The sequence below is a fragment of the Alkalicoccobacillus porphyridii genome, assembly GCF_007293315.1.
GTDB classification, from domain to species: domain Bacteria; phylum Bacillota; class Bacilli; order Bacillales; family Bacillaceae_D; genus Alkalicoccobacillus; species Alkalicoccobacillus porphyridii.
Map to the genome: position 1 here is coordinate 1 of NZ_VLXZ01000014.1, position 57671 is coordinate 57671.

Consider the following 57671-nt stretch of genomic DNA (forward strand, 5'->3'; position numbering starts at 1 on the left):
GTCTTCTTGGTATGCGGAGCTTCTTTCTTGCTATCGCCCTCCGGCTCTTGGTAAGGCGCTCGAGCTTCTTGGTATGCGGAGCTTCTTTCTTGGTATCGCCCTCAAGCTCTTGGTAAGGCGATCGGGCTTCTCTGTATCCCAATTAGATATTTTTTCATTCGCCAAAGCTCTTGATTTCCAACTTACTTCCTTCTATAATAGTAAACTTGTGAGTATTGATGTAAGGGGGGATTTGGTGCCAGTACTGGAACACCTGAAGAAAGAGGCAGAATATGAGTGGCCGCAGGAATCAATTAGCGATAGTGAGTACGAATTGATTCGAATGCAGCAGAATATGAAGGAAATTGCCAAAGATCATAAGGTGCTCGGAATTGAGCAAACAAAAGAAGAAAAATGGGTGATTGTGTCCCAAATAGATGATGGCCATACCTGTCAAATCATGATTCATACCTGCTCTACTGCCTATGATGGGCATTGGGACTTTGCGATTCAGGCCGAATATTATAATTCTTATTCTCTTCATATTGATGACATCAAAGGAGAAGAAAATCGCGGATTTGGTTCAATCTGTATGCAATATCTTAAAGAACACGCTGGCAGGCAGAATATTCAACAGATAACAGGCGATGTAGCTAAACGAGATTGGTCACATCTTGACAGACTCATTTATTTTTATCAGAAACATCATTTCAAAGTTGATATTGACTACACTAACCAAAGCGGTTCAATCTATTCTGAGGTAAAAAATTAATTATCGTATACTTTTTCACACAAAATACGAGCCATGACACTTGAGTAGTCACAGCTCGTATTTTTCTATAGAAGACCTTTGTACATTTCCTTCATTAAACTGGTAAAGCGATGCATGATATAAACATGGCTGTTAATACAATTAGACCTGACGTAATAAGCCATTTCTCTTCCGTCGTTCGCTTTACTTTTTCCATTAGCTGCCCGCCCCTTGTCCCTGCTTTTTTTACAGCATATGTAGCCCTCTCTTAAATCAGAACACGTAATAGGAGGAATATTGGAGCTATAAATTGGGCATGATATCATTCATCATCCGGGGAAGAGGCGATAATTTATATGGATTGGTTTAGAATGTTGCAGCATGCTTGCTCCATATTGGCTTTTGTTTGTTTATTGCTTATCTATATTAAAATGGCTCGAGAATCCAAACGAAAAACCAATACAAAAAAGGCAGCGGACAAATAAATTGTCTGCTGCCTTTTCTTTAAGCTTCTAATGCTTTTTCAATATTTTCTTGTGTAATATTCCAATGTGACTCCGTCCACTGTACCTGTCCATCTTTTAGAAGAAAGGCTTGAGGGGATTTATGGACCACTCCAAGATCCTCGGCAATCTGGTTCGAGATTGGACGTGATTCTATTACTTTTACAAAAGCCGTCGTTATTTGCTGTCCCTGCTCAGTCTCTAAAAAGGCTTGGTATTGTTTGTAAGCATCCGCACTGATTGGGCATTGCGTACTGTGTTTAAAAAGCAGAACGGGTTCACTTGTTGCTTTTTGCTGTAGTTCTTTCCAATCTTGTTCTGTCACGAGTTCATTTGTTGTTGGCATTGGACTTCATCCTCCTTTTGTGTACTCCAAACTATACTCATCTCTTTCTTGAGTTTCAAATAAATTGACTTCGCTACTCAATATGATACATTAATGCGATGGCACCGGGACCTGTATGGGTACTTATAATTGGAGACGTAACATTAATCACACATGGGAAATCTCCCACTGCTTTTTTTAAAGACTCAAACAAACGTGTTGCTAATCCTTCAGCTTCGATATGACTAATACTTACCTTTTTTATGGTTTTGCCTTGAGCCGCCTTTGTAAATCCATCCACTAAATATTCAATAACCTGTTTATGCGTGCGCATATTTTTAATTGGAGACAGCTGCCCTTCCTCTAAAAAAGCAAGAGGCTTCACTTTTAATAATGAACCAATTAATGCTTTCCCCTTACCTATTCTACCGCCTTTAGCTAAGTACTCCAAAGTGTCTAGCATAATATAAAGGTGAGACTGATCACGTATCTCTTGAAGACGCGTAATAATTGCCCCCATCGGCTTGCCAGCTTTAGCCATATTCGCTGCTTCTTCAACCTGGAAAGCTAGTGCTCCTGATATATATTCAGAGTCAACCACCATAACATCTGCTTGGGAATTCGAAGCAGCCAGCTCAGCAGATTGGAAGGTTCCACTCATCTTTGATGTCATATGTATAGATAGAATTTGCACCCCTGGATGTTGAGCTTCTAACTGCTCATACACCTGCTGGAATGAACCAACGGACGGTTGCGAGCTTCTCGGAAGTTCAGAAGAAATGGCTAATAAATCTACAAATTCCTCAGGACTTAGATCAACACCATCTAAATAGGTTTCTCCATTAGCCTGAATGGATAACGGTACCACTTGTATATCAAGCTCTTTTACTCTTTCTCTCGTTAGGTCACACGTTGAATCGGTTACAATTTTAATCATAAATTTTCTCCTTGGGCCAGAAAGACGTTAAAAAAAGCCTAAATATCAGGCAGTAACCCTGCTCATCTGACACTCAAGCTTTTTTTATTATACCATTGCTGTGTTTATTGACAAGATAAAAGCGTTGACAAATTGATGAATATATCAACTCAATACTTTTATAAGCTTTTTTACCCTTTTACTCCTGTTAATTTAATTCCTTCAATGAAGTATTTTTGGAAGACAAAGAAAATAATTAATACAGGTAATAAAGCAACAATCGAGGCGGCCATTAATAAAGACCACTCTGTTTGAAACATTCCTTGGAACATAGCAAGACCTAATTGAACCGTATAGTTTTCCATCGAATTAAGATAAATAAGCGGTCCAAGAAAATCATTCCATTTACCGTGAAACGAGAAAATAGCTACAACGGCAAGCGCTGGTTTTGATAACGGTAAAACAATGCGATAAAAAATCTGGAACGTATTACACCCATCCATTCTTGCTGCTTCTTCAAGTTCATTTGGAATCCCAAGAAAGAACTGACGTAACATAAATATAAAGAAAGCACCACCACCAAAATATGATGGAACAATGAGTGGTAGAAATGTGTCAACCCAACCTATCGAACTAAACATAATAAAAACTGGAATCATTGTTACTTCTCCAGGAAGCATCATGGTTGCTAATACAACAATAAAAAGCACATTTCTCCCTTTAAATTCTAGCTTGGCAAAACCATAAGCTACTAATGCGCCTGTGAACACTTCACCGATCATCGATAGCGTAGCAATGATAAAGGAATTAGCAAAAAAGCGGTGAAAAGGAGCAAACGTCATGGCTTCAATATAGTTACTCCACACGACGGGATTTGGAATCCATTGCGGTGGGAATTGAAAGATCTCACTTGAATCCTTTAAGGACGTTGACACCATCCACATAAACGGAACTAGAAATATAAAGCTCATTGCGAGTAACGATAAATAGATACCCGTTTTTTTGGTTATCTTACTTAGTTTCTTTTGATTTGTTTCAGATCGAGTATTTATATGCTTCATTATTTCTTCTTCCCTTCGTAATACACCCAAAGAGGTGAAGACTTAATAACTAGCAATGTAATAAGAAGAATAATGACAAAGAACACCCAGGCCATCGCTGATGCATAACCCATTCGCATAAATTGAAATGCATTTTGCCATAAATAAAGCATATAGAATAAACCTGCGTCATTCGCCCCACCAATAATATAAGCCTCTGTAAATATTTTCATTGCCGCAATAATTCCCATGATTAAGTTAAATAAGACAATCGGTGATAATTGTGGCAGTGTAATATGCCAGAACTTACGTAATATACTCGCCCCATCTAAATCAGCAGCCTCATAAAGATGTTTCGGTAAGTCTTGTAATGCCGCCAAGAAAATAAGCATGGCATTTCCAAATCCCCATAAACTCATAATTATATATGAAGGCAAAACAAAGTTCGGATCTCCAAGCCAGTTCGGCCCCTCAATTCCTATTTTCAATAATATTGTATTAATTAGGCCAACATCTGAGTTGAAAATCCATCTCCATAGCAAGGCTGTTGCAACACCAGATACAACAGCTGGCAGATAAAAGATCGTACGGAATAGCTTCACACCTTGTACTTTTTGGTTTAGTAACATTGCCGTTAACAGCCCTCCAGCTAAGTTAAGCGGAACACTAAACGCAGCAAAGGTAAACGTAACCTTTAAGGATTGCCAAAACTTTTCATCTTGGCTTAACTCAACATAGTTACTAACCCCAACAAAACTCGGGCTTTGAAAGGTATTCCAATCTGTAAAGCTTATATAAAAAGAAGCAATGACCGGACCCACAGTAAATAACAGCATGCCAAGTAGCCATGGTGAAATAAATAAGTAGCCTTCGAGATTTTTCTTAATCTGGCGTTTCTTTTGATGATTCATTTTGTTTTACCCCTTTCTCCACACGCTACATAAAAGGATCAAAGAGATACCTTTGATCCTTATGACAAGCTGCGATTAATCCTCTAAAAGCTTACGCAATTCTTCAGCCGTTTTAGTAGCCAGTTCTTCAGGGGTCCCATTTCCTTCAATCAATTGACTTGTAAGGTGATCATAAACAATTGTATCAATTTGCTGTTGCTTAGGATGCGGTGTGAATCCGCGCGCAAACTCCATAGACGCTGTCATGGCCTCAATCGCTGAATCTTTTTTACGTGGTTCAATATCTTTTATAGAATCGGCTAATTCACTATTTGGCGGGACAATTTTCCATTCCTGAATACGCTGTGTCATATCACGAAGAGCCTCGTAAGCTACATCAGGATCCTCTGTTTGTGCACTCGCTACAATGGAAGCTAGCCAGTTAAATGTGGCACGCTGCTCACCTTGTGGAACCACGGTAGCTTCTACATTTAAGCCCTCGACACGATCAAGATCATCAGCCGCTCCTCCCATAAACATAGCCACGCGACCCGCTTTAAACATTTCCGCTAATCCTTGCTGCTCGACCGTGCTTGCTGCCGGAATACTTCCATCTTCATTTAAGATGCTGTGTAATACTTCAATTCCAGCAATCGACTCTGGAGAATCAATAACAACTTCGCCATCTTCTGTTATTACATCTCCACCCATTGCCCAGATCCATTGGTGTGTTGGAGGCCAGCCATGTGTAGTAAAGCCCCATTGATCTAACCTGCCATCGCCATTAATATCCTGTGTTAGTTCAATTGCCGCCTGACGAAAAGTATCTAGGTCCCAGCTCTCATCGGGATAATCCATACCTGCTTCATCAAAGATATCCGTGTTGTAATATAAGATGACAGGATTTGAAATCCACGGTAAGCCATATAAACTTCCTTCATACGTGGATGGAGTTAACGTATCTTCATAATAAGTATCAAGATTTATTTTTTCATCAGCTTCTACATATTCTGTTAAATCAACTAGTACTTCTGATTCTGCATAAGTAGAAATCCACTCTTGAGATAGATAAAAAATATCTGGAGCATTATTACCTGCAATTCTTGTTTGAATCGCCGTTGGATAATCATCAGCGATGGTAATTAATTTTATTTCGTAGTTTTCAGCTGCATCATTCACCTCATCTACAAGCCCTTGGAGCTCCTTAATTTCTTCTGGTCCACCCCAGGCTGCAAAATCAATGGTTGCTTTGCTACCTTCTCCACTACTCGAGTCACCACCACAACCTGTCAAAATAAGTGCCAACGTTGCTCCAGCAACTGGACCTAGCCATCTCTTTTTCATCTAACTTCCCCCTCTTGAAGTTCTATACAAATTTGTTCGGTGAGCAAGCGTTTTCATTACAGATTATAATTCTCACCTGTTTTCAAAAAGCGCAGTGATAAAATCACTCAATGTAACGTTACTTAAAGTCTATATAAAGCATTACAAATAGTCAATAATTATTTTTATAACCTGTCATTATGTAACGTTACTATATTATTTCTCATTACTAAATGCTATACTGATAATGATTGAAAGGAGCTTCGAGCTATGAATATTTTTTCTAAAACGTTTAAAGATTATTTTTTCTACTTATTTAAAATTCTCGTTGTAGGTGTTCTTTGGCTTTTTTGTTCCCTACCCCTTATTACAGTTGGACCTGCTACAGCTGGTTATGCTTATTACATGAAACAATTAACAACAAGTCATGATCATCGTCTTATTGGTTATTTCAAAGGGGTTAGACTATTTTTTTGGAAAGCCTTTGTCCTGCAATGGCTTCTCTTGATCCCGACACTCGTACTTCTAGGTAATTTCTTTTATTTTTTCCAGATGGATCATTTCTTATTAAAGGCTTATGCCATTCTTTGTTTTTATACGTTTTTAGGCTGGATTCTTTTCTCCCAATCAGTGTTTGCCACCCTTACGTATACAGCTAGTTTAAAAGGTACCTTCTTCAAGCGAGTGCAGCAGATTCGTCAAGATTTTTGGCGAGAATTGCTTATCATATGGCCCCTAACTCTTGTACTACTCATTAGCCTACCAACTGTTATCGCTTTTATATTTTTTACTCTACCGATTCACATGCTACTTATGCAGCATCGCTTACATGATTAGAACTCTATCTTTCTGATAAAAAGACGACCGATGTAACTGCTGTAGAGTGGACCGTCATGTGCTGTACTTTAGAAGTTGAACTATTTCCCTCTCACTTGCTACATTCAAATTAAAACCATTTTCTTATGTAAGAAAGTTACTTAGATCCTGCATGTGTAATATCTTATACCCTAGATACATGCGGACGAACAGGAGGCTACTGAAAAAGTCATCTAGAAATGAGCTTATGCACCGCTACAGGAGAAAACTTCGCTTTCCACGGGAACGGCCTCAGCCCTTGAAGTGGAAGAGCGCCACTTCAAGGGCTTCAGACGCGTTCTGTTCCGTAGGAGTCTACGTTTTCTCCTTCCGCTCCTGTTCCCGATCAGACAAATGACCAACATTCCTGTATAAAGAAATGAGGGTTGTTTTTTTGTTTAATCAGGTACTCCCGCGGTAAGCATTTTCCCATTTTCGGGAGCGGAAGCGATACACCTACACTCAGATACCCTCCAATTCCCCCTTATTTTACAAGCAGAGTAAATTTACGGAGCGATATCTATCCTTGTTTGTACAATAAAAAAAGCCGAACAATGAATGGAGAGACTCCAACATTCTTCAGCTTTTAGATTAGTTATATTTTTTTGTCCCAGCCTCTTGGATTAACGTCTTATTTAGACATTACCATTTCTTTATCATATTCAAGTGAGTGTAAGATTTCATTTAATGAAAGCTCCGCGCATGCCATTGATGTATCAGCAACCCCATAGTACATTCGCACAACATCACCTTTTACAATGACGCCACATGAAAAGACAACATCTCCAAAAAATCCTTCAACTTCATAATCTTCTTCAGGCTCCAGAATAGGCACTGTTGACCTGGCGATGACTTTAGACGGATCATATAAATCAAGTAATAAGGCACCCATGCAATAACGATTATCTGTCGAAGCCCCGTGATAGAGCTCTAACCAACCCTTATCTGTTTTAAATGGTACAGCGCCCCCACCAATTCTTCCGCTATCCCACATCCCAGGGCGTAACCCAATAAGATGCCTATGATTTCCCCAATATAGCAAATTATCCGACTCAGCGATCCACATCTCAGGCTTCCCAGTACTTTTAGGCACAGGTCGATGCAAGGCATAATATTTCCCGTTTATCTTCTCGGGGAATAGCAGCACATCTTTGTTCTCTGGAGCGAAAATCATACCATGATGAGTAATCTGTTTAAAATCTGTTGTTGAAACTAAAGATTCGCCCACTCCTACTGGAGAAATCGCACTAAAATAAATGTAATATGTACCTTCAATTAGTGTGACTCGTGGGTCTTCAATTCCAAACGTCTCTAGTTTGTCTGTTGGATAAATAAATGGCTCTGGATCAACTGAAAAATGCTTACCGTCTGAACTTCTGGCAATACGAATATATGATAAAGACGTCAAATAACAAAAGCTCGACTTATCTTCTCCAGCATGACGAATGGTTCGTGGGTCAGTGAAATCATATCTCGTATCATCTAAAGAAAGCTCTATGATTTCAAGCTCTTTTGTTTGCTCATTTAATATAGGCGCTTTAATTGTGGTGTCATCATGATTAATCGGACGCTCCGCCACACGTAATAGCAGTAGCGTTTCTCCCTCATATTCAATAACACCTGCATTAAAAGCACCAATTACTTCAAAATCTTCCCGGTGAGGAGTGACATCCATTGGCGTGATAATTGGATTATTTTCATATCGAACGATCTTCATCGAGGGTCTCCTCCCTCGTATTCAAGAAATGGATCTTCAAGTTCAATCCGTTGAGCCTCCGCATCACTGATACCTGCATAAAGTACCGCTCTCCCAGAACCTTTACGAATCAGACCACCACTAAATACAACGTCCTCTAAGTCCAATCGCTTCGCTTCACCAGGAAGAAAATCAGCTCTTTGAGCAATAATTTTCATATCAGTAAATGTGTTTGTAGCAGGGTCGAATGCAAATGCCATCGGATAATAATGACGGTTATCATACTTGTCAAAACAAGCAATATGACCAAGTATACCTACATATCCATTTTCAAGCAGATGTAACTCATTACAACCACCCCACTCGTCCTCGGTAAACTGCCCATCTAAAAGTGGAGCTTGTTCTACCTTGTTTATTGTTAATTCCTCTAACGAACGAACAGACATATAACCAATTTTCCCTCTACCGCCTTTTTCGCCTTGCGGTCTCGTAAAAACACCGATGCTGCCATCTGCTAATTCAATTAGTCGCAAATCCTTCATTCCATCTGGTCCTTTGAAGACAAGCTCAAGATTATTAATATCCTGCCCCTTATAAAAAATCGTTCTCCAGGCAAGGGCATCTTTAATTTCGGGGTGAGGGAATACTTCTACCCCACCAATTACAAGCTCTCCGCTTATTTTTGTGAAAAAAGGATCCTGTAATGAATAAACAGGAGCGTCCTCAACGGGAGTCCATGCATCCCCTTTTCTTTCAAAGAAATACACTTCAGACCATTCACTATCACGGCTTTCTACTCTCCCCGCTATCATTTCCTTCCCCTGCTCTAAAAACGGTGCGGAAATATTGTACACGTCTCGATTCCCTACCCCTTGAAAGATTATTTTCTCAGAACCGCCTGCTTTTCGCTTACTTTCATACTCTTGTAGCAATATGGAACACGTTTTTAGTCCTGTATTTGATAACATATTCATGACACCCCTTGAATTTCATTATTATTTCATGACAAAACATTACAAAATAAGTTATAATAACATTATTAATTATGTTACAGTCATCTTTATCAAGCGTCAACTCTTTTATTTTTGTTTATTTCTTGATGACAAAATGATTTTGTTTTACTTTCTGGTAACAATATACTATATTGAAAAAGTCAAGTGACAGAGTTTCCTACAATTTGGACTTAATTGTTAATTTATAGATCTTTATTATTAAACTTAGATGAAAGAGTTGATTGTATGGCACGTAAAATAACAATGCAGGATATTGCTAATGAGCTAAATATTTCCAAGAATTCTGTCTCTCAAGCATTATCTGGTAAGCCTGGAGTAAGCGAGATAACCAGAGATAAAATTCAACAAAAAGCGAATGAACTTGGTTATTACTATTCCAAAGGAAAGCCATCTACCTCTCCTATTCACACTTCCGGAAATATAGCGCTTATCGCTTCTGATTTTGTTTTTTCACTTAGTTTTTTTGGAGAAATCTATCTAACTATTGAACAAGAATTAAACAAACGGGGTATGAACCTACTTATTCAATCCATTAATGAACAACAAAAAAATAATTTCTATACGGCGCCGTTTATCGAACAAGGTGATGTAGACGGGTTATTAATTTTGTCTCATATTAGTACTGATTATATTAACCACTTATTAACATTTAATCTCCCAACTGTTTTGATTGATCACCATGATCCTTTTAACATGACAGATTCGGTTCTTATAAATAATCGGTTTGCTGCTCATAATGCGGTGCATCATTTGATTGAGCTTGGTCACAAACGGATTGGTTTTCTAGGGGATGTTGATCGCTCTCCAAGTTACCAGGAGCGGTTTGAAGGGTATTTGCTTGCCTTAAAGCATGGTCACATTTCTCCAACAACTGATTGGCTTTTAACGAATGTGGACGAGGCAAGTGAAGCGATTAGCAAATCTGTTGATACACTGAATGAGCAGCCAACCGCGTGGTTTTGTATCAATGACGGCTTTGGCTTTTTACTTTTGACTCATCTACAAACAAAACAAAAACGTATCCCAGAGGATGTTTCTATTTGTAGCTTCGACAATGGCCAGCTTTCACGTATGGCTAATCCAAAAATGACCACCATGGATATCAATCTTAAGAATTATGCCAAAAAAGCAGTCGACCAGCTTTTCTGGCGAATCGCACACCCTGACGAGCCTTTCCAGGAAGTCCTTCTCCATTCAGAGCTTCTAGTAAGAGCATCAACCGGAAAGGCCTCACAATAGTTTATAAATAGTAAGAGCAGGGGCATAGAAGTATAATAAATAATAGAAAAGCTGAAGAATGCTGGATTTCCTCCATCAGTCTTCAGCTTTTTGATTGTATAAAAATGATAGAGGGCTGATGTTGCTTTGACAATACACAATGGATTCAATGGCAGGTTGTTCTTATAGTACAGATCACTTGCATAAATACGTGGAGAAATTGGAGGGTATCTGAATATCAGTCCTTCGTTAGCCCCCCGATAACGGGGGCGCGCTTACCGCGGGAAGACACCATCGCTAACGGGCTATGCCCTTATATCTCAACGAACCTTTCCATCGAGGCCACTGAAAAAGAAGCTTTATCGATAATGAATCTTCTTTTAAACAAAAAACAGCCCTCATTTCCTTAGATAGGAATGTTGGCCATTTGTCTGATTGGAAATATGAGCGGAAGGAGAAACCGTAGACTCCAACAGAACAGAACGAGCAAGACCGACATTGAAGTGGCGCAATTCCACTTCAAGGGCTGAGGCCGTTCCCGTGGAAAGCGTAGGTTTCTCCTGTAGCGGTGCACATGGGCTCATTTCTAATGACTTTTTCAATGATCTCCTCTTCATCTCGCAGGTGTCGTACCTCCATTTTCGTCCGCTTGGGTAGTGGCAGATATCAAGTTTTATACACAAATCTGAGGGATTAATTCTTCAATGCAGTAAAAACCTCTGCTTTATGACCAGTTAGTCTATTTACCAATAACAAATCGAATTTCTTCATACGTTATTTCTTCTGGAAGATGGTCTTTAATTGGTCTGAGAAGGTCAGACCCTACTTGTTCTGCTGTTTGCAAAATCAGTTCTCTTTTTTTGGGGTCTACTAGCTCTGCCAATTTTAATTCTTCCCCTTCCGATTCAGCACGGATTAAGTGGTTAATAATCGTTCGCTCTGTGAGTTGTCTTGTATCTACTAATTGTTGAATGGTTGCACCTTCACTGAAAAGCTTAGCCGTCTGTAGGTGATTATCCTTTGTGATTGCTTTCGATTTTAAAGGAGTTGGAGCCGAATCGCTTTTAATCTCTACATCAGGCTTTTGATCCTCATAGTTTTGAAGCACCTCTATGAATACCTGGGCATATTTTTTCTTTTTTTGCTCGCCTACTCCACTAATTTGCGCAAACTGGTCTTCTGTTACTGGAATATAGCGACTCATTTCCTTAAGCGTCTTATCTGAGAAGACCAAATATGGAGGGATATCTTCTTGGGCTGCGAGGTCCTTGCGAAGATTTCTTAAATGAGTAAATACTTCATCCTGCTCCTCAGGTCGTTGAACTTCAGGCTCCACTCTCCTCATCACCTTCTGTTGTCCAAGCAGAACATTGACGGCCAATTCATTAAGCTTGATCGTTGGAAATTCAGAATTTGTTCTACCTAAATATTCTTCGGCTACTAAATAATCGATAAAAGCTTGAACGGACTTTAGCGTTTGGTTTTTCATAAGACCGTATGTAGGTAGCTGATCTAAGTTAAATTGTTTTACCTTCTGGTTGGAAGAACCCGTTAACACCTGAGCGATCATTAGCTTACCATAACGTTCACGCATCCGCTTCACACATGAGAAGACCATTTGTGCTTCCTTCGTGCAATCCTGGCTCTCTCCCTCATGAAGGCAGTTACTGCAACGACCACACGGTTGCTCTTCTTCTTCGCCAAAATAATGAAGAATCATTGTCTGTAGGCAACCCTCTGTATGGCAGTAGGAGATCATTTTTTGTAATTTAGAGAACTCATTTTTTTTAAACTGCTCATCTGCTTCTGATTGTTCAATGAAAAATTGCTGCGTTCGGATATCCTGCCCCGAAAACAGTAGGACACATTCACCCTTCTCGCCATCTCTGCCAGCTCGTCCGGCTTCTTGATAATAGGCTTCAAGATTTTTTGGCAGATTATAATGAAGAACATAACGAACATTGGACTTATTTATGCCCATACCAAAAGCATTTGTCGCGATCATCACCTGGACCCGATCGTATAGAAAATCCTCTTGACTCGCCGTTCGCTCCGGTTCAGTCATACCTCCATGATAAACCCCCGTATTCCAGTGCTTTTTATTTAAAAAATCTGCTAGCTGATTGGCTTCTTTACGTGTAGAAACATAAATAATCCCAGGTTCACTTTGATGATGTTCAAGATATTTAGTAATGTACGCGCGCTTGTCCATACCCTTCACGACTTGAAATTGAAGATTAGGTCGCGCAAAACCTGTAACAACTGAATGGGTTGGGAGAATACTCAAATGAAGCTGCAAATCCTCTTGAACCTGCAGAGTTGCTGTCGCGGTCAAAGCCAAAATGACCGGTTTAGAAGGTAGGGAGTCTAGCCATGAAGGGATATTCATATAACTTGGACGGAAGTCATGACCCCATTGAGACATACAATGCGCCTCGTCAATGGCAACCAATGAAACCGTTACAGAAGATAGAATCCGATAAAATGATTGATTCTCCAATCGTTCTGGTGCTACATATATAAGCTTAAACTTTCCTTCTGTTATTCCTTGTAAACGGTGCTGCTCTTCCTGATACGACAGGGAGCTGTTAATGTAGGTAGATTCCACCCCAAGCTGTCCGAGTGCATCCACTTGATCTTTCATCAAGGATATAAGAGGAGAAATAACGATCGTTACCCCTTCAAGCATCATCGCCGGAAGCTGATAACAAATCGATTTCCCCCCTCCTGTCGGCATAATTGCGAGTGTATCATGGCCTGCGAGGACTTGATGAATCACCTTTTGCTGACCAGGTCGAAATTGCTCGTACCCATAGGTTTGTTTAAGCAATTGCACGGCTTGTTCCTGACTATATTGTGTGGCCAAAATAGAAAAGCCCCCTTACACATGTATGATACCTCAATTATAGTCCGTACCTCTCACATGAAACAAGTATCACTATTCAATTTCTACTTCAATTAGCTTATCGTCTGTGTCATCAGGTGTTCCTCGACCATCTGTATTATTTGTGAGAAAGTAGAGGTTATTATCCATTACAAGCACATCTCTGATTCTTCCGTAATCCTCAATATATTCTTCTAAATTCTCTGCTTCTGTATCAAATTGATAAACCGCTTCTCCTCGGAGACCTGCCATAAACAACCAATCATCATGTGCTGCGAGTCCGGAGGGAGCCCAAGTATCATCGCCAGAATGTATAACAGGTGCTACTGTATCATTTGAGGTTTCATCTCCCTCATAATCAGGCCAGCCGTAATTATTTCCTGGCTCAATTAAATTAATTTCATCCAATGCAGTGGCCCCATGCTCAGAGCTATACATCGTACCATTATCTAACCAAGCCAAGCCTTGAGGATTTCTGTGTCCGTACGACCAAATATAAGAGTCTTCAAAAGGCATATCGTCTGGTAGAGTGCCATCAAGATTCATTTTTAATATGTTTCCAGCTAAGTTTTCTGTATCCTGTGACCATTCTGGTTCTTCGGCGTCACCAGTTGTTGCATATAGCTCTCCCTCATGGATAGCGAGACGTCCGCCATTATGGGTTGCGGCTCCGGGTATGCCTTCAATTAACTCCTCTTCTTCGGTCCAGGTATCGTTGTCCCGTGATACTTGAACGACTTTATTTGCTAGTCCATCTGTGGATTCATACGTGTAATACATGTAGGCAATCTGGTTATCCTCAAAGTCCGGATCCAAAACAAACCCGAGCAAACCCGATTCTCCTTGTTGTACAACCTCATCACTAAGCTGTAAATCTTGCTCCGTAACTTCCCCATTTACAATGGATATGAAACCCCCATCTCTTTCTGTTATTAACCATTCATCATTTATTTGCTGCATCGCCCATGGGGAATCAAGTGATTCGGCGATAACAGTCATTCCCTCCTCACCATCTGTCTCATTGTCATCAGTGATGACTCCAGATGCATCACTGTCATCTCCGTTTGTTCCGCCATTTCCATTCTCTGATTCAGTCCCACAAGCTGTTAAAAAACCTGCAGCCATTCCGTATACAATCCATTGCCTCATTAAAGAGCACCTCCTACTCGCCTATTACCTCCCTCGTATTGTTGTAAACTTGAAATACTCAGCTTTATTTTTTCCCAATGGACCAACGATAAATATGCTTAAAACATTTACATCAAGCGTAGAAGGTTGTAAAATGGACAAGATGGGCGTAAATCGTAATTAAAGCGTTATTTCGCTTGTATAGATAGATTGGAGGCTAAAAATATGCTTACTGTTCATAATGTTGGCTTACAATATGGTGATCGTAAATTATTTGATGAAGTGAATATTAAATTTACTCCTGGAAATTGCTACGGCTTAATTGGGGCAAACGGAGCTGGAAAATCAACTTTTTTAAAAATACTTTCAGGTGAAATTGAACCTCAGTCTGGTGATGTAAGCTTAAAACCAGGTCAGCGTCTAGCTGTCCTTAAGCAAAATCATTTTGAGTATGAACAAGAAGAGGTACTAAACACGGTAATGATGGGGCATCCACGTCTTTATCAAGTTATGCAAGAAAAGAATGCTATTTATATGAAGGAAGAATTCTCTGATGAGGATGGCATGAAAGCTGCTGAACTCGAAGGCGAATTTGCTGAACTAAATGGCTGGGAAGCAGAATCAGATGCCGCCGTTCTACTTAAAGGATTAGGTATTGGTGATGATCTACACTATAAAAAACTTGAGGATCTAACTGGTTCTGAACGTGTGAAAGTCCTTTTGGCTCAGGCTTTATTTGGCCAGCCGGATGTTCTTCTTCTTGATGAGCCTACCAACCACTTGGACCTTCAAGCTATTCAATGGTTAGAAGACTTCTTAATTAATTTTGATAACACAGTCGTGGTAGTCTCTCACGATCGTCACTTCTTAAATAATGTGTGTACACACATAGCCGATCTCGATTTTAGCAAAATTCAAATTTATGTCGGTAACTATGATTTCTGGTATGAGTCCAGTCAGCTTGCTTTAAAAATGGCTCAGGATAACAATAAGAAAAAAGAAGAAAAAATTAAAGAGCTACAAGGTTTTATCGCGCGATTTAGCGCTAATGCATCGAAGTCAAAACAAGCCACTTCACGAAAAAAATCGCTTGATAAAATTCAATTAGATGACATTAAACCTTCATCACGCAAATATCCGTATGTTCACTTCACACCAGAACGTGAAATTGGAAATGATTTATTACGTGTTGAAAACCTAAGCAAAACGATTGATGGCGTACAAGTGTTAAATAACATTAGCTTCACGATGAATAAGGATGACAAAATTGCTTTAGTTGGCACTCATGAGACGGCTAAAACAACCTTGTTTAAGATTTTGACTGGAGAGCTTGAACCTGATTCAGGTAGCTTTAAATGGGGGATTACTACATCTCAAGCGTATTTCCCTAAAGATAACTCTAGCTTCTTTGAAGGAAATCAGGATTCAATACTTGATTGGTTAAGACAATATTCTCCAGAGGATGATAGTGATACCTTCTTACGCGGATTCCTTGGTCGTATGCTCTTTTCTGGTGAAGAAGTACACAAAAAAGCAAATGTACTTTCCGGTGGAGAAAAGGTTCGCTGCATGCTTTCTAAGATGATGCTTAGTGGTGCGAATGTTCTCTTACTTGATGAGCCAACGAACCACTTGGATCTAGAATCAATTACAGCGGTTAACAATGGTCTCATTAATTACAAAGGATCTATGATCTTCGCTTCACATGACCAACAATTTATCCGCACCATCGCAAACCGTATCATTGAATTAACGGATGATGGGTTAATTGATAAAGAGCTTTCTTATGAGGAATACCTCGAATATCAAGCAAAAGCAGTGAAATAAAAGATTCAAAGATGTAAAAAAAGCTTGTCGACAGTCTCTTTACGTAGGACTTTCTCGATAAGCTTTTTTCATGAATTGAGAGGTCCAAGGCTTGCACTATTACAGGACTTCTTCGTATCCACTCCTCTTTCCCGATATCCGCTCCTCTTTCCCGATATCCACCCCTCTTTCCCGATATCCACCGCTCTTTCCCGATATCCGCCGTTCTTTCCCGATATCCACCGCTCTTTCCCGATATCCGCCGTTCTTTCCCGATATCTGCCTCTCTTTCCCGATATCTGCTTCTCTTTCCCGATATCCGCTTCTCTTTCCCGATATCCTCTGCTCTTCCCGATATCCGCTTCTCTTTCCCGATATCCACCGCTCTTTCCCGATATCCGCCCCTCTTTCCCGATATCCACCGTTCTTTCCCGATATCCGCTTCTCTTTCCCGATATCCACCGCTCTTTCCCGATATCCGCTTCTCTTTCCCGATATCCACCGCTCTTTCCCGATATCCGCTCCTCTTTCCCGATATCCACCCCTCTTTCCCGATATCCGCCCCTCTTTCCCGATATCCACCCCTCTTTCCCAATATCCGCCGTTCTTTCCCGATATCCGCCGCTCTTTCCCGATATCCACTCCTCTCGGCTCAACTCAACCATTTAAAAATATCATTCCTTCACTGCCCCTTCTGCTACCCCTGCCATGAATTGACGACTAAATATGATAAAGAGGATGATTAAAGGTAGGGTTGCCATCAGCGTTCCTGCCATAATCATAGCGTAATCAGTATCATAGACACCATTTAATTGAGCCAGCATTACCTGTAACGTATACTTCTCTGGACTATTTATCGTGACAAGCGGCCAGAGATAATCATTCCACACATTTATAAACGTAAAGATGCCCAAAAACGTGAGCGCCGGTCTTAACGTAGGGAGGGCAACATTCCAGTACAACCTGAACATGCTACATCCATCTAGCCTACCTGCATCCAACAATTCATCGGGAACAGACTCCTGACAGAATTGCCTGATCCAAAAAATCCCGAAAGCACTTGCTAAGCTAGGAATGATCAGCGCCTTATATGAATCAACCCATCCAAATTGAGCGATGAGTAAAAAAGATGGGACAAAGCTCATCTGTGCTGGGATCATCATCGTTAACAATAAAGCAATAAATAATAAATTTTTTCCCGGAAATTCAAATTTCGCGAATGTAAACCCTGCGAGTGAACAGAAAAACAATACACCAACAGAGGTGACTACTGATACAAACAATGTATTTCCAACAGCTTGAAAGAAATTAATATTGGCTAGCACATTACTTATATTTGTCCAAAGCTCGCCACCAAATGTTAATCGAGGCGGGAAACGTAGGATTTCACTTGTAGTGGTAGTCGCCATAACAATCAGCCAGTAAAAAGGGAAAATAGAGACAGCTACACCTAATAGTAAAACAAAATGAACGATTCCTTTCATATACCATCTATCATTTGACATAGAATCACTCTTCCTCTCCTCTTTACTTATGCACGTTGCACTAATTTCCAATTAATTAATGAAAAGAGTCCAATGATAATGAACATGACCCACGACACAGCTGATGCATAACCAAATTGACTATTTAAAAATCCTTCATTATACATATAAAGGGTCATCGTCATTCCAGCACCACCTACTCCACCACTATTGCCTAATAGGACTTGAGGTTCAGTAAAGATCTGCATAGAGCCAATGGTTGTCATGATGACGGTAAACAAAATAATTGGACGTAAGAGTGGAATTGTAATTCGGAAAAAAATTTGAATCTTATTGGCTCCATCGATAATAGCCGCCTCATACAGGCTTTTTGGAATACTTTGTAACCCAGCCAAATAAATGATGGCATTGTACCCAACGTACCTCCAAACAACCATTGAAGCGATCACCACTTTAATGAGAAAGGATGAATTCATCCATTCTAATTGAGGAATTCCTACTAGCGAGAACAGATAGTTTAAAAGACCATACTGATTACTAAAAATCGTCTCAAATATAATTGCCACGGCTACGATTGAGGTTACGTTCGTGATAAAAAACATTGTCCGGTATGTGCCACGCATGCTTAACGTAGGCAGGTTCAAAAGAAAAGCGATGATTAATGCCAAAAACAACATTGGAACGCTTGAAAGGAACCAAATCGCAAAGGTGTTTCCGACAGACCTCCAAAACGTTGGCTCTGTGATTAGATATTGAAACTGCGCTAAACCGATAAATGTCATCTCACCTAGTCCAGACCAGCTGTGAAAGGAAAGGTACAAGGAAAAAAGAATCGGAAATAAGCCAAAGATCATAAATAGAATAAAGAATGGAGAGATAAATAAATATAGCACTCTATTTTTCCAAATCTCATTCCAAAGAGACGGTTTCTCTGACCATTCTGTCTGTGTATGTGCTTCTTTCGTTTCAGTTCTACTCATCACAAATCCCCTCCTCTTTAATTAGAGTGTCTTGAAAGCTCACGTTGAACCTTTGTTTGGGCATCCTGCCAAGCTTGTTCAGGATCCTTATTAGCTCGTTCGACTAATGCTAACTCTTCGTTAAAAAATTCACGGACTGGCATATATAATTCTCCGTAATACGTAGAGGGAACTTCGGTGGCAGCAGATGCAAAGACATCCATTACGACTTGGTCTCCAAAAAACGGATCTGGTTCAGCCAGCTCTGTCGATTCGATCGTTTCAATGGTAGATGGAAACAAATCTACATCAAGGTAATGCCGCTCTTGAGCCTCTTTAGAGACAAGCCTCATTGTTATTTCTGCGGCAAGCTCCTTATGTTCAGAAGATTGCAACACCCCTAAAAAGGACCCTCCATTATTGCCTGCTCCTCCTGGCGCATGGGTAACACGCCAATTTCCTGCTGTATCTGCAGCCGCATCCTTTAAGATACCTGCTTCCCAAACCGCTCCTATAAATGAGGCGATTGATCCGTTACTTAAAGCTGCGTTTCGTTCTCCATCATTTATCCTAGCCGTCATGCTTTCTTCGTGAACCTTCATTGCGTTATCCCACGCATCACGTACAGTTCCACCATCACCAATGAACTCTTCTTCTTCTGTGAAATATTTATCAGATTGTTGTTCTAAATATTGCAAGTACGTTCGTTCTAAGTTATCAAACATGTAGACATCTAATTCTTCTTTTAATTGTCTACCTGCTTCAATATAATCGTCCCACGATTGGATCTTTTCAGCTACCTCTTCAGGTTCTGAAGGAAGTCCAGCCTCTTCAAATAAGTCCGCACGATAATATAAAACTGTTGGACCAGTATCTATTGGTAATGCAATTAGTGCGTTCGATTCAGGTGCTTCGGCAAGATTCCATTTCCAATCGAGATAGTCATCCTCCACCTCAGCAGCTCCATAATCATATAGGTTTACAAATTCCTCTTCATAAGGCAGATACTCAAATACCCAATCGTTCATGGCAACAATATCTGGCCCACTTTCAGCGATTAAAGATGTGTGCAGTTTTGTCTTATATTCGTCCCCACCTATTTTCTGCGCATTGATGGTTACACCGGGGAATTCACTCTCAACCTCTTTAATCACTTCATCACTCAAACTGCGATTCCAGTACCAGAGTGTTACTGTCGTAACGTCTGAACCCGCAGTGGAAGTAGAACAACTCGATAAAAATAACACACCACTTACAAATAATAAGCTATTTCTAATCTTTTTCATGGTGTCCCCTCCTATGATATGATAGCGCTTTCATAATTCGATATTCAAAAATGTTGGACGCACAACTTATTTTATATTAAAATGAAACCGATTACAATATTGTGTAACGAGGAGTGGTTGGCGATGAAACAAATTACAGTAAATCACGTAGAGAAACCAATTAGTTCACTAATAATGGGGTCTGATTACTTTACACCTGATAATCAGGAAACGGTAAATGGGGTCATTGAATCCTTTCTTCATATTGGAGGAAACACCATTGATACCGCCTTTATCTATGCTGGCGGAAAAAGTGAAGAAGCTATAGGTAATTGGTTGGATCAAGGGAATCGCGAAAAGCTTAATGTATGGACAAAAGGTGGTCACCCTAATCAAAATGGACACACCATTAATAAAAGAGAAATCTATGAACAGCTACAAACTAGTTTAGAACGTTTAAAAACAGATCATGTTGAGCTTTATGCTCTTCATCGTGATGATCTTTCTGTACGAGTGGAAGATATCTTAGAGTGGTTAAATGAACATGTGCAAGCTAAACGCATTCAGGCATTCGGGGCGTCTAACTGGTCAGTCGAAAGGCTTGAGGAAGCAAATGAGTATGCAGCCAAGCACGGAATGGAAGGATTTTCGTTCTCTAGTCCAAACTTGAGTTTAGCTAAGGCCAAGGAGCCATATTGGCCAGGATGTGTCAGCGCAGATCAAAAGATGATCAACTGGCATGAGCGTACGCAGTTGCCTTTATTCTCATGGTCTTCACAAGCACGTGGCTTCTTCACGGGGCGCTTTACGCGTGATCAGTTAGATAACGAAGATTTGGTGCGTGTATTTTATAATGACGATAACTGGGCAAGATATGATCGTGCAGAAGAGCTTGCTGCGAAGAAAGGCTACACTTTAATTGAAGTGGCACTTGCCTATGTACTTAATCAATCATTCCCAAGCGCTGCTATCATTGGACCTCAGAATGAAAAAGAAATGAAATCATGCGGTGAGGGTGCAAAAATTACCTTAACGGAAGATGAGGTTAAGTGGATCAATTTAAATGCTTAAAAAAAGTGGGCAAGGTCATAAATGACCTTACCCACTTTTTTACTATATAGGATCAGACTTTAATCACTTAAAACCTCTTTACTAACCGAATCTTTTTTAATCTTTCTCCACCAAAATAAAAGACTGAGTAACATCCCAAAAATCACAATAAAACCTATATGCTCCATTACGTTTTGAATTTGATCAATTAAGTGAATAAAATAAAAGCCTAATAAATAGTAAATGGTTAACCAAATGGCAGCTGTTGAAAAAGCGACCACTGCAAATGAAATAAACGAAATTGAGGAAGCTCCTACCCCTAATGGAACGGCGTGTCTAATGAAAGGAAGAAAATAACTGATAAATAAAGCCTTGTGGCCGTGTCGATTCACTAATGATCTACTTGTGTTATATGCTCGTTTCCATTTGTCCGGAATTTGTTTTCCTTGCTTGGTTAAATGATGGATTATTACGCCAACCATATACCAAATGGTTCCGTGCAACAGTATGGCCATGTAAAGAGTGACGAATGTGGACACTGCTTCTAATTGAGTCGAGGCAACTAATCCCCCGGCGATCATAAGCAATACCTCATTTGGAACTGGAAATAAAAACAACCCAATGGCGCAACAAATAAACAATGCCACATACCCGTATCCAGACATCAGGTGAACCAATTGGGCAATCCCATCCATACTCTTCATCTCCTCAGCAAATAGATACCCTTATTCTCTAAAAGGAAACCTATTCTTAAAGATAATTGAAGTTATTCTTTAAAATATTCCTTATAATATCCTCCAACCTTACCGGTGTTGTCAACAACAAAATAAAATTCCTCTGTTTCATTTTTTAATGCATACGTTTTTCCTACTGTTAACGCTCGATTGACAAGATATTTCTTTGCATCCGTGTGAATACACGTGAGCTCACGAATCGTTTCAGACGTTTCCCAATTTTTGTGTATCATTTCTAAACAGCTCCTTTGATTTAAAACATGGAAGAGAAGCTGATTTCTCAGCTTCTCTTTTGAATCGTATTATTATCCTTCTAGCAACAAGTTCTCTGGATCCTCAAGCATTTCCTTCACCTTAACCAAGAAGCTAACTGCCTCTTTTCCATCAACAATTCTGTGATCATAAGATAGGGCAATATACATCATTGGACGGTTTTCGAAAGTCGTCTCATCAATAGCAACCGGTCTCCATTGTACCTTATGCATACCAAGGATACCAACCTGCGGAGCATTTAGAATAGGTGTAGACCATAATGAACCAAATACGCCACCGTTAGTGATCGTAAAGCTTCCTCCTTGCAAATCTGATAAGGCAAGCTTATTATCACGAGCTTTTAAACCTAGCTCACGAATGCCACTTTCAATTCCAGCAAAGCCTAAACGATCCGCATCACGAACAACTGGTACTACTAATCCATCATCAGTTGAAACCGCGATACCAATGTCATAGTATTTTTTCATGACAATTTCATCGCCTTGAATTTCTGCGTTGAGTAACGGGAATTGCTTAAGTGCTCCAATAACTGCTTTTGTAAAGAAGGACATAAATCCAAGCTTCACGCCTGTTTTCTCTTGGAAGGCATCCTTATGTCTTTTACGCAGATCCATCACGTTTGTCATATCAATTTCATTAAACGTTGTTAGCATTGCTGCCGTTTGCTGCGACTCAACCAAACGTTTAGCGATGGTTTGACGACGTCTAGACATTTTGATACGCTCCACTGGTTTAGCTGGATTGTCTGCGGGCGCTTTTGTTTCTTTTTTACTCTCTTGCTTAGGCTCGTCTTTTTTAGGAGAATACGAATCCACATCTTGCTTACGAATTGTACCACCAGAAGAGATCTCTTTTAATGACACACCACGCTCTCTTGCACGTTTTCTAGCGGATGGAGTGGCTAGACGGCGCTCATCTTCAGTTGCTTCTTCCGTCGAAGCAGCTGGCTCTTCTTTCTTATCCTCTTGTTTCTTCTCTTCTTTTTGAGGCTCAGATTGTTTATCTGTTGACTCTTCTTTTTTCTCTTCCGTTTTTTCACTGCTGCCTTCAGAAGAGCCATCTGCACTCTCATCAATAACTGCAATAACTTCTCCAACTTCTACAGTGTCACCAGGCTCACGTTTTAACTCTTGAATGACACCAGAGTATTCACATGTTACTTCGATGTTGACCTTATCTGTTTCCAGCTCAGCGATATATTCTCCTTTTTTCACGTAATCGCCCACTTCTTTTAACCACTGGGCTATTGTTCCCTCTGTAATCGATTCAGCTAGTTCTGGTACTTTAATGTCAGTCATGAAAAAGGCCTCCTTAGTTTTTACGAGTAAATGTCTCGTTTACAATGCGGGATTGTTCAGTTTTGTGAGCAGAAGATACACCTTCAGCTGGACTGGAGCGATATGTCCGACCAATGTAACTTAATTCTACTTCTTCAGGTAAAATTTCTTGGATACGTGACTCCATGAATGTCCAAGCACCCATATTCTTAGGTTCTTCCTGAACCCATTTTACTTCAGTTAAGTTCGGGAAGCGTTGAAGCAGCTCCCTAATCAAACGGCGTGGGAATGGATACAGTTCCTCAATTCTTGCGATATGAACCCAGCTTGTATCTTCCTCGTTATTTTTCTTAACGTACTCATCCAGCTCTACGCCAATTTTACCGCTGCATAAAACGACACGCTGAACCTGATCCTCTTCTTTGCCAAGATTTGTATGTTCTAGTACTGGCAGAAATTCGTTATCTGTAAATTCAGCTGGTTTTGAAGAGGCTGCTTTATTACGTAATAAACTTTTTGGAGTCATAATAATTAATGGACGAACCGCGTTTTTCTGCAATATCGCTGCTTGACGACGCAAAATATGGAAGTATTGAGCCGCGGTTGTACAATTGGCTACAGTCCAGTTATTCTCAGCTGCCATTTGCAAGAAACGCTCTAGTCTAGCGCTCGAGTGCTCAGGTCCAGCTCCTTCATATCCATGTGGTAATAATAAAACAAGTCCGGATTTTTGACCCCATTTCGCGCGAGCTGCCGACACCCATTGATCAAGCATGACCTGAGCCCCATTTACAAAATCTCCAAATTGGGCTTCCCAAAGCACGAGTGTTTCTGGAGCGAATACATTATAGCCATATTCAAAACCAACCGCTGCTTGTTCGGATAATGGAGAGTTAAAGACTGAAAAGGTTGCCGCTCCGTCTTTAAATTCCTGCAATGGCGTAAAGGTTTTGTTTGATTCCCGATCGTGCAAAACTGCATGTCGGTGTGCAAACGTTCCGCGCTCTGTATCTTGTCCCGTTAATCGAATTGGTGTGCCATCTGCTAGGATCGTTGCAAAGCCAAGATATTCCCCTAATCCCCAATCAATCGCACCATTCTCAGAAAAGGCATCTAATCGGCGTTTTAGTATTTTTTCTAGCTTTTGATTTGGTTTAAAGTCCTCTGGCCATTCCATCAATTGCTCATTAATAGACTTTAAGCGGTCAAACTCTACCTGCGTTTTCACCTTAGGCAAACCATTTACAATAAAGTCAGGAGGTGAAAGCTCATGTTTATTCTCAGCTTTATTGTTTGATACAAGATCATACTCTTCTTGTAGAAGCTGGGCCTGTTCTTTGTCCAGTTTGTCTCCATAATCAGCTTCTACAGTGTTCTCTTCTTCTAGCTGACGAGCGTATAACGCACGAACGGTAGGGTGTTTACGTATTTCATCATATAAAACAGGCTGTGTGACAGCAGGCTCGTCTCCTTCGTTATGACCATAACGACGGTAGCCAATTAAATCAATTAGAAAATCTTTTTTAAATCGTTTTCTATATTCTATCGCAAGCTTGGTTACCTTCACACAGGCTTCTGCGTCATCGGCATTAACGTGTACAATTGGAATCTCAAATCCTTTAGCAGGATCACTAGCATATGTAGTCGAACGAGAATCAAAAATCTCCGTCGTATAGCCAATATTATTATTCGCAATAATATGAAGGCTTCCTCCAACATGATAGCCATTTAAACGGCTTAGATTTAATGTCTCAGTCACAACCCCCTGTCCAGGAAACGCAGCATCTCCATGAATTAAAATGGACAGTGCTTTTGATACATCCTGAGTTGGTTGTCCCTTATTCGAACGGTCTTCTTGAGCAGCACGTGCAAAACCTTCTACAATCGGGCTGACAAATTCAAGGTGACTCGGGTTGTTTGCTAGAGTGACAGTCGTGACATTCTGTTCCTTCTCCACTTGACGATTAGCACCTAAGTGATATTTAACATCACCCATCCAACCATAATTAAGGTCTTCAGAGCCATCAGATGGAGCAGTATTTTCTTTAGGAGTTTGCAGAAATTCAGAAAAAATCATATTATACGGTTTACCAAGTGTGTGGGCCAATACATTTAAACGACCTCTATGTGCCATTCCAATCAACACATTTTCTGTTCCAATTAGAATTGACTCATCGATGGATTCATCAAGCATAGGAACCAATGTATCCAGGCCTTCAATAGAGAAACGTTTTTGACCTACAAAGGTACGGTGAATAAATTTCTCAAATCCTTCAACCTCTGTTAAACGTTGAAGTAATTCTTTTTTACGTTCTGCAGAAAACTCTTCGACAAATTCACCAGATTCAACCGAGTTACGAAGCCAAATACGCTCTTCCTCGTCTTGAACATGTTCAAACTCAAAAGCGGTTGTTTTTGTGTAGCGATCCTTTAAATGAGTAATAACATCATACCCATTCCGAATATGTGATGGGGCATCCTTCATCAATAATTGTACGGGGATACGCATTAAATCTTCTTTAGTTAATTGAAATCGATCTAATCCTATAAAATCATCACTTTTCTCTGCCTTCAAAATAGGATTGATGTCAGAGACTAAATGACCTTTTGCACGAATCATATCGGCAAGTCTAACTGCACTTACCACTTTGTTCATCATGTCCGGATCAAGTGCACTTCCAGCCTCAGTGCTTGAACCTGTCGTACCTATTTGAGCTGGGGGCGGTCCCCATAATTCAAATTTCTCTCGAAGTTCTGGATCTACTGAGTTTGCATCATGTAGAAAATCCTCATATAAATCAATTACCACACCTAGGTTGGGACCATGAAACCCCTGCCAAGGCATTTCCTCATTGTTCTCCTTGCTGGACATGTGATACTAACCCCCTAGAAAGCTTATCTTCTATACAACAATAACGATAAATTTTACAACGCTTACACTTTTCAGTTTACCATGATTCGCGTGAGCACTCAAAGAATTCACGAAATTTGTTGTAAATTAGTTAAGTGTCAATTTAGAACATTAAAATTGTACGCCTTTTCATAAATAAAATCTAGCTTTTCTATTGTTTTTTTTGCTTTTACTTATAAGCTTGTAGATTTTTCATTAAACTTTATATTATTAAAGATTTCTCACCTGTTTTGCGAATGATACCACTGAATAATTTGGTTCTTTTCGTTATCCGTAAATTGATACAGCTCGCTACCGCTGTCTGCCTCCAGCAACACAACCTGTAATAATTCATTCTCCATGTTAAAAATGAGTAATGCCCCAATCTCTAATTGATTCACTTTCTCTTGAACACTTTCAAACTCTAGCTCTGTTCTAATATGTGTCCATTGCCCTTCTCTTGATCTTCTAGTTTCTTTGATCCTAGTAAATGTACACTCTTCATACTGTTCAAACAATACATCAATCATTCTTAAGCCCCTCTCCTTCAACAACAAAACAGGGCCCAATCCTGGACCCTCTCATCGTAACTATACATCTATTTCATTGTATTATAAAAAACCTTCTCTGATAAAGGCTTTCTTGAAGAGCGATGTGCGGGCTTTAATGCCTTACCTAATGATATAAGCATAATCGGCACATATCTTTTTGGGATGTCAAATGACTCCAGAAATTTCTGAGCATTAAATCCTCCCATCGGGCACGTATCAAATCCTTTAGCTTTCGCTGCTAACATCAAATTCATGGCCGCTAAAGAAGCGTTGACTAGTGCTAATTGATGACCAACCGCAGCACTGCTTTCATACGCTTTATTTATTTGATCTACCAGCAAATGTTTAACCTCACCTGACATAAACCCTGCATCAACCGCTGACTGTGTAATTGAATCAGCTTCTTTATTTGCTTCAAGATCTCCAAGAATAGCAATCACCGCAGAGGCATCTACGATTTGCTGTTGGTTATAGGCAATAGGCAGCAGTTCTTCTTGTTTGCTCTGTTCATTAATGACTAAAAAACGCCAGTGTTGCAAGTTCCATGATGAAGGGGCTAAATTTGCAGCATGAAGGATGTCTTCAAGATCTTCTTGTGAAAGAACAAAATCTGGATCGTAATTTTTAACTGAGTGTCTTTCCTCTATCGTCTGAAATAATCCTAAGTCTTCCTGTATATCTAAATTTGTCAATCCTACTCCACTCCTTAAAATATTTATCCTCGCTCACCATTATAATAAAAGGATGATTTGAAGTAAAACACAGCGATTAACTGGGATAAAAAACTTTATTAAGTAGATAATATAATTATCAAGGGAGGCGTCATATGGAGTATTCATTTCTCATGATAGAATCCAACAGTCCTTGCCTTGTCATTGCCGATCGTGTAAATGGTCGTTACGCCATTAGACTTGCGGATACAAGCGGAGAAGTTTTTTCATCTGCAGAAGAGTTGCTAAAATAGATTACATTAAACTGGAAACCAGGGTTGTTCCAGACCCCGGCTGAATACTTTACATTAATTGACGGGATACAAGAAGAGCTTATTTCTTCTTAAAAACCAATACGTACCATCCACCCTCTCGAATCACTGGAATGGATTGGTCTCGTTTAAAACCAGCTTGTTTACCATAAGAAATTAATTCCTTTTCTGTTGGAACAGGATACATTTGTTCATGGGCAGACATAAAACTATTAAACCCCGTCGCAAAACGTTGCCCATGTCTTGATCGTATTAGAGGAGTGACAATGAGAAAGATACCACCAGAAGGCAATAGGCTCTCTGCACGTTTAAATAACTTCAAACGATCTTCATATGAGAAATAGTAAAATAAATTATTCATCATAATTAACTCATATGTACTTTCGTCTGTATATTGAAGAAAATCAGCATGAATAATAGTAATGTCTGTATTTTTTGCTTTTAGTACCGCTTGCTTTTGCACTTCTTCATCTGTTTCAACACCCACTAGCCTCATATCTGAAAATTTCTGATTGAGGCGATGTAAGTAGCCTCCATGTCCACATCCGACGTCTAGCAGGCTTTTGATTTTGTGCTTCTTTACAATCTTCTCTATCTTAGGACACATGACTGACTCAAGCAGCCCCGAGGTTTGCGCTACGATATCGCCAAAGTCTTCTTCTAGTATGGCCGCCTTTTCACCTTGAACTATGTGCCGATATGTAAGCATGGTAGGAATATGGAGCTCCACCATTTCCTTTAATAACATGCCAATGGATTGATTACTAGCATCAGAAAAATATTTAACCATTTTTCTGTCGGATTGTAGTTTATTTCCCCTTTTTTTCTTTAGATGCCCTAACGCCACTCCAACTTCAATCCAACGTTCAAGTAAATCGAGACGATAATTATATTGTTCAGCTACATCGTTAGGTGTTTGGGGCTTTTGAAAAGCAGTAAATAAATGAAGACTAAATCCTAAATGCGCATGCCACACTTGGAGAAAAGGTTCGTTTTTTTTCATCCATTTTCTAGCTATCCTAACTCGATTATATTCTACTATCAACTGACTCTCCCCCATCTACTAAACCCGTTACATGTGTTTCAGATTTATTCCCTAACTTGGGGAAATCGAAACCGATACAGAATTGTTGGTTTTCAAGAATTGAGTGAGGATATATAATAAAGATTCCGTTTCAATATTTCTGATTAACTAGAGGATGTTTGGATTATGAAAAAACTAATCATCATTGTACTAACTGGGATTGTGGTATTGGTTGCAGTGTTTATTTACCTCTTTGAAGATAATAGCCAGGTAAGGCAATTTACTTATAAAACAGTGATCGGGCAGCATCAAATCCCCGAAAAGTTTCTACCAATCTATCAAGAGGCTGCTGATGAATATAATATTCCTTGGAAACTTCTTGCTTCTGTTCATCGTGTGGAGACGATCTTTTCTACAATGGATCCAATGGAAAGTCCTGTTGGGGCACTTGGTCCATTTCAATTCATGCCAAGAACATGGGTAGGCTGGTCTCACCCTGGAGGAGATGTAGGAGAATTACCTGATGATATTGATATCACAGATGTAGACCTCATAGAGGAACACAATGGTTATGGAGTTGATGTAGCAGGTAAAGGCGCTGCTGATCCTTTTGATATTTACGATTCTGCCTATGCCGCCGCATCCTATCTTGCTGATCATGGGGCATCTGATGGGGATTTAGAAGGAGCATTATATTCTTATAACCGAAGCGATGAGTATGTGGAAGAAGTAATGGGATACTATCAAGCATATAATGACGATTATGAACTGATTACGATTCCATTAGATAAAGAAGTTATTGAACAAGCGAGTTTAACTAAATAAGCGGCAGAGGAAAGCTCGGTAACCTGTGATGGGTACCGAGCTTTTTTAATATGATAGATGAATGTATTTACCGATTAGTATGCACCGCTTCTTCTTGTTCTTCTACTACTTCAATTGGCTCAATATACGTTGACTCTCTTTTCCACTGTGTTTGACTTTCTTTTGAATGATCTTGCTCAATCCCAGATAAGCTACATGCTGAAAAGATAAAAAGACACCCGACAAGCAGTAATAATCGCTTCACTATAACCAACTCTTTCTACTTAAACATATACATTAAACCGGATGTTGTTTTGTTACACTTTTGTTTATATACATTTTTTCATCTGCTTCTTTAATTAGTTCATCCATTGTATCACTCATCCCATTTCTAAAAAAGGAAAATCCACAGCTTACAGACATCGTATAAGGTTTATGAAGTAATTGACTTACTAGAATAAATGCTTCCTGTATTTTTCCCCATTTTTTTTGACCACTTTCAAGATCACAATTATGAAGAACTAAGACAAATTCGTCTCCCCCATAACGAAAAAACAAATCCTTTGGGGACATGTGGGTTTCAATAATCTGGCAGACGGACTGAATAAAACGGTCCCCTTCTGCATGACCTAGTTGATCATTCACAGCTTTCAAATTATTAATATCTAAAAAACAAATGACTAAACCAGGATCGAGTTCTTCTTGCATCATGGCTTGAAGATAGAGTAACCCGGTTCGACGATTATAACAGCTAGTGAGACTATCTTTAGAAGCATGAAAAAGTAAATCCTCTTCCTTCTCTTTTAAATGGGAAATATCAGAGAATCCTAAAAGAATACTTGGCTGTTTATTAAAATCAAGCAACTCACCATTGATAAGCAGCCATCGTTTTAATCCATTTGTTGTTTGATCACCCATGACAAAATCCTTCACCGATCCCTGCTGTTTAACCTCCTCTAAAAATTGCACCATCTCTGTTTTTTGCATAAGCTGATGAATGCTTTCTTCACCTTGATCGCCTGACAAGATTAATGCTTGATTGCTCTTAAGAATCACGTCCGAAGTATCTGCTCTTAACATAAGCAGTGGACTAGGGTTCACTTCAAACAGTGTACGGAAATTCTCTTCGCCCTGTTGTAATTCTTGTTCTTTATAGTAATGATTTCTTCGATAAAGATAATATAAGGTCACAATTAATATTGATATACTTAAAGCTGCTGATGTATTTACTAGTTTAATTAAGCTTGCTGTATCAGATAGATTTAACTGATACATGCTAATGATGAAGCCAGCATGAACTAAACACGCTATGATGCCAAATGTGAATGGTTGCAGCGGAAACACTGTGGCAACACCCATCATCAACACAATATACGAGTCTACATTTTCAGATAGACCCGAGCTATTAATGGATCCAATAACTCCTATACTTAAATAAAATGTCACGTACATATATAATATAAACAGCTTATACTTTCTTTTCAAAGACAGTTTATATGTATGAATAAGTAAGAATAAACACGCTAATAGAAATGATGACAAATGAATTAAAGCTAACCGCCATAAAGAATCGGAACTACCTATCTCTTTATATAGCTGAATATCAATGATTGTAAATAGAGGAAAAACAGCAATGACACACCAACTAATAATTCGTAACCTTTTAAAAGCTAGACTGGCTTCCTTGTTTAAGAACGCTTCATTTTTATCATTCATTTGTACATATGAGCTTTTCAACAACTTAAAAAGACGATAAAAATACCATGTACGTTTTTTTTCCATTTCCTAACCCTTTCTTGTTATTCCATTCTATTATACCATTAATATCGTCTTACCTAATTCATCTCTGTAACGATTAATGCATTATATTTCTCTGCTTTTCTGATATCATGATATACTTTTTACGCATGTTATTTAGAAAAGGAGTTGAATTCAATGGAGTTTGTAACGTTAAACAATGGATTGAAAATGCCTCAGCTAGGCTTTGGTGTGTGGCAGGTGCCAGATGAAGAAGCAACACCAGCTGTTAGCAATGCACTTGAAGTCGGTTATCGCTCTATCGATACAGCCATGATCTACGGGAATGAACGTGGAGTAGGACAAGCCCTAAAAAATTCTTCTGTTAGTCGTTCGGATCTATTTATTACAACAAAGGTTTGGAATGCTGACCAGGGATATGATTCTACAATTAAGGCATTTGACGAAAGTCTTGAACGCTTAGGTCTTGACTATGTAGATTTATATCTTATTCACTGGCCAACTCCTATGTACGACAATTATGTTGAGACTTACAAAGCAATGGAGAAGCTTTATAACGATGGTCGTGTCAAAGCGATTGGTGTCTGTAACTTTGAAATTGAGCATTTACAACGATTATTGGATGAATGTGAGGTCGTTCCAGTATTAAATCAAATTGAATGCCATCCCTATTTAGCTCAAACTGAATTAAAAGAGTTTTGTGCTAAGCATAATATTCTTGTGGAAGCTTGGAGTCCACTAATGCAAGGTGGAGACGTGTTATCTGATCCAGCTGTTGAGGAAATTGCTAAAGCTCACAATAAGACCTCTGCACAAGTAGTTCTTCGTTGGCATCTACAGAATGGGTCAGTGGTAATTCCAAAATCTGTGACCCCTTCTCGTATCCAAGAGAACTTTGATGTGTTTGATTTTACATTAACAGAAACAGAGCTTGGAAAAATAAATGAGCTTGATAACGGAACGAGACGCGGCGCTCATCCTAACGATATGGATAAGAGATAACGTTTCAATAGAATAAGTCGAAGCAAGCCAAGTGCTTGCTTCGACTTTATTTGTTAACGCAGGAATTAATTGATTGCATTTGATAATGAAAATCATTATTATATAAGAGTACTCAATTACACTTAACATAATTAATGGGGGAAAAACATGAATACATACAAAAAACGATGGGCCGTAGCTCTTTCACTAGCTTCAATCTTAACAGTAACAGCTTGCGGCTCTGACGGGGATGCCGATCAACAAGCGGATGATTCTCAATCAGGCAACCAAACAGAAGAATCTAGTGAACCACGTGTGTTAACAGATGCCATGGGCAATGAGGTTCAAATACCAGAAAACCCTGAACGAATACTCGGCTCTTATTTAGAAGACTATTTAGTAACACTTGATGAAACCCCAGTAGCTCAATGGTCTGTTGCAAATGGACCACAAGCATACCTACAAAATTTTCTTGCAGATGTTCCAACCATTACCTCAGATTTACCACCAGAGGAAGTGGCAAGCTTCAACCCTGACCTCATTTTAATTGGTGAGGAGAGTCAGGTTGAGTCAGGCTTATATGACCAATATAATCAAATTGCACCAACCTACGTCTTAGGAGATGAGATTTCAAACGACTGGCGTAAGGCGTTAGCGGAAATCGGAGATATTCTTGGGAAATCGGACGAGGCAGACCAAGCATTGGCTGAATACGATGAGTTGGTGGATGAATCCAAAGAGGATATTCAAGCTACAATCGGTGACGATAAAGTCGCTGCGCTATGGTTTGTGGCGGACACATATTATGCCGTATCACCCACTCAGTCGAGCGGTGCTACATTATTTGAAGACCTTGAACTTAATCCGGCTAATATCCACATGACCTTGCCTGAAGACAATGTTGCTCAATGGAATCCAGTTACACTTGAGGCCCTTGCAGAGCTTGATGCTGATCATTTGTTTCTGATTAATAGTAGCGAAGATTCAAGTGAAGAAGTCTTAAATGACCCAGTATGGGCAAACGTCCCTGCTGTTAGTGAGAATCAGGTATATGATATTTCAAGAGATTCATCTTGGCTTTATACAGGAATTCAAGCGCATACTCAAACCGTTCAAGAAGCTAAGGATATCTTATCTAATTAAAACTCAGAAAAAAACCAATCGCCCTCTGGTGGTTGGTTTTTTTTGAAATGCACAGATACTCCTATGATACTGCACTAACCCGCTGCTTTAGTCTTTTAAAAGTCATTAATCGCGCATGTGTAAAAAGCCACTGCCTCATCGTTTGATCCTGGATGCCAGGGGCCTCTCTCCACAACCTTTGGAATAACTTCTTCATCATTTCTTCTGTATCTTGTTTATTTTTAGTCATTCGATAAATAAAAGCGTATAAAGCGGGTTCTGTATCCGCATACAGTTCTTCAAGGGCATCAGGGTCCTTCTCTTTTATCCGATTACAAAGCTGATTGTTGTCTAGACTCATAAATAAGCTCCTCTTAGCCCTCTTCTATAAGAATGGGTCAATATCATTCATAGATACCCGATTCTTATGCGAACTTAACCTAAAGTCACTTAATTAATTTGCAAGAATGGCAACAATGGGGATAGACAAAGCCATAATAGGTATAATAATCCAATACCATCCACTAGATTTTTCTTCAACATAACTGCCCGCTTGCAGCTCCTCTACTTCCTTCTTAAGCTCATCAATTTCCTGCTGCATTTGAGCAAGCTTGATTTCGGTTTCAGACATAATCATCCTCCTTATCAATCTCATATTTAAAGTAAGTATAACTTACATCCATTTCCATCTTCAATGATTTCAATAAAAAACCTACCCTCCCGAATGAGAAAATAGGTTTTTGTTGTTTAGATAGCGATTTCCATCGTCACTTTATCTCCATGCTGATAATCTTGGAGAATAAAATCATCAATAGTGAAATCATAAAATGAACGGACTTCTGGGTTTATCCATAGATTTGGTGTGGGATATGATGTCCGATTTACTTGTTCGACTAGTGGTTCAATATGACGTTCATAGATATGGGCATCACCAATATGGAAAATGTATTCGCCTAGCTCATAGCCCGTTACTTGAGCGATCATTCTTTGCAAGACATTGTATTGAAATACGTTAAATGGATTTCCTAAACCCATATCATTTGAGCGACAACGAACCTCAAGATGAAGCTTATTTGCTTTTACGTGCCACTGCGTCTCGTAAACACAAGGCGTTAGCGACATCTCATCAAGTTCATCCGGATTCCACAGCATCGTAATATGCCGACGCGAGGATGGATTAGAAACTAGCTCCTGAATTAAATAATCAACCTGATCTAACAAGATAGTATCTTTAGAATCCGATGCATTTCTTGGGTCAAGTAAATCTTGACGAAGCTTATCTACAGGATATTTACGATTTCTTTTAGCCAACTGATAGCCATACGCTTTTCCAATTGTTCCGTCTTCCTGCTCCCACTCGTTCCAAATTTTCACGTTCGTCTGCCGAAGCTCTTCCACTCGGTTTGATTTCTTTTGCCAAATCCAAAGTAATTCCCGAATCGCCGTCTTCCAGGCAACTTTTTTTGTTGTGAGAATAGGCAGCTGTTCATTTGTAAACCGCATTGATTCAGACAAAATCGACTTAGTGTAAGCGGGTTGCCCATCCTTCCATACCGTACGTACCTGTTCACCCGAATTACTATAACCCTCGTTAATAATCTTATCTATTATTTGTTTATATTGACGATCTGCTTCATTCAAGTTCCTTCACCCCTAAAAAAATCTCTCCTTAGTATATCGTAATGGAGAGATCCTTGCACACCGAATGTGTAGAAGCTATTAATCTTTATATGGGTCAAACTCATTGGCGCCAGCCATACAAACTCCAATTGGACGAAGTATATGCTTCACATCAAGTGTATCTTTATGTGCTTTTAATACTGTTTTGAGCTTTTTATATACAAACGGACTTTCATCTGTACCTCCCCCACGAAGTTCAACTCCATACGAAGTTAAAGCGTCCTTCATCTGCTTAGGTGAGATCTCTCCACCACGCCGTTGCTTTGTTTTCCAGTTCATTTTTCCTGCTGCTTGGGTGCGGCTCATGATTCGACCAGCACCATGAACAGTACTGTAATAAGCTGCTTTGTTTTCCTCTGTATCCTTGCCTTGTACAATAACCGATTCATCACCCATGCTTCCACCAATGAAACCCCACTGCCCAGGAGCATTTGGCGTTGCACCCTTCCGAACAACCACCACTTCTTTGCCATTATGTGTTTCTTTCCAAGCAAAATTATGATGATTATGTACTGTAAACGTAGCATGAGCCCTTAAGATACTAAGTACTTTATCGATCACATAATCACGACCTGCATACGCATATCGACCAGCTAATGTCATTGCCTGAAAGTACATGTCTCCTAAATCCGAATCCAGTTCAAATAAAGTCGGGACATCCTCCATCCTTTCGCCACCCACCTTATCATGAAACGCCTTTCCTTTTGCTAGATTCAAAAAGCCACTCGCTGTTTTGTGACCAAAACCACGGCTCCCAAAATGATTGGCAATCCAAATCTGGTTGGTCGCTTCCTCAACAAATAGATCAACAAAATGATTTCCACTTCCAACTGTACCCAGCTGTTTTCTAGCTAGTTCGAGAAAAGTGTCTCGAGTACTCGCATCAATCTCATCAAATAATTGCCAAGAAGCATCGTCGAATAGTTCGTGGTCGACAGTCTCTTGATTTTGTCTTCCTATACCAAATGAAATCGTTTGTGCGATCTCATCCATTATTTTAGGAAGTTTTCGTTTTATATCCTTAAGCGTTACATCTGTTCGAACCGCTTTGTTGCCACAGCCAATGTCATAACCTACACCAGAAGGAGAAATCTGGCCATCATACACCATCACCCCACCTACAGGCTGACTATACCCTTTATGGTGATCAGCCATCAGCAAGCTTTGAACCACACGTCCATGACTTGCACATGTTACGGCCTGATCAACGGCACTATCTAGTGGGCTTCCCCATACTCGTACCGAGCGAATGTCTTGATACATTTTATTCACCTCAAAGAATTTGAATTCATATCATCATACCATAAAATGACATAAAAAAATTCGACCAACAACAGTACAATTGTCATTAGTCGAATGTAGGTCAATCAATAGAAGATCTACTTATCGATTATCTATTTTCTCTGGATACAAATCATGATTCATTAGACGATGGTCAGCCATTTGTTCAAACTTGGTACCAGGCTTCCCATAGTTACAATAAGGATCAATACTAATCCCGCCGCGTGGGGTGAATTTCCCCCAAACTTCAATGTAACGCGGATCCATTAGCTCAATTAAATCATTCATAATTTTATTCATGCAGTCTTCGTGGAAATCCCCATGATTTCTAAAGCTAAATAGATACAGCTTTAACGATTTACTTTCAACCATCTTCACATCAGGAATGTAGCTGATATAAATAGCAGCGAAATCTGGTTGCCCTGTAATTGGGCACAGAGATGTAAATTCCGGACAGTTAAATTTCACAAAGTAGTCGCGGTTTGGATGCTGATTTTCAAATACTTCAAGAATTCCTGGGTTGTATTCCACTTCATATTTAGTACCTTGGTTACCTAGAAGCGTAACTCCCTCTAACTCTTCCTGCTGTCTTCCACTCATTTGATTTCCTCCTTAAACACCGCGTTTATTGCCCCAGACAAGGGTATGAAGCTGTGGTAACACGCGGGCATTATTCATTGTGACTGAAGCCACAGCCTTATCAATCAACCATTCATATTTTTCAAGCAGATCCGAAACCAATGCTTGATCATTTGTTGTTGTTGCATCTTCATTCCCAACCTGTAAATAAAACGGGAACCCCGGGTAACGCAAATGAATGTCCTCTGCATAGGCAAAATCGGTATCGTCAAAAACTACAACTTTCAAACTTGCCTGTTCTTTAGATAATCGATCGTAAAAAACATCAAGCTTAGTAAAATCCGTTATCATTCCTGAACTAGGGGGCTTTGGAGAAATAGTAATATCCGTAATCTCTTTTAACCAGTCCTGCCAGAACGTACCTTGAGTCTCTACTGCTGTTTGAATATTTTCTCTAGAGAGCAAATCAATTAATTTGCCGATGCCTTTATGCAATGCGGGATTTCCTCCAGAAATCGTGACATGAGAAAATTGATCGCCACCGATTTCTTTAAGCTGAGCGACTATATCCTCAGCTGTCATTGCTGTACTTGAACCAGTGCCATCCCATGTAAAGCTTGAGTCACACCAAGAGCACTTATAATCACAGCCACCCGTACGCACAAACATCGTTTTTTTTCCGATGACCATGCCTTCTCCTTGAATCGTTGGACCAAAAATCTCCATCACAGGAATCTTGCTCATGATGCCCCGCCTTGCTTTGGACGATATACCACATAGCTTGTTGGTGTTTCTCGGACAAGCACTTGGAGACAAACAGGTTTATTTTCAAGTGTGTCTAATTCAGCTTGAACAGCTAGTCCAATTTGACGAGCTACCTCTTCCGTTGTTGGAGGCCGACCGTTAAACTCTTGATGATTATTTAATAATGTGTGGTCATAGCGTTTATGAATAATTGATTTGAGTCTTTTAAAATCAACTAAAAAACCAAGCTCATCTAGATTATCGCCTGCAATCGTCACGTTGATAAAATACGTATGACCATGCATATTCCGGCAATCTCCTGCTCGGTCATCATCAATATAATGAGCAGCAGCCAAATGCATATCTTTATTTAGTTCAAATGTATAGTTATGTGGAACCTGTGGGTAAAATTGCTGAAGCATTAGGCTTGTACCTCCTTCCGACGAAGATAGGCATCAAATCCATTTCTTCGTAAAATACATGAAGGGCATTCGCCACAGCCATCACCACGAATACCGTGATAACAAGTTAATGTTTTTTCTTGAATGTATGAAAGCGCGTCAAGTTGATCAGCCAGCTCCCATGTTTGTTCTTTATTTAACCACATCAGAGGTGTGTGAATCACAAACTGTTCATCCATTGCCAAGTTCAGTGTTACATTAAGTGATTTAATAAACACATCGCGACAATCTGGATATCCGCTAAAATCTGTTTCGCATACGCCTGTAATTAAATGACGGGCTCCCATCTCACGCGCATAAACAGCGGCAAATGAAAGGAATAAATGGTTTCTTCCCGCTACAAATGTAGAAGGTAACTCCCCTTCTTCTCCGTCTTTCACCTCGATGTCAGATCGGGTTAACGCATTGGCAGACAACTGATTAATTAAGCTCATATCTAGAACATGGAAAGACACACCTAGCTCGTCAGCAATCTCACGTGCACATTCAATTTCCTCTGAATGGCGTTGTCCATAATCAAACGTTACGGTATGAACTTCCTTAAATTCTTTTAATGCCCAGAATAAACAGGTCGTGCTATCCTGACCGCCACTGAATACAACAACAGCCTTTTCTTCTTTTATCATCACTCATTCTCCTTTTTTAAGGAAAAAGAGCATTCGTAACCCCATACACAGGAAAAAAACTGGTCCGGTTAACAAACTGAACACAGCCTACCTTAGTTTTTTATAGAGGGAGTTCGCGAACCTCTTATGCCTAATACAACGGCATCCTTACTCTTTTTGTACAGTACTTAGTGTATCATATTAATCAATAATCAGCTATTCTTTTCTCTTTGCTTAAAACTTGGTAATATAGGAGAGAATAGAAATTCAGTTTGTTACATTTGAGGAGGCTTTTTATGTCTTTTGTTAATCAAGTAGAGAAATATGCAGACCTAGCTGTTAAAGTCGGCGTGAACATCCAACAGGGTCAAACGCTTGTCATTCGTACACCATTATTCGCGGCAGATTTTGTACGTATTGTAGCCAAAAAAGCATACGAAGCTGGAGCTGGGCACGTTGAAGTGGAATGGTCAGACGAAGAGATCACTAAGTTGAAATTCCAGCTTGCACCAGATGAATCCTTTCATACATATCCAGAATGGCGAGCTAAAGGTTTAGAAGAGGAAGCGGAAAAGGGCTCTGCATTTTTGAGTATTACAGGAGCAGACCCTGATCTTTTAAAAGGAATGGACCCTTCACGCATTGCTAACGCTAATAAAGCAGCTGGTGCAGCTCTTAATGGATTTAGAAAATATATCACTTCAGATAAAGTCGCATGGTCCATTGTTGCTGTACCGTCTGTTGGTTGGGCTGAGACTGTTTTCCCAGAAGAAAAAGGCGAAGCTGCTGTCGAAAAACTATGGAATGCTATTTTTGCCGCAACCCGTATTGATCAAGCTGATCCTGTTGCAGCATGGAAGGACCATCTTAAAACGTTAGATGAGAAAATGGAGATCTTAAACAAACATCATTTCTCAGCCCTCCATTACACAGCTGACGGGACAGATTTAACCATTGAGCTACCTGAAACTCATCTTTGGGTATCTGGCGGAAGCATTAGCAAAAGCGGCGTTGACTTTGTCGCAAACATGCCTACAGAAGAAGTGTTCACTGCAGCTAAGAAAACAGGCGTTAATGGACATGTCACAAGTACAAAGCCACTGAGCTACGGCGGATCACTTATTGAAGACTTCACATTAACCTTTAAAGACGGAAAAATTGTTGAAGCAACCGCAAAAAAAGGCCAAGAAACCTTAGAACATTTGCTTGAAAATGATGAGAACTCTCGTTACATCGGTGAAGTGGCCCTCGTGCCTCACAAATCACCTATTTCTGATACAAACATCATTTTCTTTAACACATTATTTGATGAAAATGCCTCTAACCACCTTGCCATCGGTAGTGCCTATGCCTTTAATATTGAAGGTGGAAAAGAAATGTCTAATGAAGAACTCGAGAAAAACGGCATCAACACCAGCCAAACTCATGTTGACTTCATGGTCGGATCTGCCACTATGGATATTGATGGAATTCAAGAAGATGGCAGCCGTGTCCCTGTCTTCCGTGATGGAAACTGGGCGATCTAAAGATTAACATACAATACTTAAAGCCCCGCACTCCTATTCATTAGTGGTGTGGGGTTGTTTGTTTGCAGTCATGTGTTTAGATTCTTGGTGGTGCGTTTGTTGTTCTTGGTATGCGGGGGTTCTTTCTTGGGAACGGGCTCCTGGGCTTGATAATGCGTTCGCTCCTCTTGGTATGCTGGGCTTCTTTCTTGGTACTGGGCTTCCGGGCTTGGTAATGCGTTCGCTCCTCTTGCTATATTGGTCTTCTTTCTTGGTACTGTGCTCTCGGGCTTGGTAATGCGCTCGCTCCTCTTGGTATACTGAGCTTCTTTCTTGGTACTGTGCTTCCGGGCTTGGTAATCTGATCGTTCCTCTTGGTATACTGGGCTTCTTTCTTGGTACTGGACTTCCGGGCTTGGTAATGCGTTCGCTCCTCTTGGTATGCTGGGCTTCTTTCTTGGTACTGGGCTTCCGGGCTTGGTAATGCGTTCGTTCCTCTTGGTATGTTGGGCTTCTCTCTTGGTAACGGGGCCTGGGCTTGGTGATGTGCTCGGTCCTCTTGGTATGAGGGGCTTCTTTCTTGGTGCCGGGCTCCTGGGCTTGGTAATGTGCTCGGTCCTCTTGGTATGACGGGGTTCTTTCTTGGTACCGGGCTCCTGGGCTTGTTAATGTGCTCGGTCCTCTTGGTATGCCGAGCTTCTTTCTTGGTACTGTGCTTCCAGGCTTGGTAATCTGATCGTTCCTCTTGATATACTGGGCTTCTTTCTTGGTACCGGGCTCCTGGGCTAGGTGATGTGCTCGGTCCTCTTGGTATGCTGGGGTTCTTTCTTGGTACGCTTCTCCCGGGCTTGGTAATGTGGTCGGTCTGCTTGATTTGCCGTGCTTCTTCCTTGGCAAGATACTCCGGTTCTTAATTTACGCTCGCAACCCTTTCTAAGGCACACAAGCTCAAATCTTAGCATTACAATAAACCTCTGAGGATAAATCCTCAGAGGTTTTATAATTACCTACCACTATTTCTTTATGGTTCGAGTCGTTCTCCTCGTCTAAATTCTTGGAATTTTCTTGTTTCACTTACTACGACTCCGGATAGCAGGACTAATCCAATTAAGTTTGGAATGGCCATTAAGGCGTTAAAAATATCAGCAATGCCCCAAACGATGTCTAATTGAGAGGTAGCACCAATAAAGACAACAATGACATAAACAGAGCGATAAATATATGCATTCCGATCTCCAAATAAGTATCCAAAACATTTCTCACCATAATATGACCAGCCTAATACCGTCGTATAAGCAAAGAAGACAATGCCTATCGTCACAATCAGCGCACCATAATTAGGTAGTAACGCTTCGAATGCGACACCGGTTAAGATATCTGAATTGTTACTATCCATGCCAACGTACATTTGACTCATAACTATGACGAGCCCTGTGATCGTACAAACGATCATGGTATCTAAAAATGTTCCAGTCATTGACACAAGTGCCTGACGTCCTGGATAGTCTGTTTTGGCTGCAGCTGCGGCTATAGGTGCAGAACCTAAACCAGCTTCATTTGAGAATACACCACGAGCCACCCCGTAACGTATAGCTGTTCCTAATATCCCTCCAGCTACTGACTCGCCTGTAAAGGCATCGGTAATAATCATACCAAATGCTTGAGGAACGAGATTAAAGTTCATTACTATAATAATCAAACCGCCAAGCAAATAAAATATTGCCATAAATGGAACGATCACAGAAGCAAATTTGGCAATACTCTTTATACCGCCTAGTAAAACCAGTGCTGTAAGAATGGTTAAGACAATGCCAGTTACCCAAGGGGCCACACCAAACGTAGAGTTAATTGAACCTGCTACCGTATTGGACTGAGTCATGTTTCCAATCCCAAAAGAAGCTAAAAATCCAAACAATGCAAAAAGAACAGCAAGCCATTTCCAACCTAGTCCTTTTTCTATGTAATACATCGGGCCGCCCGAAATCTCGCCTTTTTCGTTGACTACACGGTATTTTACAGCCAAAATGGCTTCTGCATATTTTGTAGCCATTCCAAAAAAGGCAGCTGCCCACATCCAGAAGATGGCGCCAATTCCTCCCATTAATACGGCTGAAGCAACACCTGCCATATTACCTATTCCAAGGGTGGCTGCCATTGCCGTCATTAGCGATTGAAAATGAGAAATATCCCCTTTTTCATCTTTGCTTTTATCTGATTTGGTAAATACAAGTTTTAATGCATAAGGTAATTGAAAAATCTGTAGAAAGCCTAATCTCACCGTTAATAGGATACCTGTTCCCACAATTAATATTAATGTTGCCGGTCCCCAGACAAGATCCCCGATGTCACCTACTAGTTGACTAAACCAATCCATCCAATTCTCCTCCCGTTGAAACAGCCTCTTTATATAAACATCTAGTCTACGTATTTCCCACCTCCCAGTCAATATCTTTGTCATATAATTCGACACAAATCTTCATTCCCCTTCAAGAAATACGTGGTATAAGATCCAATCAGAGGTTATTATGACGAATCTATATAGAAAAACCCCCTCTCACAGATGGTTGTGAAAGGGGGTTTTTATCACCTTTAATGTTTAACTGTAAAACCTTCTTCTTCATTTCGTGCATCCCTAATCTGATGCTGAATGTGTTCTACTTTAGCAAAGCGATTTTTTGTTTTAATTGCTTCTAGAAATGCATCAAATTGTTGATCATCCCCTTCAGCTTCAAGTTCTACGGTTCCGTCTGGAAGATTTCGAACCCATCCAGCCAATCCATAGTGCTGAGCTTGTTCCTGCGTGAAATATCGAAATCCGACTCCTTGAACTTTCCCTTCCACAATTAAATGATGTCGTTTATTCATTAGACTCACCTCAGCTTTAGTCTTTATAGTTATATTTGACCTTTCTAGCTGATTGCTAAACATCAAATGACTTGAGGATATGAATAGATTGTTCAATATTAAGATGACCCGTTTCCATCAATTTATTTGAATTAGCTTGCGTGGTCACGGAACCGCTTATTAATAATTTTTTGACTGCATCAGGTGATAAGGTTCGGTTGTAATGTAATAGTAAGGCCACTGCCCCAGCACAGATAGGTGTTGACATTGATGTTCCTGACATTTTTGAATAATGCTTGTCAATCCGGTTCTTTTTCTCTAATCGATCAATATAAGATCCAGGAACTCGTAAAGAGATAACATCTACACCCTGAACCAGTATATCTGGCTTTGGTTTTCCATATATCGTCGGTCCACGACTAGAGAAGTCAGCGGTTTCTGCTGGATAGATGGTATCGTCTAATGCACCAACCGTTATGGCCCTTTCACTAACTCCTGGACTTGAGATTGTACATCTTTCGGGACCACTGTTACCGGCAGCAATGAGTACGGTAATGCCTGACCGCCAGGCGGCTTCAACCATTTTTACAAGTGGGTCTTCATTCTCATGTGCATATTTCATCGCATGGGTACCTAATGATAGGGAAATAATCTGAATTGGATTTTCTTTATGAGTTTGATTAAATTTAATGCACCAATCCAGTCCTTGTATAATCCGCTCAATGGTTCCTGTTCCTGTTCGATCAAGAACCTTTATGGCAATGATGTCGGCTTCAGGAGCTAATGATTTATATTTCCCTTTAGAAAGATGACCATTTCCAGCTGCATTTCCTGCACAATGCGTACCATGACCATTGTCATCGTAAGGGCGTGTTCGATTGTTTACAAAATCTACAAATGCACGTAGTCTACCTTGCAAATCCTCATGTTCATAAACACCTGTATCAATAATAGCTATCGTTACACCTTTGCCAGTTAATTTAGATGTATTGAAGAAAGAACTAGGTTCATGTACGTTGATGTCCTGATGTGCTCCACCCGTATCAAGTGCTTTAATCATTCGATTAAGATAGACTTTTTTCACCTGACTACATTGTGTAATTAACATCTCTAAACCGTCCGGTGTGATAAGTGCACTGCAACAATCAATGTGTGCAAATTCATTTTTGATCGCGCATTTAGTGTTGAGTTGAAATAAATGCTCCACAATCATTTTGTTAAAAAAGAAGGGATTAGGCTCAAATTCGATAATAACCGAGAGTTTTTTTTTACTACGAATACATTTTTCTATAAACCCATGTAAAAAACATGGTACGAATCGAAGTGGTTTATATAAGCTAATTATGGCATCGCGTAATGGTCTATCCAGTTTAACTGAATGACCTCTCACAAATTTAACCATAGAATAATGAAACATTATATACCCCCATTCTACCCTCCATTCCTTATAGATTATGTCTAGAACCAATGTTGGACCGGATGTTTGTCCTTTATATGTGATAAAAGGCATATGTATCATGTCCTAATTGATTTCTTAAATAATTTATATGTAAGGGTTTTCAAATCACATCAAATGGGGTATACTACAAATATCACAAATTAGACACAACTTGGACACCAGTTGTTCATATATTAAATAAATGAGCAAAACAAAGGAGATGGATAAAATGGGAGTATTCTTTTTCTATATGTTTGTTGCTAGTGCTACTCCTCTATTTCTGTGGATTGAGTATCATAAAATTGCGGTTGCAAGTATTCCTGGGATTTTTGCTATGTGGATTCTTGGTTCCATATATATCATTAGCCCTTCATGGTGGTTAGAAGCATGGTTTATCTTTACATTTGCAGTAAATGTTATCCTCGCCCATTGGGCCGCCATTGTACTTTATGGAATGCCTTTCATCAGAGCTAGAAGACTTCAAAGCCAGCCAAAACGAGTGATCTAAAAAAAACCATTCGGACGATGTCCGAATGGTTTTTCTTTTGCTTATTCATGCTGCGGTAAATGAATCCCAAATTCTAATACAAAGTATGAGCCCATCACAATCACCACTGCGATAAAGATAGCAAAGATTGTGTGACCAGCTTGAGTAAAACCATCTTTTCCTTCACGCATATGCATAAACATGAAAAGCTGGACTCCTGCTTGAACAAAAGCAAACAAAAATATAATGATGATTTTGGCCAAGGTCGAAAACTCTGTATAAAGCGCAATCCAGACAGCAAATAATGTTAATACAATTGATCCAATAAACCCAATAATATGTGACCAAGGTGTATGAGATTTTTCTTGACTCATCCTATAATCCCCCCAGACCCATTAGGTATACACCAGTAAAGATAAAGATCCAAATAACATCAAGGAAATGCCAATACAAGCTAGCGATAAATACCTTAGATGCTGTTCTTGGTGTAAAGCCGCGGCGTTTCACCTGAATTAGTAACAGTATAATCCAACCAATACCTACGGACACGTGTAAGCCATGTGTTCCAAGAAGAACAAAGAAAGCTGACCAGAAAGCACTGGTTGAAAGAGTTGCCCCTTCATGGGCATAGTGCCAGAACTCATAGATTTCAAATCCAACGAATCCAAGACCTAGCGCCAAGGTCGCCATCATCCATATCATAAACTGTTTTTGCCTGCCAGCTCGCATCGCATGAATCGCTAAGCCGCAAGTAAAACTACTTGTTAATAACAGGAAAGTCATGACCAACACTAAAGGTAAATCAAATAAATGTTCAGCTGCTATTCCACCAGCTGTTCTATTAACAAGAACAAAATAAGTTGCAAATAGCGTTGAAAAGAGGGCGAATTCCGCTCCAATGAAAATCCAAAATCCTAGGATATTATAACGTCCTTCAGTAGATTGGAATTCTAGCGGTTCATTTGCATATTCCGCATCTTCAGCGTGGGCCATTTATTTCGCCTCCCTTGCGCGTTTTTCAGTTTCTTCTACTTCTTCTGCACTTACATAGTAACCATCATTATAATCAAAGGAACGGAATGCCATACAAGCGAAGATCCCTATTCCACCAACAATTCCTACCCAATACCATTCAAATACTAATCCAAATCCAGCTACGAACATAAAGCAAGACATCACAAATCCTAGACCTGTGTTACTAGGCATATGAATTTTATCATATTTCTCAATTTCATTTGGATTGTGTCCTTCTTCTTTCATATTCCAGAAAGCATCCATTGATTTAATTTCAGGTATTTTTGCAAAGTTATAAAATGGTGGTACAGCCGACGAAGTCGCCCATTCAAGTGTACGCCCATGCTTCCACGAGTCTCCACTTGTTTCTCTTGGGGAGTAACGGAAGCTGTAATAAATGTTATACACAAAGATGACAAACGCTAATCCCATAATAAAGGCACCCAATGTAGAGATAAAGTTTAGAGCAAACCAGCCATCCTCTACTCCATAGGTATTAATTCGTCTTGGCATACCATTTAGTCCCAAGAAATATTGCGGGAAGAAACAGATATTAAAACCGGCAACAAATATCCAGAAGAACCATTTTCCGATTCGTTCATTTAACTTATGACCAAACATTTTAGGATACCAGAAAATCAAACCTGCAAAACACGCAAATACAGTGGCTGCAATTAATACGTAATGGAAATGTGATACTAGGAAATACGTATTATGATATTGATAATCGGCCGCTGCCATCGCAAGCATAACCCCAGTTACCCCACCTATTACAAAGTTTGGAATAAAAGCAAGAGACCAAAGCATAGGTGTTGTAAAACTAATTCGACCCTTATGAAGTGTTAAGAGCCAGTTAAATATCTTAACCCCTGTCGGAATGGAAATCGCCATCGTTGTAATCGAGAAAAACGAGTTAACAACAGCTCCAGCACCCATTGTAAAGAAGTGGTGCACCCATACTAAGAAACTAAGAACAGAGATTGCTACGATTGAATAGACCATCGCATTGTATCCGAACAACTTTTTTCTTGAGAAAGTTGAAATAATCTCTGAGAATATACCAAATGCTGGCAAGGCAACAATATATACTTCAGGGTGTCCCCAAATCCAGAACAAGTTTGCCCAAAGCATCGGCATCCCTCCACTTGTTAACGTGAAGAAATGAGTGCCAAATAGGCGATCAAATGTCATTTGTGCCAGCGCTACTGTTAATACAGGGAACGCTAGTACAATAATCATTGATGTAATTAATACTGTCCATGTGAACATAGGCATCATCATTAATTTCATGCCTTTAGCTCTCATCTTAAAGATGGTAACCATCATATTAACCCCTGTGGCTAGTGTACCAATACCAGAGATCTGTAATGCAAGTAAGTAGTAGTTCTGACCAGGACCAGGGTTTAATTCATTTGAAGCAAGTGGCATGTAGCTGGTCCACCCTGCTGAAGGCGATCCCCCAATAATAAAAGAGATATTAAATAGACCCATTCCAACAAAAAATGTCCAAAAACTTAAGTTATTAAGAAATGGAAATGCTACATCCCTCGCACCAATTTGCAAAGGTACAACCACGTTCATTAAACCAATCAGGAACGGCATCGCCATAAAAATAATCATAATGGTTCCATGAGTGGTAAAGATCTCATTATAGTGTAGAGAATCTAAAAACGTCATATCTGGTGAGGCAAGCTGCGTCCTCATCAGTAAAGCGTCCATTCCTCCACGGAAAAACATCAAAATTGCAACCAGAATATACATAATTCCGATTTTTTTATGGTCAACACTTGTGATCCATTCGTCCCAAAGCCATTTCCATTTTTTGAAGTACGTAAGAACAAATATGGCTCCAATCCCTGAGATCAGGATGGAAATTTGGGCGCCAAGTATAAGTGGATCTCCAGTAATTATAAATTCATCCCATTTCAAATCCAAAAGTAGCGTCCCCTTTCATTTGAAAGTTCCTAACGGCTATTCAATTTCCGCCGAACTTTCAAGTCCTTCTATTTCTAACTCTCCAGTTTCTAATTGCGAAACATGAGGCATTTCAGCCGCTTTACCGGCTCGAGTATGTGGATTTAATGGAATATAGCCCATACGATCCCAAGCATCAAGAGCATACTCAGCGTTTGTAGAGTGGTCGACCCAATCTAAATGGGTTGAGCTAAATGTCATCTCCGTAGAAGTACCAGGAACCATTAGCTTGTCATATTCTTCAGGAGTAAGCTCTGGAGCATTCTCCTGTGTCTCTTCTACCCAACTATCGAAATCTTCTTGCTCAAATGCGTGAACATCAAACGTTTGCTGAGCAAATCCATCTCCGGTGTAGTTAGCATTTCGTCCGCCATATGTGCCGACGTGATCAGCCTGTAGAAAGAGCTGCGTCTCCATGCCAGCCATATTGTATTTCTGGCCACCTAACTGAGGAATCCACATTGCAGCCATCGAATCAGCAGAAGTTAATCTAAATAAAATCGGTCGATCCGTTGGTATATTAAGATAATTAATAGTCTCAATATCCTCCTCAGGATAACTAAAGATCCATTTCCAATTGACACTTGTCGCATGGACAACAAGAGGTTCCTTGTGAGCTGTTGCTTCAGGGGCCTCCTCCAGTTCAAAAATGGTCATTATAGTAGGTACTGATAGAATGATAACAATAATGACAGGTATGACGGTCCAAATAATTTCTAGCTTGTGACTTCCTTCAATATCAGGTTGATAACCTTTATGATCTTCTCGCTCTCTATATTTTACTAATATAACTGTTAGCAGAACAAAAACTACTAAAACAATTAATAGCATGAACCCAATAGAGAACCAAATCAGCCATGCTTGCGACTCTGCAACCGGGCCTTTTGGATCCAATACTCTCATATTTCCACAACCGCTCAAAAAGAGGCATAGCGAAAGGAACGCCAGCCATTTAAGAGATTTTCCACTTTTCAGCAAAGGTATCACCTTTCTTCCTAAGACATAATTACATTTCATTTTGTGAACCCTTGAACATACCTTTCATTGTTTATATCCTACCACATAATACGATAAGTAAGGGTAGAATTCACACAAACCCTCACAAAACTATCACAATTAATGTAATGAAAATTGATAAGTTCGACACATATTTGCCAGCACATGCCAACAGGTGGAAATAGGTACCGCTTTCAACCAATATCATCTACGTATACATACCCTCATCCTATAAAAAAAAACTCCGTCTTAGCTCCCGAAATTAAATGGGAACATAGACAGAGCTTGTTTACTAACTAAATAGCTTCCAATCGTATACGCTTCAAGTTCATCTTGTAAAGAAGATTTAAAATCACCATGATTATAAAAGGCTAGCTCATAATCATCCTCAATTGGTACATCATTAAACGCTTGATTCAAGAAATTTGCGGTCTCATTTATTCCTTGCTTACCATTCTGCATCACTTCAAAAAATGATATAAACCCATGCATTACACCATTGTAGCGAGTAGCCGTTACCGGTACCCCTGAATCAGCTAACTTCTGGGCATATGCCTCTCCTTCGTCTCGCAACGGATCAAATTCTGCCGTGATCACAAGCGTCTTAGGCATTCCAGTAAGATCAGCTTCCAAAGGGGAGCTGTAGGGTGATTGCCACATTTCTTCATTCGGAGTATATGAATCTCTAGCAAGCTCCATTACATGACGCGAAAGGAGATAATATCCGCTTGAGTATACATCTCTTGAATGAAATTCTTTATCTAAGAAGGTAGTAAGCGGATAAAGTAATGCTTCCGCTTTAATTTCCGGTCCGTTTTGATCACGGGACATCATAGCAACAGCCGTGGCCACATTGCCACCAGCGCTATCACCAGCGAGTGCAATATTTTCAACGTCTCCACCTAACTCTTCTGCAGAATCGTACGTCCAATTTAAAGCATCATATCCATCAAAAATTGCCGTAGGAAACGGATAATCAGGTGCCAAACGATACTCTACTGCAATGACGATACTATTTGTCTTAGAGGCAAGGGAGCGAATGATATTATCATGAGTATCAATATTTCCATAGCCTTTCATAAAGGCTCCACCATGGAAATAAAGAACGATTGGGTGTTCTCCCTCTTCTTTAGGTTTATAAACCCTTGCTTTAATTGAACTATTATCAGATGTGGGGATATCCACAAGACTTCTCTCAAAACGTGAAGTTCCCTTGGCCGCAAGAAACGAAGGTGCTTTTAGATCTGTAGGCAATAAATTATTGTAGACAGCATGTAATATAACCGCGGTTTTTACCGGCACTTTTCCAGCTTCAGTATGGGTCCAAGCCTGAACCGTAATGGTCATGGCTAACAATAATAAAACGACTCCAAGTAAAACAGACGAAAAAACAATCATTGCTTTACGAAACAACACCTTCAACGGTCATCTCTCCTGTTTCATCGATTTCGCTTTATTATATCAGAATAACCATAAAATGTTATGTTTTTTTAGATATTTTTTTAGATTGTCACATAATTGTGTTATTTATGAATACTCAATTGTTCAGCGTCCAATTTGATTCTATAAATTCATCGCGACCCGACTTACTTCGATCTTCTTTATAAGCTTTTTTCTGCTTTTTATAAAAATCTTGATGTTCTTCTTCAGCGGGATAAAAAACGCTCGCTGGCAAAATCTCTGTTACAATGGGGTTTTTGAATCGTCCACTTTCGGCTAGATCAAGCTTAGACTGCTGCGCACGCTCTTGTTGCGCCTCTGTGTGATAAAAAATAGCTGCTTTATATTGACTTCCTCTATCTTGAAATTGACCACCTGCATCTGTTGGATCAATTTGAACCCAAAATAGTGATAATAACTTCTCATAAGAGAATAGCTTAGGGTTATATTCAATCTGGACTGCCTCATAGTGTCCAGTTTCTCCTGTTTTCACCTGTTCATAGATTGGATTTTCAACAACCCCACCTGTGTACCCCGATGTAACGGAAATGATACCAGGAAGCTCATCAAATGGCTGAACCATACACCAAAAACACCCTCCTGCAAATGTAGCTTTTTCCATTTTAATCATTCTCCCTTTTCTTTAATTGCTCCCTTAAGGTGAACACTGCTTTTTCCTTTGATTTTGCCTCAAGCATACAATCTACGTCAGTGGAGCCAGTTACACGCTCTAACCGTTCAAAGTCTTCAAGCCTAATAAGCTCGGCATGGGCAGGATCTGCTTCATGCCGTCTCCCTGAGCTAATATGTACCTTTGGATTCATATCTGTGTGGCTCCAGGTTTGCTTCACCTGTTTAAATAGCTCAAGTAGCTCATCCTCTGTCCTGTTAAAGCACATCTCATGATGAATATCAAAGCACACAATTACCCCACACTGCTGTGAGATATCAAGCACATCCTGTGTATGAAAAACCTTGTCGTCATTTTCTAATCTCAACATATTTTGCACGGATACATCTAGAGAGTTAAAAACGCTAATAAAGGTTTGCTTTGCCTTTTCTTTATCTCCGTATGCTCCACCAGTATGAAGGATGATATCGGGACCCCCAACAGCTTTCAAAAAATCATGATGATACTGTAAATCTTCTTTGGCATTCGTTACGACCTGTTCTCTTGGAGAATTGAGGACTGTATATTGACCAGGATGCATTGACAGACGTAGTGACCATTTTTGTTGAAGGTCTTTAATTTCTGCAAGCGCCTTTTGCACATCATCATCTTCCTGCCACACCCACGTCATTTGTTTATGAGTAGCAAATGGAATCATATCGCTTGAAATTCGAAAAAAATAAATATCATTGTTTATATTCCACTCCAATACGCGTTTAAGTTCTTGAATGTTATGAAGCGTCAGGTCTTTAATGATACTCATCCCGTTTTGTTCCATTGTTTTTAAACGGCATGTCTTAAAGATTGTCGGTAGCGTCAAATTTTGACACGGATAGCCTAAACGCAAAACGTATCCCTTCTTCCTTACTTGGTTGTCTTTAGCGGTTCACTTCAATGGATTCAAACTCAATTTCATCATGATTCCGACTATATTTCACTTTAAGATCATGTTGATTAAAGTACCAAGCATCCTTTTCTTCTACAAAAAATGTAAAATCATCTATCGAAACAGACGCTAAAGGCTGTTCAGGCTTCTCTTGACTTATACCTAGTGAGAATCCACTTTGGAAAGAGCCACATCCTCCGTAGCGTGCAAAAAATCGTATCGTTTTATTCCCATTACCTTCAAATTGTTCCTTAAACCACCGAGCAGCTGGTTTCGTCACTTCAATATTCATCTTTTCTCTCACTCCTCAACGTAGTCGTTATCCTATCATAACAAGATTTTTAATCAAAAACCATGAAAGAGGACTGGTATAAGTGCTATTTTTTTGCATCAAGGCAACTTTTTATTTTTGTTGCATATCTTATTAAAAAGGAGAAGTCTAAATGAGCTACAAAAAAAAAGCTGGGTATGCTGCAATCCTTTTTACATTCGGTCAGATTACAGAATCTCAAAAACAAGCTATGCTTTTATTACCTTTTAAAAATAGCAATAAAAAATGAGTAGGATGGCTTTGTCTGCATTGTGCAGCTATCTTATAACCGACTAGACAACAAAACCACCATGGTATCTTACCTTACTACTACGAAGGCCACTGAAAAAGTCATGTAAGAATAAGCTGACTGATGCCGCTACAGGAGAAGCCTACGCTTTCCGCGGGAGCTACATGTTCACATCCTCTAACGTTCTGACTTACATTTCGCAGTCTTATAAAGATCGTTTTTCAGTGATCTCCCTTCCTACAAAGGTTAGTTTGAAAATGAATGATAAGATATAAAATGACTAAAACTTCTATTATAAAAAAGTGAGTAAAGTCATCAAAGACCTTACCCACTTTTTTTGTGTATTTGTTCTTAGCCCTGTCTTATAGCTTTAGTAATGTATCAACCGTTTCAATTAATGTATTGATTTCCGGCTTACTCACTTGGCCATCTGCTCCAACCTTTTCGCCTTTATGATATAAATCATTTGAAATAATGGAAGAGAAGATAACAACAGGCGTATGCTGCAACCTCGTATCTTCCTTGATTAATTTGGTTAACCGATGTCCATCCATGCTCGGCATTTCAATATCAGTAATGACTAAATCAGGTACAGGCGTTTTTTCTAGACTTAAATCATCCCAAGCAGCTTGTCCATTCTCATACATAGTAATATGAGTAAATCCTGCTTCATCTAACGTTTCTTTTAAAAGCTTTCTTAAGACAGCAGAGTCCTCTGTTACTACAATTTGTTTAGTTGAGCGAGCTTCATTAGGAAGTGTTTTAATCCCTGAGCGCTGCATGCCCGCCTCGGGATGGACTTCTACAACAATTTTTTCGTAATCAAGCATAAATGCTACATATTCTTCCATTTTGACAATTCCACTTACATGACTAAATTCTCCCTGTGATAATTCATTTGGTTTCTCAACCTGGCTCCAGGAGACTCGATGTATTCTTGAAACATTATGTACGCGAAAAGCGACCTTAAGTTTATTTAACTCCGCAATAATAAACTTATGATTCGACACATCTTTATCATCTGTTACTTGAAGAACTGTCGATAAGTTAATAAGCGGAATAATTTCTTCACGAATCCGAATAATGCCCTCTACATAGGAGTGACGATTCGGTGTGGCTGTCACTTCAACGGGCTGAACAATTTCTCTAACCTTTAAAACATTAATCCCGTAAGTTTCCTGACCGATCGTAAACATCACAAGCTCTAATTCATTTGTCCCACTTTCTAACGAAATATCTGATAACTGGGTCATTTCATTTCCCCCATCTATAGGCTTCTGTATAGTCAGCATCATAAGCAAAGACTACCCTCTATATTATCTTTCGGCATTTGTAGTAAGATCATTAAGTATAGTGACTGAAAAAGTCATCTAGAAATGAGCTCATGTGCACCGCTCCGGGAGAAACCAACGCTTTCCACGGGAACGGCTTCAGCCCTTGAAGTGGAAGGACGTCACTTCAATGTCGGTCTGCCTCGTACTGTTCCGGAGTCTCCGTTTTCTCCTTCCGCCCATGTTCCCGATCAGACAAAAGACCAACATTCCTATCTAGGGAAAAGATGTCTTCTTTTTTTGTTCAAAAGATAAATACCAGCATTCCTGGGTAGGAAGTTATCTAGACCCCAAGCGTGTCTCATATATTTAATACCTGCCACACACCAAGCGGACGAAAATGATGGGCCGACACCTGCGGGATTTAAAGGTTCAATGAGATAAATCGACGCAGTCGAGTTAGCTCATTACCTTCCCGCGGTAAGCGCCCCCATTTTCGGGAGCGGTAGCCGAAGAACCGATACTCAGACACCCTCCAAATTCTACTTGTACATATGGCGGTAAGAGCGCCCCATTTTTGGAGCTAAAGACGAAAAAATGAATCATATACGCCCTCTATCATAAAACGTATTGTGGCCTTACTCTCCCGTTATAACATAAAAAGAGCCGAACAATTAGTGTTAGACCAACACAATCATTCGACTCTTCTTTAGCTAAAATATTTAAATCCCAGGCACAATTAAAGCGTTAAACAAAAATCTCAACTTCGCCCTCTTCTCTTAACTCTTCAATGATTTCCGGGGCAGCATTGTTTGCCTGCTCATTTCTTAACTGTTCAGCTATTTCGTCACGCGTATCTTCTAAAGAAGGTGTATCCTCTTCATCTTCAACAGCGGCTGTCATCTCTTCATATCTTGCTTCAATTTCTTCATCAGTAGGCTCTTCTACCTGTGCTCGTTGTTCAATATATTTCTGTGGCTTCATGCTTTCTCTTAACTCATCTCTAAATTCGTCTACTGTTACGCCTTGCTGTGAAAGGATTTCTTCTAAGTCTTCCTCAGAACCAATTTGGTACATAGCCATTAATTGCTCAAGCTGTGCATCTGCTTCTTCATCCGTTACTTCAATTCCTTCTTCATTGGAGGCTTGAATAAGCAGCTCTGTACTCACAAGCATATCAATAGAATCTTCTTTTATCATTTCGTCCACTTCAGTTGATTCAGGGTTAGCTTCTCCACCCATCATCATCTGGTTTTGCATAGATTGTTCATATTGAGCAATAAATTCATCCTTTGTAACATCAACGCCGTTAACGGTTGCAACGACATCCGGAATTTCATCATAGTTTGTTTCCGCAGCCATATCCCCTGCAGGATCTTGTTCTGCTCCCTCTTGTTCTTGAGGCTGCTCATTTGTATCTGCTTGCTCCTCAGAATCTCCAGCGCATGCTGTTAATCCAACGGCCAGCGCAAAAGCCGATATACCAATTGTTAATTTATTGTGCATGTAGTGTTGCCCCTTTCTATCTTTCTAATCTTGAACTGTAAGGGCAGTGTAACATATGAGAGAACAACGATGAAATAAATACACCTGTTTGCTCTTAGATCAATAAGGAAATATGTAACGATTACAAATAGTTGATAGCTCTAATCCGCCTTATATGCCCGTGCTAAAAGTCTTATCCCAAAAATAACAAAAATCTTGAGAAAGCTTGGCATAGCTCCTATTAAGGTATCGAGCGGAGAAAATTCCTTGAACAGAAATCATTTATCTGATCATCTGAATAGTATTTTGATAATTCATCCAACAACCTAGGATAGTCTCCTGCATGGGATAACTGTGTTACATGCTTTGAAATTCCATCAAAATCAGAACCAAAACCAATTGACTTCTCCCCACCAATTGAACATAAATAATCGATATGACGAATGATATTAGAGAGCTCTGCATCATCACGTCCTGTCAAAAACTCCGGGAAAAAAACAATGCCCATGTATCGTTTTTGTTTAAAAAGAGCTTTCGCTTGATCATCATTTAAATTACGTGGGTGAGGACATATGGAAGCTGCATTTGAATGACTAGCTATTACATACTCACTTTCATCCATTACGTCCCAAAACCCTCGCTCACTTAAATGGGAAACATCCGTTAATATCTTATGATCATTATGTCGTTTGACTACGCTGCGTCCAAAATCCGTTAAACCGGCACCTCTAGATTCCTTTGCCCCATCAGCGCACAGATTTGCATGATTCCATGTTAATCCAACAGATAACACACCCTGCTCGATAAGAATTTGATGCTTTTCCTCATCTGTACCCACAGCATCCATTCCTTCTAAAGTAAGAATAGCACCAATCTCATTGGCTTTTAACTCAGAAAGCTCCTCCCACGATTTCACGTGTTTTATTTCAGGATAAGGACGTACTACCTTTTGATGAAACAAACGAATTTGTTCCAGAACAGTTTGAAACGTAAGCTCTTGTTTTACAAACGGTTCAACGAACAAGGCAAAGCATTGTACTTTAATTCCGGCATGATGGAGTCGTTGTAGATTTACATCAAGCTCATCACTGTCATAGAAGGAAAGCTGAGGATTCATCCACAGCTTTAATAAGACATCACAATGAGTGTCTATCAATGGAAATTGCATATTTTTCTTCACGATTTCGCCAGCACCTTTCTTGTGGAATGTACATAAGTATAGTAATGAAAAGTGAAAGTGATTGGGGGGATAAAATAGTGAGCGATCACAAATCTGATGAGGGAAAAAGTTCATTAGGCTATCATGATGTTATGCGCTCCATCGATGATTTCTTTCACCAAACCTATCGACGATTCCAGCCCCCTCCGTTGTTCTCGCAAAGTAGCATACCCGTTCGAACAACAGATGAGGGAGACGCTTTTATTATCCAAGCGGAATTACCCGGCATAGATAAACAGCTCATTCGTCTTGAGTCGTTACCACATGCATTAGTCATACGTGTTCTAACAGAGGTGTCTTCTGAGAATCGTATTGAAAAAGAGCGCTATATATCAGTGCCTTTTGTTTATAATGAGAGCGACATTAAGGCTTCTTATCAAAACGGTTTATTACACATTACCATCCAACGCAAACGGCAACAAATTTCAATTGAATAAAAGGAGTGACGATTCTTGCAGCGGCCATATTTTGATCGTAGGCAGCCCAATTCTCCAAGAATGCACCAGCAGCACCCTTATTACCAGAGAACGGAAGGCACTAGAAGAATGCGTAGGCCTAATCCATCCATGCCACCGTATATGCAGCAGCCACCTTCTGCTTCAAAAACCGGCTTCATCAAAAAAGCCTTTACATCAGAGGATGGCAAATTTGATGTTACTAGGACGGCCCAGACCGTAGATCAAGTGATTAAAACTGTACAACAAGTATCACCCTATGTTCGTAAGGTAGGTTCCTTCTTTATTAAATAGCTTTATTTTAAGTTAAGTCCATATGCCAGTGTTTGATTATTATTAGTCAGCTTTAAACCCTGGGTGGATTTATAGTCTATCGTGAGTTGCGGGCCGATTTCTTCGCTCGCTTTTTTGTTATAAATAAAGCTTAGGTTACCGATCACTACCTCTTCGTCCTGTTCAGGATCAAGGGTATCCTCCTGTAAAAAAAACTCAATCATGGTACTGCACTCATAGGTGTCGCGAGCAACCACTCGAATCGATTCTATATTCTTGTTTTCTAAATAGTGTTTTGCTTCCTCTGTTACCGTAATATTCAC

60 protein-coding genes and 1 riboswitch are annotated in these 57671 nt (G+C 39.8%); of the genes, 14 read left to right on the forward strand and 46 right to left on the reverse strand.

Annotated elements, in window-relative coordinates:
- Nucleotides 1-235: 235 nt before the first annotated feature.
- Entirely contained in the window at nucleotides 236-751 is a 516-nt protein-coding gene (locus FN960_RS17625) for a hypothetical protein (RefSeq protein WP_260682051.1), read from the forward strand.
- Between the two features lie 335 nt (nucleotides 752-1086).
- Nucleotides 1087-1215: a hypothetical protein gene (locus FN960_RS23245; protein WP_260682052.1), complete on the forward strand. Its 129-nt coding sequence runs from the start codon at nucleotides 1087-1089 to the stop codon at nucleotides 1213-1215.
- A 19-nt stretch (nucleotides 1216-1234) separates the two neighbouring features.
- Here the strand turns inward: FN960_RS23245 and ytxJ are convergent, their stop codons facing one another.
- The 5 genes from ytxJ to FN960_RS17650 form a co-directional block, all read right to left on the reverse strand.
- Nucleotides 1235-1579 carry a bacillithiol system redox-active protein YtxJ gene (ytxJ, locus tag FN960_RS17630; protein WP_143850183.1) on the reverse strand — a complete coding sequence of 115 codons (345 nt, stop codon included), beginning with the start codon at nucleotides 1577-1579 and terminating at the stop codon, nucleotides 1235-1237.
- Nucleotides 1580-1652: 73 nt separating this feature from the next.
- Complete coding sequence (locus FN960_RS17635; RefSeq protein ID WP_143850184.1) at nucleotides 1653-2495, reverse strand: DegV family protein; 843 nt, start codon at nucleotides 2493-2495, stop codon at nucleotides 1653-1655.
- Nucleotides 2496-2665: 170 nt separating this feature from the next.
- Complete coding sequence (locus tag FN960_RS17640) at nucleotides 2666-3535, reverse strand: carbohydrate ABC transporter permease (RefSeq protein WP_143850185.1); 870 nt, start codon at nucleotides 3533-3535, stop codon at nucleotides 2666-2668.
- Nucleotides 3535-4425 carry a carbohydrate ABC transporter permease gene (locus FN960_RS17645; RefSeq protein WP_143850186.1) on the reverse strand — a complete coding sequence of 297 codons (891 nt, stop codon included), beginning with the start codon at nucleotides 4423-4425 and terminating at the stop codon, nucleotides 3535-3537. The genes FN960_RS17640 and FN960_RS17645 overlap by 1 nt, the downstream gene beginning before the upstream one ends.
- A gap of 75 nt (nucleotides 4426-4500) precedes the next feature.
- Nucleotides 4501-5748, reverse strand: a complete 1248-nt coding sequence (locus tag FN960_RS17650; RefSeq protein WP_143850187.1) for an ABC transporter substrate-binding protein — start codon at nucleotides 5746-5748, stop codon at nucleotides 4501-4503.
- 249 nt (nucleotides 5749-5997) lie between these two features.
- Here FN960_RS17650 and FN960_RS17655 point away from each other — a divergent pair, with 249 nt between their 5' ends.
- A complete protein-coding gene (locus FN960_RS17655) occupies nucleotides 5998-6564 on the forward strand; it encodes a YesL family protein (protein WP_143850188.1) in 567 nt (188 codons plus the stop codon).
- 649 nt (nucleotides 6565-7213) lie between these two features.
- Here FN960_RS17655 and FN960_RS17660 read toward each other — a convergent pair.
- Entirely contained in the window at nucleotides 7214-8299 is a 1086-nt protein-coding gene (locus FN960_RS17660; RefSeq protein ID WP_143850189.1) for a BtaManbiosPhlase, read from the reverse strand.
- A complete protein-coding gene (locus FN960_RS17665) occupies nucleotides 8296-9246 on the reverse strand; it encodes an MTP-1 family protein (protein WP_143850190.1) in 951 nt (316 codons plus the stop codon). Before FN960_RS17665 ends, FN960_RS17660 begins: the two co-directional genes overlap by 4 nt.
- 270 nt (nucleotides 9247-9516) lie before the next feature.
- Between FN960_RS17665 and FN960_RS17670 the strand changes: the two genes are divergently transcribed.
- Nucleotides 9517-10530, forward strand: a complete 1014-nt coding sequence (locus FN960_RS17670; RefSeq protein ID WP_143850191.1) for a LacI family DNA-binding transcriptional regulator — start codon at nucleotides 9517-9519, stop codon at nucleotides 10528-10530.
- Nucleotides 10531-10907: 377 nt separating this feature from the next.
- Here FN960_RS17670 and FN960_RS17675 read toward each other — a convergent pair whose 3' ends face one another.
- The 3 genes from FN960_RS17675 to FN960_RS17685 form a co-directional block, all read right to left on the reverse strand.
- The gene (locus FN960_RS17675) at nucleotides 10908-11111 is read right to left on the reverse strand and encodes a hypothetical protein (RefSeq protein WP_143850192.1); all 204 of its coding nucleotides are present in this window, start codon (nucleotides 11109-11111) and stop codon (nucleotides 10908-10910) included.
- A gap of 137 nt (nucleotides 11112-11248) precedes the next feature.
- On the reverse strand, nucleotides 11249-13375 hold the full coding sequence (gene recQ / locus FN960_RS17680; protein ID WP_143850193.1) for a DNA helicase RecQ: 2127 nt from the start codon (nucleotides 13373-13375) through the stop codon (nucleotides 11249-11251).
- Nucleotides 13376-13447: 72 nt separating this feature from the next.
- Nucleotides 13448-14542, reverse strand: a complete 1095-nt coding sequence (locus FN960_RS17685; RefSeq protein WP_143850194.1) for a PQQ-dependent sugar dehydrogenase — start codon at nucleotides 14540-14542, stop codon at nucleotides 13448-13450.
- A 204-nt stretch (nucleotides 14543-14746) separates the two neighbouring features.
- Between FN960_RS17685 and FN960_RS17690 the strand changes: the two genes are divergently transcribed.
- On the forward strand, nucleotides 14747-16348 hold the full coding sequence (locus FN960_RS17690; protein ID WP_143850195.1) for an ABC-F family ATP-binding cassette domain-containing protein: 1602 nt from the start codon (nucleotides 14747-14749) through the stop codon (nucleotides 16346-16348).
- Nucleotides 16349-16447: 99 nt separating this feature from the next.
- Here FN960_RS17690 and FN960_RS17695 read toward each other — a convergent pair whose 3' ends face one another.
- The 4 genes from FN960_RS17695 to FN960_RS17710 all read right to left on the reverse strand — a co-directional run bounded on the left by FN960_RS17695 (nucleotide 16448) and on the right by FN960_RS17710 (nucleotide 20056).
- Nucleotides 16448-16969, reverse strand: a complete 522-nt coding sequence (locus FN960_RS17695) for a hypothetical protein (RefSeq protein ID WP_143850196.1) — start codon at nucleotides 16967-16969, stop codon at nucleotides 16448-16450.
- Between the two features lie 32 nt (nucleotides 16970-17001).
- On the reverse strand, nucleotides 17002-17832 hold the full coding sequence (locus tag FN960_RS17700) for a carbohydrate ABC transporter permease (RefSeq protein ID WP_143850197.1): 831 nt from the start codon (nucleotides 17830-17832) through the stop codon (nucleotides 17002-17004).
- Between the two features lie 26 nt (nucleotides 17833-17858).
- Nucleotides 17859-18665, reverse strand: coding sequence for a carbohydrate ABC transporter permease (locus tag FN960_RS17705; protein WP_438799901.1), 807 nt, complete (start codon nucleotides 18663-18665; stop codon nucleotides 17859-17861).
- Between the two features lie 143 nt (nucleotides 18666-18808).
- A complete protein-coding gene (locus FN960_RS17710) occupies nucleotides 18809-20056 on the reverse strand; it encodes an ABC transporter substrate-binding protein (RefSeq protein WP_143850199.1) in 1248 nt (415 codons plus the stop codon).
- A gap of 123 nt (nucleotides 20057-20179) precedes the next feature.
- Between FN960_RS17710 and FN960_RS17715 the strand changes: the two genes are divergently transcribed.
- The gene (locus FN960_RS17715; RefSeq protein ID WP_143850200.1) at nucleotides 20180-21106 is read left to right on the forward strand and encodes an aldo/keto reductase; all 927 of its coding nucleotides are present in this window, start codon (nucleotides 20180-20182) and stop codon (nucleotides 21104-21106) included.
- Nucleotides 21107-21165: 59 nt separating this feature from the next.
- On the opposite strand, the gene FN960_RS17720 is transcribed toward FN960_RS17715, so the two are convergent.
- From FN960_RS17720 to FN960_RS17745, 6 genes are all read right to left on the reverse strand, one after another.
- Nucleotides 21166-21780, reverse strand: a complete 615-nt coding sequence (locus tag FN960_RS17720; RefSeq protein WP_185971091.1) for a DedA family protein — start codon at nucleotides 21778-21780, stop codon at nucleotides 21166-21168.
- Between the two features lie 71 nt (nucleotides 21781-21851).
- Nucleotides 21852-22052: a DUF6501 family protein gene (locus FN960_RS17725; protein ID WP_143850202.1), complete on the reverse strand. Its 201-nt coding sequence runs from the start codon at nucleotides 22050-22052 to the stop codon at nucleotides 21852-21854.
- Between the two features lie 72 nt (nucleotides 22053-22124).
- Nucleotides 22125-23390, reverse strand: a complete 1266-nt coding sequence (gene sucB, locus FN960_RS17730; RefSeq protein WP_143850203.1) for a dihydrolipoyllysine-residue succinyltransferase — start codon at nucleotides 23388-23390, stop codon at nucleotides 22125-22127.
- Between the two features lie 13 nt (nucleotides 23391-23403).
- Entirely contained in the window at nucleotides 23404-26241 is a 2838-nt protein-coding gene (locus FN960_RS17735; RefSeq protein WP_143850204.1) for a 2-oxoglutarate dehydrogenase E1 component, read from the reverse strand.
- Nucleotides 26242-26501: 260 nt separating this feature from the next.
- Nucleotides 26502-26789, reverse strand: a complete 288-nt coding sequence (locus tag FN960_RS17740) for a hypothetical protein (protein ID WP_143850205.1) — start codon at nucleotides 26787-26789, stop codon at nucleotides 26502-26504.
- A gap of 68 nt (nucleotides 26790-26857) precedes the next feature.
- Nucleotides 26858-27502 (reverse strand): nitroreductase family protein, encoded by a 645-nt coding sequence (locus FN960_RS17745; protein WP_260682053.1) that lies wholly within the window; start codon nucleotides 27500-27502, stop codon nucleotides 26858-26860.
- Nucleotides 27503-27636: 134 nt separating this feature from the next.
- Between FN960_RS17745 and FN960_RS22925 the strand changes: the two genes are divergently transcribed.
- A complete protein-coding gene (locus tag FN960_RS22925) occupies nucleotides 27637-27774 on the forward strand; it encodes a hypothetical protein (protein WP_185971092.1) in 138 nt (45 codons plus the stop codon).
- Nucleotides 27775-27853: 79 nt separating this feature from the next.
- Here FN960_RS22925 and FN960_RS17750 read toward each other — a convergent pair whose 3' ends face one another.
- Entirely contained in the window at nucleotides 27854-28837 is a 984-nt protein-coding gene (locus FN960_RS17750) for a class I SAM-dependent methyltransferase (RefSeq protein WP_260682054.1), read from the reverse strand.
- 165 nt (nucleotides 28838-29002) lie between these two features.
- Between FN960_RS17750 and FN960_RS17755 the strand changes: the two genes are divergently transcribed.
- Nucleotides 29003-29641, forward strand: a complete 639-nt coding sequence (locus FN960_RS17755; RefSeq protein ID WP_143850207.1) for a lysozyme family protein — start codon at nucleotides 29003-29005, stop codon at nucleotides 29639-29641.
- 67 nt (nucleotides 29642-29708) lie between these two features.
- Here FN960_RS17755 and FN960_RS22930 read toward each other — a convergent pair whose 3' ends face one another.
- Both FN960_RS22930 and FN960_RS17760 read right to left on the reverse strand, forming a co-directional pair.
- Nucleotides 29709-29885 (reverse strand): hypothetical protein, encoded by a 177-nt coding sequence (locus FN960_RS22930; RefSeq protein WP_185971093.1) that lies wholly within the window; start codon nucleotides 29883-29885, stop codon nucleotides 29709-29711.
- Nucleotides 29886-29917: 32 nt separating this feature from the next.
- Nucleotides 29918-31402: a sensor domain-containing diguanylate cyclase gene (locus FN960_RS17760; RefSeq protein WP_143850208.1), complete on the reverse strand. Its 1485-nt coding sequence runs from the start codon at nucleotides 31400-31402 to the stop codon at nucleotides 29918-29920.
- A gap of 153 nt (nucleotides 31403-31555) precedes the next feature.
- Here FN960_RS17760 and FN960_RS17765 point away from each other — a divergent pair, with 153 nt between their 5' ends.
- Both FN960_RS17765 and FN960_RS17770 read left to right on the forward strand, forming a co-directional pair.
- On the forward strand, nucleotides 31556-32380 hold the full coding sequence (locus FN960_RS17765) for an aldo/keto reductase (RefSeq protein ID WP_143850209.1): 825 nt from the start codon (nucleotides 31556-31558) through the stop codon (nucleotides 32378-32380).
- Nucleotides 32381-32527: 147 nt separating this feature from the next.
- On the forward strand, nucleotides 32528-33502 hold the full coding sequence (locus FN960_RS17770) for an ABC transporter substrate-binding protein (protein WP_143850210.1): 975 nt from the start codon (nucleotides 32528-32530) through the stop codon (nucleotides 33500-33502).
- A 61-nt stretch (nucleotides 33503-33563) separates the two neighbouring features.
- On the opposite strand, the gene FN960_RS17775 is transcribed toward FN960_RS17770, so the two are convergent.
- From FN960_RS17775 to queC, 8 genes are all read right to left on the reverse strand, one after another.
- Complete coding sequence (locus tag FN960_RS17775; protein WP_143850211.1) at nucleotides 33564-33842, reverse strand: RNA polymerase sigma factor; 279 nt, start codon at nucleotides 33840-33842, stop codon at nucleotides 33564-33566.
- Between the two features lie 93 nt (nucleotides 33843-33935).
- A complete protein-coding gene (locus FN960_RS22935; RefSeq protein ID WP_185971094.1) occupies nucleotides 33936-34112 on the reverse strand; it encodes a hypothetical protein in 177 nt (58 codons plus the stop codon).
- A gap of 116 nt (nucleotides 34113-34228) precedes the next feature.
- A complete protein-coding gene (gene thyA, locus FN960_RS17780; RefSeq protein WP_143850212.1) occupies nucleotides 34229-35122 on the reverse strand; it encodes a thymidylate synthase in 894 nt (297 codons plus the stop codon).
- Between the two features lie 78 nt (nucleotides 35123-35200).
- Entirely contained in the window at nucleotides 35201-36424 is a 1224-nt protein-coding gene (locus FN960_RS17785) for an RtcB family protein (RefSeq protein WP_143850213.1), read from the reverse strand.
- Nucleotides 36425-36544: 120 nt separating this feature from the next.
- Nucleotides 36545-37042, reverse strand: coding sequence for a preQ(1) synthase (gene queF / locus FN960_RS17790; RefSeq protein WP_143850214.1), 498 nt, complete (start codon nucleotides 37040-37042; stop codon nucleotides 36545-36547).
- A gap of 12 nt (nucleotides 37043-37054) precedes the next feature.
- Complete coding sequence (gene queE, locus FN960_RS17795) at nucleotides 37055-37765, reverse strand: 7-carboxy-7-deazaguanine synthase QueE (RefSeq protein ID WP_143850215.1); 711 nt, start codon at nucleotides 37763-37765, stop codon at nucleotides 37055-37057.
- Nucleotides 37762-38187, reverse strand: coding sequence for a 6-carboxytetrahydropterin synthase QueD (gene queD / locus FN960_RS17800; RefSeq protein ID WP_143850216.1), 426 nt, complete (start codon nucleotides 38185-38187; stop codon nucleotides 37762-37764). The genes queE and queD overlap by 4 nt, the downstream gene beginning before the upstream one ends.
- Nucleotides 38187-38852, reverse strand: coding sequence for a 7-cyano-7-deazaguanine synthase QueC (gene queC / locus FN960_RS17805; protein WP_438799899.1), 666 nt, complete (start codon nucleotides 38850-38852; stop codon nucleotides 38187-38189). Before queC ends, queD begins: the two co-directional genes overlap by 1 nt.
- Nucleotides 38853-38938: 86 nt before the next feature.
- Nucleotides 38939-38982, reverse strand: a riboswitch (PreQ1 riboswitch).
- A 145-nt stretch (nucleotides 38983-39127) separates the two neighbouring features.
- Here queC and FN960_RS17810 point away from each other — a divergent pair.
- Nucleotides 39128-40357 (forward strand): aminopeptidase, encoded by a 1230-nt coding sequence (locus tag FN960_RS17810; protein ID WP_143850217.1) that lies wholly within the window; start codon nucleotides 39128-39130, stop codon nucleotides 40355-40357.
- A gap of 1000 nt (nucleotides 40358-41357) precedes the next feature.
- Here FN960_RS17810 and FN960_RS17815 read toward each other — a convergent pair.
- The 3 genes from FN960_RS17815 to FN960_RS17825 all read right to left on the reverse strand — a co-directional run bounded on the left by FN960_RS17815 (nucleotide 41358) and on the right by FN960_RS17825 (nucleotide 44597).
- The gene (locus FN960_RS17815; protein ID WP_143850218.1) at nucleotides 41358-42710 is read right to left on the reverse strand and encodes an alanine/glycine:cation symporter family protein; all 1353 of its coding nucleotides are present in this window, start codon (nucleotides 42708-42710) and stop codon (nucleotides 41358-41360) included.
- A 215-nt stretch (nucleotides 42711-42925) separates the two neighbouring features.
- Complete coding sequence (locus FN960_RS17820; RefSeq protein WP_143850219.1) at nucleotides 42926-43201, reverse strand: acylphosphatase; 276 nt, start codon at nucleotides 43199-43201, stop codon at nucleotides 42926-42928.
- Between the two features lie 55 nt (nucleotides 43202-43256).
- Nucleotides 43257-44597 carry a S8 family peptidase gene (locus FN960_RS17825; RefSeq protein WP_185971095.1) on the reverse strand — a complete coding sequence of 447 codons (1341 nt, stop codon included), beginning with the start codon at nucleotides 44595-44597 and terminating at the stop codon, nucleotides 43257-43259.
- A 250-nt stretch (nucleotides 44598-44847) separates the two neighbouring features.
- On the opposite strand from FN960_RS17825, the gene FN960_RS17830 reads away from it, so the two are divergent.
- Complete coding sequence (locus FN960_RS17830; protein WP_143850221.1) at nucleotides 44848-45126, forward strand: spore morphogenesis/germination protein YwcE; 279 nt, start codon at nucleotides 44848-44850, stop codon at nucleotides 45124-45126.
- Between the two features lie 41 nt (nucleotides 45127-45167).
- Here FN960_RS17830 and qoxD read toward each other — a convergent pair whose 3' ends face one another.
- From qoxD to FN960_RS17885, 11 genes are all read right to left on the reverse strand, one after another.
- Nucleotides 45168-45479: a cytochrome aa3 quinol oxidase subunit IV gene (gene qoxD, locus FN960_RS17835; RefSeq protein WP_143850222.1), complete on the reverse strand. Its 312-nt coding sequence runs from the start codon at nucleotides 45477-45479 to the stop codon at nucleotides 45168-45170.
- A 1-nt stretch (nucleotide 45480) separates the two neighbouring features.
- Nucleotides 45481-46098 (reverse strand): cytochrome aa3 quinol oxidase subunit III, encoded by a 618-nt coding sequence (qoxC, locus tag FN960_RS17840; RefSeq protein WP_143850223.1) that lies wholly within the window; start codon nucleotides 46096-46098, stop codon nucleotides 45481-45483.
- Nucleotides 46099-48054, reverse strand: coding sequence for a cytochrome aa3 quinol oxidase subunit I (gene qoxB / locus FN960_RS17845; RefSeq protein ID WP_143850224.1), 1956 nt, complete (start codon nucleotides 48052-48054; stop codon nucleotides 46099-46101).
- Between the two features lie 36 nt (nucleotides 48055-48090).
- Nucleotides 48091-49071 (reverse strand): cytochrome aa3 quinol oxidase subunit II, encoded by a 981-nt coding sequence (gene qoxA / locus FN960_RS17850; RefSeq protein WP_260682059.1) that lies wholly within the window; start codon nucleotides 49069-49071, stop codon nucleotides 48091-48093.
- 267 nt (nucleotides 49072-49338) lie between these two features.
- On the reverse strand, nucleotides 49339-50505 hold the full coding sequence (locus tag FN960_RS17855) for an alpha/beta hydrolase (RefSeq protein WP_260682060.1): 1167 nt from the start codon (nucleotides 50503-50505) through the stop codon (nucleotides 49339-49341).
- Nucleotides 50506-50626: 121 nt separating this feature from the next.
- Complete coding sequence (gene msrA / locus FN960_RS17860; RefSeq protein ID WP_143850226.1) at nucleotides 50627-51151, reverse strand: peptide-methionine (S)-S-oxide reductase MsrA; 525 nt, start codon at nucleotides 51149-51151, stop codon at nucleotides 50627-50629.
- A gap of 1 nt (nucleotide 51152) precedes the next feature.
- On the reverse strand, nucleotides 51153-52046 hold the full coding sequence (gene uvsE / locus FN960_RS17865) for a UV DNA damage repair endonuclease UvsE (protein ID WP_143850227.1): 894 nt from the start codon (nucleotides 52044-52046) through the stop codon (nucleotides 51153-51155).
- Between the two features lie 31 nt (nucleotides 52047-52077).
- Entirely contained in the window at nucleotides 52078-52377 is a 300-nt protein-coding gene (locus FN960_RS17870) for a HesB/YadR/YfhF family protein (protein WP_143850228.1), read from the reverse strand.
- Nucleotides 52378-53007: 630 nt separating this feature from the next.
- Entirely contained in the window at nucleotides 53008-53898 is an 891-nt protein-coding gene (locus FN960_RS17875) for a chemotaxis protein (RefSeq protein ID WP_143850229.1), read from the reverse strand.
- Between the two features lie 765 nt (nucleotides 53899-54663).
- Nucleotides 54664-55422: a SurA N-terminal domain-containing protein gene (locus FN960_RS17880; RefSeq protein WP_143850230.1), complete on the reverse strand. Its 759-nt coding sequence runs from the start codon at nucleotides 55420-55422 to the stop codon at nucleotides 54664-54666.
- 220 nt (nucleotides 55423-55642) lie between these two features.
- Nucleotides 55643-56581: a dipeptidase gene (locus FN960_RS17885; protein ID WP_260682055.1), complete on the reverse strand. Its 939-nt coding sequence runs from the start codon at nucleotides 56579-56581 to the stop codon at nucleotides 55643-55645.
- A 77-nt stretch (nucleotides 56582-56658) separates the two neighbouring features.
- On the opposite strand from FN960_RS17885, the gene FN960_RS17890 reads away from it, so the two are divergent.
- The gene (locus FN960_RS17890) at nucleotides 56659-57057 is read left to right on the forward strand and encodes an Hsp20/alpha crystallin family protein (RefSeq protein ID WP_185971096.1); all 399 of its coding nucleotides are present in this window, start codon (nucleotides 56659-56661) and stop codon (nucleotides 57055-57057) included.
- A 15-nt stretch (nucleotides 57058-57072) separates the two neighbouring features.
- Entirely contained in the window at nucleotides 57073-57369 is a 297-nt protein-coding gene (locus tag FN960_RS17895) for a YppG family protein (RefSeq protein ID WP_143850232.1), read from the forward strand.
- A gap of 2 nt (nucleotides 57370-57371) precedes the next feature.
- On the opposite strand, the gene FN960_RS17900 is transcribed toward FN960_RS17895, so the two are convergent.
- Nucleotides 57372-57671, reverse strand: a complete 300-nt coding sequence (locus FN960_RS17900) for an iron-sulfur cluster biosynthesis family protein (RefSeq protein WP_260682056.1) — start codon at nucleotides 57669-57671, stop codon at nucleotides 57372-57374.

Excerpts from the sequence above, each read along its gene's own strand:
- FN960_RS17645 (WP_143850186.1), bottom strand. The coding sequence starts at position 4,425 with ATGAATCATCAAAAGAAACGCCAGATTAAGAAAAATCTCGAAGGCTAC.
- FN960_RS23245 (WP_260682052.1), top strand. The coding sequence starts at position 1,087 with ATGGATTGGTTTAGAATGTTGCAGCATGCTTGCTCCATATTGGCTTTT.
- queF (WP_143850214.1), bottom strand. The coding sequence starts at position 37,042 with ATGAGTGGAAGACAGCAGGAAGAGTTAGAGGGAGTTACGCTTCTAGGT.
- FN960_RS17650 (WP_143850187.1), bottom strand. The coding sequence starts at position 5,748 with ATGAAAAAGAGATGGCTAGGTCCAGTTGCTGGAGCAACGTTGGCACTT.
- FN960_RS17705 (WP_438799901.1), bottom strand. The coding sequence starts at position 18,665 with ATGATCTTTGGCTTATTTCCGATTCTTTTTTCCTTGTACCTTTCCTTT.
- sucB (WP_143850203.1), bottom strand. The coding sequence starts at position 23,390 with ATGACTGACATTAAAGTACCAGAACTAGCTGAATCGATTACAGAGGGA.
- FN960_RS17785 (WP_143850213.1), bottom strand. The coding sequence starts at position 36,424 with ATGTATCAAGACATTCGCTCGGTACGAGTATGGGGAAGCCCACTAGAT.
- FN960_RS22935 (WP_185971094.1), bottom strand. The coding sequence starts at position 34,112 with ATGTCTGAAACCGAAATCAAGCTTGCTCAAATGCAGCAGGAAATTGAT.
- FN960_RS17815 (WP_143850218.1), bottom strand. The coding sequence starts at position 42,710 with ATGGATTGGTTTAGTCAACTAGTAGGTGACATCGGGGATCTTGTCTGG.
- FN960_RS17880 (WP_143850230.1), bottom strand. The coding sequence starts at position 55,422 with ATGCACAATAAATTAACAATTGGTATATCGGCTTTTGCGCTGGCCGTT.
- FN960_RS17825 (WP_185971095.1), bottom strand. The coding sequence starts at position 44,597 with ATGTTTCATTATTCTATGGTTAAATTTGTGAGAGGTCATTCAGTTAAA.
- FN960_RS17770 (WP_143850210.1), top strand. The coding sequence starts at position 32,528 with ATGAATACATACAAAAAACGATGGGCCGTAGCTCTTTCACTAGCTTCA.
- FN960_RS17640 (WP_143850185.1), bottom strand. The coding sequence starts at position 3,535 with ATGAAGCATATAAATACTCGATCTGAAACAAATCAAAAGAAACTAAGT.
- msrA (WP_143850226.1), bottom strand. The coding sequence starts at position 51,151 with ATGGAAAAAGCTACATTTGCAGGAGGGTGTTTTTGGTGTATGGTTCAG.
- ytxJ (WP_143850183.1), bottom strand. The coding sequence starts at position 1,579 with ATGCCAACAACAAATGAACTCGTGACAGAACAAGATTGGAAAGAACTA.
- FN960_RS17830 (WP_143850221.1), top strand. The coding sequence starts at position 44,848 with ATGGGAGTATTCTTTTTCTATATGTTTGTTGCTAGTGCTACTCCTCTA.
- FN960_RS17760 (WP_143850208.1), bottom strand. The coding sequence starts at position 31,402 with ATGGAAAAAAAACGTACATGGTATTTTTATCGTCTTTTTAAGTTGTTG.
- FN960_RS17660 (WP_143850189.1), bottom strand. The coding sequence starts at position 8,299 with ATGAAGATCGTTCGATATGAAAATAATCCAATTATCACGCCAATGGAT.
- FN960_RS17775 (WP_143850211.1), bottom strand. The coding sequence starts at position 33,842 with ATGAGTCTAGACAACAATCAGCTTTGTAATCGGATAAAAGAGAAGGAC.
- FN960_RS17870 (WP_143850228.1), bottom strand. The coding sequence starts at position 52,377 with ATGAATATTGAAGTGACGAAACCAGCTGCTCGGTGGTTTAAGGAACAA.
- FN960_RS17755 (WP_143850207.1), top strand. The coding sequence starts at position 29,003 with ATGAAAAAACTAATCATCATTGTACTAACTGGGATTGTGGTATTGGTT.
- FN960_RS17710 (WP_143850199.1), bottom strand. The coding sequence starts at position 20,056 with ATGAAAAAGATTAGAAATAGCTTATTATTTGTAAGTGGTGTGTTATTT.
- queE (WP_143850215.1), bottom strand. The coding sequence starts at position 37,765 with ATGAGCAAGATTCCTGTGATGGAGATTTTTGGTCCAACGATTCAAGGA.
- FN960_RS17670 (WP_143850191.1), top strand. The coding sequence starts at position 9,517 with ATGGCACGTAAAATAACAATGCAGGATATTGCTAATGAGCTAAATATT.
- FN960_RS17700 (WP_143850197.1), bottom strand. The coding sequence starts at position 17,832 with ATGTCAAATGATAGATGGTATATGAAAGGAATCGTTCATTTTGTTTTA.
- FN960_RS22925 (WP_185971092.1), top strand. The coding sequence starts at position 27,637 with ATGGAGTATTCATTTCTCATGATAGAATCCAACAGTCCTTGCCTTGTC.
- FN960_RS17655 (WP_143850188.1), top strand. The coding sequence starts at position 5,998 with ATGAATATTTTTTCTAAAACGTTTAAAGATTATTTTTTCTACTTATTT.
- FN960_RS17690 (WP_143850195.1), top strand. The coding sequence starts at position 14,747 with ATGCTTACTGTTCATAATGTTGGCTTACAATATGGTGATCGTAAATTA.
- FN960_RS17820 (WP_143850219.1), bottom strand. The coding sequence starts at position 43,201 with ATGAATAAACGACATCATTTAATTGTGGAAGGGAAAGTTCAAGGAGTC.
- queC (WP_438799899.1), bottom strand. The coding sequence starts at position 38,852 with ATGATAAAAGAAGAAAAGGCTGTTGTTGTATTCAGTGGCGGTCAGGAT.
- FN960_RS17685 (WP_143850194.1), bottom strand. The coding sequence starts at position 14,542 with ATGAGGCAATGGATTGTATACGGAATGGCTGCAGGTTTTTTAACAGCT.
- FN960_RS17735 (WP_143850204.1), bottom strand. The coding sequence starts at position 26,241 with ATGTCCAGCAAGGAGAACAATGAGGAAATGCCTTGGCAGGGGTTTCAT.
- FN960_RS17715 (WP_143850200.1), top strand. The coding sequence starts at position 20,180 with ATGAAACAAATTACAGTAAATCACGTAGAGAAACCAATTAGTTCACTA.
- FN960_RS17725 (WP_143850202.1), bottom strand. The coding sequence starts at position 22,052 with ATGATACACAAAAATTGGGAAACGTCTGAAACGATTCGTGAGCTCACG.
- FN960_RS17875 (WP_143850229.1), bottom strand. The coding sequence starts at position 53,898 with ATGACCCAGTTATCAGATATTTCGTTAGAAAGTGGGACAAATGAATTA.
- qoxC (WP_143850223.1), bottom strand. The coding sequence starts at position 46,098 with ATGGCCCACGCTGAAGATGCGGAATATGCAAATGAACCGCTAGAATTC.
- queD (WP_143850216.1), bottom strand. The coding sequence starts at position 38,187 with ATGCTTCAGCAATTTTACCCACAGGTTCCACATAACTATACATTTGAA.
- FN960_RS17810 (WP_143850217.1), top strand. The coding sequence starts at position 39,128 with ATGTCTTTTGTTAATCAAGTAGAGAAATATGCAGACCTAGCTGTTAAA.
- FN960_RS17635 (WP_143850184.1), bottom strand. The coding sequence starts at position 2,495 with ATGATTAAAATTGTAACCGATTCAACGTGTGACCTAACGAGAGAAAGA.
- FN960_RS17720 (WP_185971091.1), bottom strand. The coding sequence starts at position 21,780 with ATGGATGGGATTGCCCAATTGGTTCACCTGATGTCTGGATACGGGTAT.
- FN960_RS17765 (WP_143850209.1), top strand. The coding sequence starts at position 31,556 with ATGGAGTTTGTAACGTTAAACAATGGATTGAAAATGCCTCAGCTAGGC.
- FN960_RS17740 (WP_143850205.1), bottom strand. The coding sequence starts at position 26,789 with ATGATTGATGTATTGTTTGAACAGTATGAAGAGTGTACATTTACTAGG.
- FN960_RS17665 (WP_143850190.1), bottom strand. The coding sequence starts at position 9,246 with ATGTTATCAAATACAGGACTAAAAACGTGTTCCATATTGCTACAAGAG.
- qoxD (WP_143850222.1), bottom strand. The coding sequence starts at position 45,479 with ATGAGTCAAGAAAAATCTCATACACCTTGGTCACATATTATTGGGTTT.